Genomic DNA, 54,477 nt, shown 5'->3' with positions numbered 1-54,477 from the left:
CCGTCGCTGCAGCGCCAGGGCATCGGCCGCGATATCTTCGCCGAGCTCGAAACCTGCTTTCCGGATGCTGAGATCATGCGTCTGGAAGTCGAGCCGCAGAATGCGGCGGCGATCGCCTTCTACCGGGCGCATGATTTCACCGAAGTCGGCCGCAACGAGAATAGCGCACCCGGACAATCCGGCATTCCCTCGCTGATTTTCGAAAAACCGCTGGAAGGGCATTGATCTTCGTGGCGGCCGAATTGTCGGACATTCTCATTTCGCAAAGACGGGGGCTGACATGCGTGGGCAGGGGATTGGTGCTGGAATGATGGAATTCGCCATATCAGAGGCAAAAGGCCGCGGCGTGCGGCTGGTACAGCTGACCTCGAATTCCCTACGCAAGGATGCCCATCGTTTCTATGAAAGGCTTGGCTTCAAGCCTTCGCATCTCGGCTTCAAGATGGCCTTGAAATGACCCTTGCCTCTCGTGGAATCGCTGGACAATTCGGCTTGGCGACGGCATAAGCGAGGGGCTAAATTCTGGTTTGGCCCGCAATGGCGGGCACAAGGAAAAGACATGCGGAATCTTCTGGTTCAAATCTTCACCTGGTGGAACAGTCAGACGATAGGCACGCGTTTTGCGACCTGGCGTTTTGGCAAGCGCGTGGGCGAGGATGAGTTCGGCAACGTCTATTATGAAGGCGGCATATCTTCCTATGGCCTGCCGAAGCGCTGGGTGATCTACAAGGGTTATGCCGAAGCCTCCGCCATTCCGCCGGGCTGGCATGGTTGGATGCATCATCGCACCGATGTTCCGCCGTCCAAGGAAGACTACGTCGCCAAGGAATGGCAGAAGACGCACCGTCCGAACCTCACCGGTTCGCCGCAGGCTTACCGTCCGCCGGGCTCGCTCGCGGTTCCCGGTGAGCGACCGCGCGTCACCGGCGATTACGACGCCTGGACGCCCGGCAACTGAGACGGCTCGACCGGGCGATCGAAAGCCCGGCTTTTGGCCACAATTGACCTTTACCCGCAGGTTGGCCGCGCTTGACCGCGGCCGTGAACCGAAAATGTCTGGAGACGGGTGCATATGAAGCTCTTCACGCGGAACATCGTCCTGCGTGGCGCCGGATCGCTGCTGGCGCTCTCGGCTCTGCTTCCACCGGTTGCGGCGCATGCCGCACGCATTGACAATTCGGTTGCCGTCTTCTCCGGCCTCGACAAGATCACCGGCCGCATCACGACGTTCGACGTCTATGTCAATGAGACGGTACAGTTCGGCGCCCTGCAGGTGACGCCGAAGGCCTGCTATTCGCGCGACCAAGCCGAAGCGCAGAAGATCGACGGCTTTGTCGAGGTCGACGAAATCACGCTCGACCGCAAGATCCGCCGCATCTTCACCGGCTGGATGTTCGCCGACAGCCCCGGCCTGAACGCCGTCGAACACCCGATCTACGACGTCTGGCTGAAGGACTGCAAGACAAGCTCGGACGTACCGGCTCCGGACAAGGCGACAGCCCGCTGATTGATATCAGCTTGGACAGATGCCGGAAAAGCTTTACGGTTTCGGCGCCATCCCTTGGTTAAGCCGTGAGCCTATGCCGTGGTGTCCTGTTTCGCGTGAAAAGACCTTTGGCAAAACGAAGCGCACTGCCAAGCACGATGACAATAGGATGCCGGCCTTTTTGAGGAAGGCGGCGGCAAGCGCCAGGAGCCCTACCTTTGCGGCTACGCAAGGATGAAACGATCACGTTAGAACTTCAGGTGTGGCGATTCCATCGCGCTGGCGAGCAACAGCGCATATTCGGCTTTCGGCACGTCGATTGCTCCGAATGTCTTCAGGTGTTCGGTGGTGAATTGCGTGTCGAGCAACGTGAAGCCCTTTTCCCTCAGCCGGTCGACCAGGTGTACAAGGCAGATTTTCGAGGCGTCCGTCCGGCGTGAAAACATGCTTTCGCCGAAAAAGGCCGAACCCAGCGAGACACCGTAGAGGCCGCCGACCAGTTGATCGCCGTCCCAGGCTTCGACGGTATGGGCATGACCGATTCCGAACAGCGTGGAATAAAGCGATCGGATCGTCTGGTTGATCCAGGTGCTCGGGCGTCCCGATGTTTCCTCCGCGCAAGCCGCGATCACCTGGTCGAAATCGTGATCGAAGCGGATTTCGAAGGGTTTCCTGCGCACCGTTTTGGCGAGGCTTTTCGATATGTGGAAATCACCGAGCGGCAGAACGCCGCGCAATTCCGGTTCGACCCAGAAGATCTCCGGGTCGTCGGCAGACTCGGCCATCGGAAAGAGGCCGATGGAATAGGCGCGCAGGAGGATATCAGGGGTTATGCCTGGTGACTTCCTGCGCGATCCTGCCATTCCTGTCCTATGCCGCTGGCGTGTTGGCGAGGTAATGTTCCAGCCAGTGGATATCGTAGTCGCCGTTGGCGATATCCTGGTTGGAGACGAGATCCTGGAACAACGGCAGCGTCGTCTTGATGCCGTCGACGACGAATTCGTCGAGCGCGCGGCGCAAGCGCATCATGCATTCGACACGCGTGCGGCCGTGCACGATCAGCTTGCCGATCAAGCTGTCGTAATAGGGCGGAATCTTATAACCCTGATAGGCGCCGGAATCGATGCGAACGCCAAGACCGCCCGGGGCGTGGAAATGCGTGATCGTTCCGGGCGAGGGCACGAAAGTGCGTGCGTCCTCGGCATTGATCCGGCATTCGATGGCATGGCCGGAAAAATGTACCTCGTCCTGCGTCACCGAGAGACCGCCGCCGGAGGCGACGCGGATCTGCTCGTGCACCAGGTCGATGCCGGTGATCGCTTCGGTGATCGGATGTTCCACCTGCAGGCGGGTATTCATTTCGATGAAATAGAACTCGCCGTTCTCGTAGAGGAACTCGATCGTGCCGGCGCCGCGATATTTCAGCTTCTTCATGGCATCGGCGCAGATCTGGCCGATCTTCATGCGCTGCTCGACATTGAGCGCAGGCGAATTCGCTTCTTCCCAGACTTTCTGGTGGCGGCGCTGCAGCGAACAGTCGCGTTCGCCGAGATGAATGGCGTTGCCTTCACCGTCACCGAAGACCTGGATTTCGATGTGGCGCGGCTTGCCGAGGTATTTTTCCATGTAGACGGCATCGTTGCCGAAGGCGGCTGCCGCCTCCGTGCGCGCCGTCGACCAGGCCTCGATCAGATCGGCCTCGCTCTTGGCGACCTTCATGCCGCGCCCACCGCCGCCGGCCGTTGCCTTTATCAGCACGGGATAGCCGATTTCGGCCGCTGTCCGCAGCGCATCCTCTTCGGTCTTCACTTCGCCATCCGAGCCAGGAACGACGGGAATGCCGAGTTCCAGCGCCGTCGTCTTGGCGGTGATCTTGTCGCCCATGATACGGATGTGATCCGCCGTCGGCCCGATGAAGGTGATGCCGTGCGCTTCCAGGATATCGGCAAACTTGGCGTTCTCCGAGAGAAAGCCGTAGCCCGGGTGCACGGCATCGGCGCCGGTGATCTCGCATGCGGCGACGATCTGGTGGATGTTGAGATAGCTCTCGCGCGAGGAGGGCGGACCGATGCAGACGCTTTCGTCGGCAAGGCGCACATGCATGGCATCGGCGTCGGCGGTGGAATGCACCACGACGCAGGCAATGCCGAGCTCCTTGCAGGCCCGGAGCACGCGAAGGGCGATTTCCCCGCGATTGGCGATGAGGATTTTCGAAATCATGGGCTTGGGCCTATTCGATGACGACGAGGGCTTGGCCGTATTCGACGGGATGTCCGTCATCGACGAGAATTTCGGTCACCTTGCCCGATTTCGGCGAGGGGATCTGGTTCATCGTCTTCATCGCTTCGATGATGATGAGCGTCTGGCCTTCCTTGACGGTGGCGCCGATTTCGATGAAGGGACGTGCGCCCGGAGCCGGCGCCATGTAGACGGTGCCGACCATCGGCGCGTTGACGACATTCGCCGGGTTGCGGCCGGGCGCTGCGGCGGGCGCGGCAGCGGCGGCTGCGGGAGCGGCGGCTGCGGCCGGGGCGGCAAAGGCCGGTGCAGCAATCGGCGCCTGGACGTATTGCGGCGTGCCGCCGCGCGAAACGCGGATGCGCAAGTCCTCCTGCTCGACCTCGATCTCCGTCAGATCCGTCTCGTTGAGAATATTGGCGAGATCGCGGATCAGTGCCTGATCGATACCCGATTTCTTTTCAGCCATGGTGTTGCCCTGTCTTCTTCTTATGCCGTGATGTTCTTCAGCGCATGGAGCGCCAGGATGTAGCTGTGAGGCCCGAAGCCGCAGATCACGCCCTTGCATGCCGGCGCGATCATCGACTTGTGGCGAAATTCTTCCCGTGCATGGACGTTGGATATGTGGAGTTCGATGACGGGAATTGATATAGCGCGGATCGCGTCGTGCAGCGCGACTGACGTATGCGTATAGGCGCCTGCATTGATGGCGACGCCGGCAGCCTTTTCGTCGGCCTCGTGGAACCAGTCCACAAGCGTGCCTTCGTGGTTGCTCTGACGGAAGTCGATATCAAAGCCGAGTTCGCGCCCGGCTGCCTTGCAGTCTGCCTCGATGTCCTTGAGCGTCTTGCCGCCATAAATGCCGGGCTCTCGTTTACCCAGCATGTTCAGGTTTGGGCCGTTCAGGACAAAAATCGTTTGCGTCATCGAATGTTCCGTAAATGCACGACGGCAACCTATAGACTCCGCGAGGGCTGAATGAAAGCCCTTACGGGTTGGCCGACAGGAATCGCGCCACATTTGTCCACATGGCTGAAACGCTTCGATTCTGGCGATTTGATGAGCGGCCGGTCGGCTGCCCGCTCCCTCAGCAGGCGGTCTTGCCGCAGCTGCGCATGTTCTTGACCTTGGCTTCGAGATCGTCGAGCCCGACGGCGCCCGGGACCAGCTCGTTGCCGATCACATAAGAGGGCGTGCCGCTGATACCGAGGCTGGAGGCAAGCTGATAGGTCGCCTGAACGATCCCATCGTTCGGGCTCTTCGCCATCTCGGCGCGAATCTTGTCTTCGCTGACCCCGAGAGAGCCTGCGACGGCGATCGCACTGTCTTCCGAGGCGCGGCCTTCGCTGCTAAGAAGGGCGACGTGGAAATCGGCATATTTGGCAGGCGCCAGCCTGCGGAAGGCGTCGGCCACTTTGTGGGCGGCAACCGAATCCGGCCCAAGGATCGGGAATTCCTTGAGCACGAAGCGGACGTTCGTGTCCTTCTTCAGCATCGCCTGCATGTCGGGAAGCGCGTGACGGCAGTAGGTGCAATTATAATCGAAGAATTCGACGACGGTCACATCGCCCTTGGGATTGCCGAGCGTGACGTCATCCTTTGAATTGAAGATGTTTGCGGTGTTCTTCTCGATCGCCATATTGGCCTTCACCAGCCGCGCGGCTTCCTGCTTCTTCTGCAGCGCGTCCTGGACGTCGAGCATGATCTCCGGGTTTTCGATCAGATATTGCTTGATGAATTCGCCGAACTCCTTCTTCTGCTGATCGTCGAGCGCTGCCGCCGGAAACGGGAGCGCGATCGATGCGGCGAGCGCCAGTGCGGTGAAGCTTTTTGAGAAGAAGGCCATGATATCCTCGTCATCGGCGATGCAGTCTTGGTCAAGAAAACCGTCGCCGAGTTATGGACTTGAACGCGTCGCGTCAAGGTACGGCGCGTCGAGTTCTGTTCAAACAGGAATTTTCATCCCTGTGCCGCCCTCGCGGGATTGTGATGAGCCGATTAATGCGGCAATTGTCTGGCCAATAGCGAAGAAGTCGAGCGAGAAGCGATCTTGTTTTCCATATCGAAACGCAGCGAAGTCGAGCCTTTTCATGCCATGGACGTGTTGGCGGAGGCGACGAAGCGGCGGGCAGCCGGCCATCCCGTCATCTCGATGGCGGTCGGCCAACCCTCGCATCCCGCGCCTCGATCTGCCCTCGAAGCGGCAAGCGCCGCCCTTGTCGAAGGCCGGATCGGTTATACGGATGCGCTGGGGACGGCGCGGCTGAAATCCGCACTGGCCTGGCACTACAGGGACCGTCACGGCCTGGAGATCGATCCCAAGCGCATCGCCATAACCACAGGCTCCTCGGCAGGGTTCAATCTCGCCTTCCTCACGCTTTTTGATGCTGGCGATGCCGTGGCGATCGCAAGACCGGGTTATCCTGCTTATCGCAACATTCTCGGCGCGCTGGGGCTGAAGGTTCTCGAAGTGCCGGTGACGGCCGAGACCCACTTCACCCTGACACCTGAGAGCCTCGAGGCGGCGCAGCAGCAAAGCGGCGTCAGGCTCAAAGGCGTGCTGCTTGCAAGCCCCGCCAACCCGACCGGCACGGTGACCGGCCGTGACGGGTTGAAGGCGCTTGCGGATTACTGCGCGGCCCAATCCATCGCCTTCATCTCCGATGAGATCTATCATGGGCTGACCTTCGCGGGAGAGGAGGCGAGCGCGCTCGAGCTGACGAATGAGGCGATCGTCATCAACTCGTTCTCCAAATATTACTGCATGACCGGCTGGCGAATCGGCTGGATGGTGCTGCCGGAACGGCTGGTGCGGCCGATCGAGCGGGTGGCGCAGAGCCTCTATATCTCGCCGCCCGAGCTCTCCCAGATCGCAGCGGTGGCCGCGCTTGGCGCATGCGAAGAGCTCGATCATGTCAAGGCGAACTATGCCGCAAACCGCGCGCTGCTGCTCGACCGCCTGCCCAGGATCGGCCTTGCGCCCGCTTCGCCGATGGACGGCGCCTTCTACGCCTATGTCGATGTCTCGCGCTTCACCAATGACAGCATGGGCTTTGCCAAGCGCATGTTGGCCGAAATCAACGTCGCGGCGACGCCGGGCCTGGATTTCGATCCTCTGGAGGGACACCGAACCCTGCGTCTCTCCTATGCGGGTTCGCAAGGAGAGATCGCCGAAGCGGTGGAGCGGATAGCAGTCTGGCTGAAGTAGGGCTGCGGGGGCAAGCGGCTGCTTGCCCACCTGCTCCTTAAATTAGCTGCGCGACGAAAACAGCGAGGCCAGCGTCGAGGCGGGCTTGTTGTTCAGCCGCGGCACTACCACGAGCTGCTTGATCTCACCGCGTTTGTAGGCGGCCAGGAAGCGTTTGTAATCCTTAAAGGACACGCAGCCGTTGGAATCGCCGTTCTTGCCGAGCATATAGGTGTGGGCAAGCAGGCCGACGCGGTCATAGATGGCATCCGAGCCTTCCACCGGTGTCAAGCGCAGCGCTTCGACACCGTGAAAGAGCGCCTCGCGCATCGTGAGGACATAGGTATGCGGCGGCGTTGGTCCGCGCATCTTCTTGTCCACGTAACGCGGATTGTCACGCATCTTGCCGAGACCGGAATGAGCCTCCAGCCGTTCGCCGTTCGGCAGATAGACGGTGCTGTTTTCGATGTCGTAGATCGCGACACCTGCCCGCAGTTTCGGCGAGAAGACCGGCTTGTCGTAGCGCGGCACGGCATCGTCCTCATCGTCCTCGATCGGCGAGTTCGGCTGGGCATAGGCCAGGACAGGCCCGGCAGAGCGCTGTGCACCCTTTGCGGCCGGCGCCGGTTTGCCGACGAGTCCGTCCGGACGCGCCATCGGCAACGGCACGGAACCTGCATCGGGCGACAGGACGAGATCGAAGGGTTGATCCTCCGCCGCCGCGACCTCCACCGGTGCGGATGCTGTTGCAGGAACCGAGGCGGTCCTGACAGGAGAGGCGGCCGGCTCGATTGGGGCGGGCGCGATCTGCCGGGGGTCGGCATCAGCCAGCGCGAGCATCGCCTGGAGTTGGGCGGCGGCGACGGCCTCCTTTGACGGAATGATGATCCGGTTGCCGTCGTCTTCTTCAATCTCTGCCGAGGCGAGTTCGACCGGCGGCGGTGCGATCGCATCATCTTTGCGGAATTTGGCACTGTCGGAAATCGCGGCGACGACCGGTTGCTCGGCAGCCATGACGAGCCGATTGTTCTTCGTAAGAGCCGCCAATGCCGTTACGGCAGCGGCAGTCTTTTCGGCGTGAGACTGGATGAGGCTTGCCGTCAGCGGCATCTTCGGCTTCGCGTTGAAGGCGGTCAGCCGGTCACCCTTGCCGACATGGATCAACCGCTCAAGGCGACTTGACGGCGCCGCCTTCGAGGCGGCCCGGATCTGTGCCAGGCTATCGGCTGAAGAAAAGGGCGCCGCGACCGAATGCATCGTTGCCAAGGTCGCGATCAGCCATGTTGAGGTTAAAAGCCCGGCGCCGATGACACCGTAAAGAAAACCGCGAGATCTGTGCGAACGCAAAGCAGATCCGCCAAGAGGGGCGACGTGATCCAACGTCCCTACCGCAAACGCCATACTACACTCGTCTTTCAAACTCGCTACGCAGGCCGGCGGCACTGACTGACTAAAACTTCGCCGGGGCCGGTAAGGGCGCAAAGGGGCCGAATTTAGGCCGCTTGCGACTTCCGACTGTTTCGCGAGGATGACGAATTATGGTTTCTAATTTGTTTACGCGATATCGCTGTTTCTTGGGATGTCTCAAAAAGAGATGCCTGCCGGCGTCTCAGGTGCGTTCCATCACATAACTTCCCGGTGCTTCCTCGATCGCGTTCAGCGCATCGCCGCCGGGTTTGCGCGCCGCAACGCGTCTGCCGTCCTGCGTCTCGATCCAGGTCTGCCAATGCGGCCACCACGACCCCGCCGTCTCGGTGGCCCGCTCGAGCCAGGTCTCGTAGTCGCCCTTGGCCGGGCCACCCGTCCAGAACTGGTATTTCTTCTTGTCGGGCGGGTTCACGACGCCAGCGATATGTCCCGAGCCGGTGACGACGAATTCCACCTTGCCGCCGAAGAACTGACTGCCGAGGAAGACCGATTTTGCAGGCGCGATGTGGTCCTCGCGCGTGGCGAGATTATAGATCGGGATCTTCACATCCTTCAGCGATATGCGCTTGCCGTCGAGGATCATCTCGTTCTGCGTCAACGCATTGCGGAGATAGCAGTTTCGCAGGTAGAAGGCGTGGTTTGCCGCCGCCATGCGGGTCGAATCGGCGTTCCAGAACAACAGGTCGAAGGGCAGGGGCTCCTGACCCTTGAGGTAGCTGTTGACGAAATAAGGCCAGATCAGCTCGGAAGCGCGCAGCATGTTGAAGGCCATCGACATCTTCGTGCCGTCGAGATAGCCGGCCGCCTTCATATGCTCTTCGAGCGCGGCAAGCTGCTCCTCGTCGACGAAGACCTTGAGATCACCGGCATGGGTGAAATCGACCTGCGTTGTGAAGAGCGTGGCGGTCTTGATGCGCCGGTTTTTCTCCTTGGCGTGCAGCGCCAGTGTCGCCGCCAGCAGCGTGCCGCCGACGCAGTAGCCGACGGCGTTGACGTCCTTCTCGCCGGTCGCCTTCTCGATCGTATCGAGCGCGAAATCGACGCCCTCGCGGGCATAGGCGCCCCAGTCCTTCTCCGCGTGACGCGCATCCGGGTTGACCCAGGATATGACGAAGACGGTCTGGCCCTGGTCCACGCACCATTTGATGAAGGATTTCTGCGGGTTGAGATCAAGAATATAGAACTTGTTGATCCAGGGCGGGCAGATCAGCAGCGGCCGCTTCAGAACGGTTTCGGTCGAGGCTTCGTACTGGATGATCTGGCAGATATCGTTCTGGGCGATGACTTTGCCCGGCGTCAGCGCCATGTCGCGGCCGACAGCGAATTTCGTCATGTCCGTCTGTCGAAGGCGAAGCTCGCCGTTGCCCGCAGCGATGTCCTCGGCGAGCATCTTCATGCCGCGCACCAGGTTTTCGCCGTTGCTTGCGATCGTCTCGCGGTAAAGCTGCGGGTTGGTAGCGATGAAGTTGCTCGGCGAAAGGGCTGCCGTGATCTGCTTCACGTAGAATCCAGCCTTGTGCTTGGTGTGCTCGTCGAGGCCGTCGGTCTCCGACACCAGCTTGTCCACCCAATCGCTCGTGACGAAATAGACCTGGCGGAGGAAATCGAAGAACGGATTTTTATGCCAATCCTCGTCCGAAAAGCGCTTGTCCTTGCGGGTGTCGGGCTCGGGCGGCAGGGGTTCGCCCTGCACGCGCTGCATCGAGCGCATCCAGATGCCGAAGAACGAGGACATCAGCTGGGTCTGCGCCTCGAAGGTGCGACGGGGATCGGAAATCCAGTATTCGCTGACCTTGGAAAGCGTTTTGACCATGTCGGTCATGGGATCGATGGCGGTTTCGCTGATCTCGCCGCGTTCGCGCGGCGCAAGCCAGGCCGAGGCGGCCTGGCCGAGATTTTCGAGCGCCCGGGCGAAATTCATCGCCATGGTCTCGGGATCCTTCAACAGATAGGGTTCGAGATCGGTCGCGTCGAAACCGGTCTTGTCGCCATTCTTCTGGCCGCCACTCTCCTGCTTGCTGTCGGTCACCATTTCCTCCGGCGGCAGCACTCTTTTTATCCGTTTGTTGTACATCGTGACCGAACGAGAAAACAAGTTCCACCCGCATCGGCTCGTGCTATTGCTTTGTGGCTGCGACAAATTTAACAGTCGAAGCAATCAGAACTGGATTTTGAGGCATGATCGAGAACGGCATTCGGCGCATCGCAACCTTCAACCGTACCGCGTTGATCTGCGCCGCGGCGGCGATGACCCTTGCCGGATGCAATCTGACGGCGGAGGAAAAAGCCGCCGCCGCCGCCAAGCGAGCGGCGCCGACAGCCGTCGTCATGCCGGCAACCAAGGGCGAGGCGGTTGAAGGCGGTCTGATGAAATCACCGGACGGCTATCCGAATTTCGGCGCGCCGCTGACGGCCGCCAATGTCCAGATGAGCGATGAGCAGGCGGCCGAACTGCAGCATCAGTTGACCGCGCTTGCTGCCCGGCGCAAGTCGGGCACGATCTCGGAAGCCGAATATCAGGCCAAGGTCACCGAAATGCGCCGCCTTGCCGCCGAGCACGGTGCGCAGACGCTCTCTGAAATCTCCAAATAAGCCTTGCCTTTCAGGCAAATTGGACGCAAAGCCTTCCGGATGGATCGGAAGATGCGATTTTGCCGATAATGCGTGGTTGTGCGGCCTTTCCGTCAAAGATTTGCCGCTTGGCTTGGGTCTGATGAATACGGCGCTGCGATTGTGAAGTTCGTGTCGCAGCCGCCGGGAGACGGAACGAACTTCGACCGCGGCCCGAAAGCCGCCTTTCCACGGGGAATGAAATGGAAGAGTTTCACAAAGTCCGGCGTTTGCCGCCTTATGTTTTCGAACAGGTCAACCGTTTGAAAGCAAGCGCGCGAGCGGGCGGCGCCGATATCATCGATCTCGGCATGGGAAACCCTGACCTTCCGACTCCCCAGGCGATCGTCGACAAGCTGTGCGAGGTTGTACAGGATCCGCGCACGCACCGTTATTCCTCCTCCAAGGGCATTCCGGGCCTGCGCCGCGCCCAGGCCGCCTATTATGCCCGCCGTTTTGGCGTCAAGCTCAATCCGGATACGCAGGTGGTCGCCACCCTCGGCTCTAAGGAAGGCTTCGCCAATATGGCGCAGGCGATCACCGCGCCCGGCGACGTGATCCTCTGCCCTAATCCCACCTATCCGATCCATGCCTTCGGCTTCCTGATGGCCGGCGGCGTGATCCGCTCGATGTCGGTGGAGCCGGACGAGACCTTCTTCCCGCCGCTCGAGCGCGCGGTCCGCCATTCGATCCCGAAGCCTTTGGCGCTGATCCTCAACTATCCCTCGAACCCGACGGCCTTTGTCGCGACGCTCGATTTCTACAAGGACGTCGTCGCCTTCGCCAAGAAGCACGACATCATCGTGCTCTCCGACCTTGCCTATTCGGAGATCTACTTCGACGGCGCCCCGCCGCCGTCGGTTCTCGAAGTGCCGGGCGCGATGGATGTGACCGTCGAGTTCACCTCGATGTCGAAGACCTTCTCCATGCCCGGCTGGCGCATGGGCTTTGCCGTCGGCAACGAGCGGCTGATCGCGGCGCTCACCCGCGTTAAATCCTATCTCGACTACGGCGCCTTCACGCCGATCCAGGTAGCGGCGACCCATGCGCTGAATGGCGATGGTTCCGACATTGCCGAAGTCCGCAACGTCTATAAACGTCGCCGCGACGTCATGGTCGAAAGCTTCGGCAAGGCCGGCTTCGACGTGCCGCCGCCGGCTGCCACCATGTTCGCCTGGGCGAAGATCCCGGAAAAGTTCCGTCATCTCGGTTCGCTTGAATTTTCCAAGCTCTTGGTCGAGAAGGCCGACGTCGCCGTTGCTCCGGGCATCGGCTTCGGCGAGATGGGCGACGACTATGTCCGTCTGGCGCTTGTCGAGAATGAACACCGCATCCGTCAGGCTGCGCGCAACATCAAGAAGTTCATGTCGACGGCAGACCAGACGATGCATAACGTCATCTCGCTCAACGCCCACCGTTAATTCCAACTCTTGGGCAGCCGCGTTCGGCGGCTGCCGCCACACAGACATTTCAGGATCGATCCATGGCAGATGCCCTCAAAATCGGCATTGCGGGCTTAGGCACCGTTGGCGCCTCGCTTGTCCGCATCATTCAGCAGAAGAGCAACGAGCTTGCCGTCACCTGCGGGCGTCCGATCATCATCACGGCGGTCTCCGCGCGTGACAAAACAAGGGACCGCGGGGTCGATCTTTCCGCTGTGACCTGGTTCGACCGGCCAGAAGAGCTTGCCGAAAAGGGCGACATCGACGTCTTCGTCGAACTGATCGGCGGCGCCGAAGGGGCGGCCAACGTTTCGGTGCGCATGGCACTGCAGCGTGGTCTCCATGTGGTGACAGCCAACAAGGCGCTGCTTGCCTATCACGGAGTCGAGCTTGCGACGATCGCCGAAGAGAAGGGCTCGCTCCTGAATTTCGAAGCGGCGGTCGCCGGCGGCATCCCCGTCATCAAGGCGCTGCGCGAATCGCTGACGGGCAATGCCGTTTCGCGCATCTACGGCATCATGAACGGCACCTGCAATTACATCCTGACCAAGATGGAGAAGGAGGGGCTTTCCTTCGCCGAATGCCTCAAGGAAGCGCAGCGGCTGGGTTATGCCGAGGCCGATCCCGCCTTCGATATCGAAGGCAACGATACCGCCCACAAGCTTGCAATCCTGACGACGCTTGCCTTCGGCAATCGCATCGCGGCCGACGACATCTATCTCGAAGGCATCACCAATATCTCGATCGAGGACATCCACGCCGCCGCCGAACTCGGTTACCGCATCAAGCTGCTCGGCGTTGCCCAGCGCACCGAGACCGGCATCGAACAGCGTGTACACCCGACCATGGTCCCGGTCGATTCTGTCATCGCCCAAGTCGACGGCGTTACCAATGCGGTAGCAATTGAGTCCGACGTCCTCGGCGAACTGCTGATGGTCGGTCCAGGCGCCGGCGGCAATGCGACGGCCTCGTCCGTGCTTGGCGACATCGCCGATATCGCCAAGAGCCAACCGGGCGCTCAGCGCGTGCCGGTGCTCGGCCATCCCGCAAAGGCGCTGGAGCCTTACCGCAAGGCGCAGATGCAGAGCCACGAGGGCGGATATTTTATCCGCCTGACTGTGCTCGACCGCACCGGCGTCTTTGCAAGCGTCGCCACCCGCATGGCGGAAAACCACATCTCGCTCGAATCGATCGTTCAGCGCTCTACGCAGCACCTGGCCCCATCGCATCACCAGACGATCATTCTCGTCACCCATGCGACGATGGAAGAGTCGGTGCGCAAGGCGGTCGCCTCGATAAAGTCGGAAGGCTATCTCTTCGGCGAGCCGCAGGTGATTCGTATCGAACGGCCGAAAGAAGAAGCTTAAGCATTTTTCGTCTGAGAGTATGAGCCCGCTCTGTCTCTGGCAGGGCGCTTTTTCTGTTAATCGTTCAGCCTCCCTGCGGAAGTCTATATTACCAAATGCCGAAATATTGCTATAAATAAAACCACAGATGGTGAGTCGCCGGCGTGGAGTATTTCATGAGCAAGGACAGCCACGCCGGAAAGGAGCATGGCAGCCCGAGCAAGGTGCCGCCAGCCCGCCCTGATATATTTGCAGACGTCCTCAAGCCGATGCGTCCTGACATTCGGGACGACAGCCATGACGAGGCCCTTGACGATGAACACACGGAAGGCCGCAACTGGGCCATTCTGCTGACGCTGTTTTCGGTCTTGTTGGTGCAAATCGGTGGCATCGCCGTGATCGTCTGGCTGATCTTCTGGTAAAAATCCGTGTCTGCAAATCCGTCGCTATGTTATCTCCGCTGCTCCTGTAGAAAGAACAGATGAAGTCAGCGGAGTTTGGAATGGCAGATCTCGTCGATCCGGTACAGCGCGCGTTTCTTGGCGTGGAGAGATCCGCACTCGACAATCGCTGGGTTGCAAGACTCGACCAGGCCGGCCAGAACCGGGCGCTTGCCATGGCGCAGGTTCACGGGCTGCCGGATCTGATCGCCCGGGTTCTCGCAGGACGCGGCGTCCCGGTTGACGAAGCGATCGAATTCCTCGATCCGACAATCCGCAGCCTGATGCCCGATCCCCACACACTGACCGATTGCGAGAAGGCGGCAACCCGCCTCGTGCGTGCGATCGAGCGCGGCGAGAGCGTGGCGATTTTCGGCGATTACGACGTCGACGGGGCGGCCTCCTCGGCGCTGATGTTCCGCTTTCTCAGCCATTTCGGGGTCAAGGCGAACATCTACATTCCCGACCGCATCTTTGAAGGTTATGGCCCCAATCCGGCGGCGATCAACCAGCTGATCGACAATGGCGCCCGGCTGATCGTCACCGTCGATTGCGGCTCCACCAGTCACGACGCGCTTGCCGCCGCTGCTGCGCGCAATATCGATGTCGTCGTCATCGATCACCACCAGGTGACACATGAGCTGCCGCCCTGCCATGCGCTCGTCAATCCCAATCGCGAGGACGATCTGTCGGGGCAGGGGCATCTTTGCGCGGCCGGCGTCGTCTTCATGGTGCTGGTCGCGACATTGCGGCTGCTGCGCGCGGCCGGCAACAAACAGATCCTGGCGCTCGACCTGCTGCAATGGCTTGACATCGTGGCGCTTGCGACGGTCTGCGATGTCGTGCCGCTGAAGGGGCTCAATCGCGCCTATGTGGTCAAGGGGCTGGTTGCTGCCCGCCACCAGAGCAATGCCGGGCTTGCCGCACTCTTCCGCAAGGCGGGACTCGCAGGCCCCGTGACGCCTTATCATTTCGGCTTTCTGATCGGCCCGCGCATCAATGCCGGTGGACGGATTGGTGACGCCGCACTCGGAAGCCGCCTGCTGACGCTCGATGATGCCGGCGAGGCGGAGGTGATCGCGCAGCGCCTCGACGAGCTCAACCGTGAACGTCAGGCGATGGAGGCGATGATGCTGCAGGAGGCGGAAGCCGAGGCGCTTGCCGAATACGGCGACGGCGAGGGCGCCTCCGTCATCGTCACCGCCCATGAGAAGTGGCATCCAGGCATCGTCGGGCTGATCGCCGCGCGGCTGAAGGAGAAATTTAAACGGCCCGCCTTCGCGATCGCTTTCGATCCCTCCGGCCGCGGCACCGGCTCAGGCCGCTCCATCAATGGCTTCGACATGGGCAGGATGGTGCGGGCTGCGGTCGAGGAGGGCATCCTGGTCAAGGGCGGCGGCCATGCCATGGCGGCGGGGCTGACGGTCGAGCGCGCCGATCTCGGCAGGTTGAGAACCTTCTTTACCGAGAAGGCCGCACGGACAGTGGCGAGCCTCGTCGCCAACGAGACATTGAAGATCGATGGCGCAATCGGCGCAAGCGGCGCCACGCTTGAACTCATTGACCGCCTGGAAGCCGCCGGCCCCTATGGCTCCGGCCACGCCCAGCCGCTTTTTGCGGTACCGGCGCATCGGGTACGAGATGCTCGCCTGGTCGGCGAGAAACATGTGAAGGTGACTCTGGAGGCGATGGACGGGTCGCGGCTCGATGGAATCGCCTTCCGCGCCGCCGATACCGGCCTCGGCAATCTTCTCATCAATTCACGCGGCGCGAGCCTCCATGTCGCAGGCTCGCTCGGCGCCGAACATTATCAAGGCGCGCGCCGCATCCAGCTGCGCGTCTGCGATGCAGCGCCGGCGAAATAGAGCGGTCACGAAAAACGGGTGGCGAATGAGCAAATTAAAGGAAGTGGCACGCCCTAGGGGAGTCGAACCCCTCTTCCCAGAATGAAAATCTGGTGTCCTAACCGATAGACGAAGGGCGCTTCCTTCGTGGTGGCGCCCTTATAGTCAGCACCTTCGAAAGCCGCAAGCGCCAAGGCGCGAAAAAATCACAGTTTTTGCCGATTTTTTTTAGCTGTGGAAAACCATGGCGCTACGGGGCGGCGGATGGCTGGAAATATCGAACCGACGGGGTGGTTGGCGGCAATCATAAGCTCGATGGTACGCCCTAGGGGAGTCGAACCCCTCTTTACAGAATGAGAATCTGTCGTCCTAACCGATAGACGAAGGGCGCAGGCCAGCCTCGTTAAAATAGGCGTGCGCGCCGGCTTCTGCAAGCGGATGTGATAGCTTCTATATGGAGGGAAAGTGGCACGCCCTAGGGGAGTCGAACCCCTCTTCCCAGAATGAAAATCTGGTGTCCTAACCGATAGACGAAGGGCGCTTCCTTCGTGGTGGCGCCCTTATAGTCAGCACCTTCGAAAGCCGCAAGCGGCAAATTCGATTTTTTTCAAAAAAATGACAGATATTCCGACGGCCGTGGTATTTCAGATTACTGCTGCCGAATCAAAGGCTTGTACGGCCTGCAAGAAGCAGATGAAGTTCAGCTGACCTTAGGTGAGGGAACTTCGCGCCGACGATGTTAGATCGCTCGTGCGGTGGTTACGGGCGCCCGTTTGCCGCCGCAGCCCCAGTTCCAGTCGCGGGTCTTGCCGGTGTCGAGGTGGACCGAGTCGGTGTGGCAATAGGTGCCGACCCCGCCGCGATCCGGCAAGGAGCGGATATAGGCGGCGATATCCCACTTGGACACGCCGTCGATCTGAATGTCTGCGGCCTCACAGCTCTTGTGCATCGATTCATCGGCACCACCGACCAGGCGGTTATGTTCTTCGTCGCGATAGCCTGATGTGACGATGACGGGCCGGCCGAAATGGTTCTCGACCGTCTTGATCACTTTCAGCAGGTCCGGCTTGAAGCAGCCGACCTCGACATTGTCGTTCTGGACGTGCAGCCCGTTCGGCGCGACTCGCGTCATGCCGGGCAGGGCGGCTTTGTGCAGGAGGCCGGAAAGACTGCCGAGCAGGTTCTGCTTCGGTGCGCTGTAAAGCGCGTTTGTCGTCGAGGCCGGGATACCGCCCGTCGCCAGCGAGGCTGTTTGTACGGGCGCAGGCTGCGTGCCGGAATTTTCAGACGATTGCTGCGGCAGCACCGGGGCGGCCTGCTGTGAGGGCATGATCGGCTGGCTGTAGACGCTGCTTTTTGCGGGTGCCACTCCCTCCGTCGGCGCATAAGCCTGCGGCTGGATGACGGTGGACGTGCTGTTGTTCTGTGGCGGCGGCTGGTGATCCGAAAAGATGCTTATCGCCTGCGCGTTGATCCGTGTCGACTGCATGACGAGCCCGCCTATATTGGCAGGCGCCGCCATTGCCGGATCGGCCGGCGGGACGGCGGCATTCGCATCCCCTGCCACGACTTGTGGCGCGGCTTGGGCGCCGGAGACATTGATGAGCCGCGGGTCGGTATAGACCGAGCGCGGGGCAGATTTCACCGGCGCCGTTGCGCCAAGTTGTGGCGCTGCAGCCACCGTCGCCGGAACCGCAGGAGTCGCCGCTGCGGAATCGAGCGTCTTCTTGTTCGATACGCAGCCCGACAGCGCCAACATCGAGGTGGCGATCAGCAATGCGCCGGTAATGGGCATCCGCGTCTCAATATTACCCAAGCAATCGGTCTCCGGTTGATGCGAAAAACAGCGAAATATCGCCATCCTCCGCTTCGATTCACCGGGAGATTGCCTGCGGGGCCGGGTCGCGGCAAGCGCCAAGGCGCCGGCCGGACCCGAAATCGCAAAAGCCGCAAGTTTCGCAAAAGCCTTGCGGCCAAAACCCTTACCAGGCGCCGGTATTGCCCATGGAAGCCCAGGGTTCGGCGGCCGGAAGCGGGCTTCCCTTCTGCAGAATTTCGATCGAAATGCCGTCGGGCGAGCGCACGAAGGCCATGTTGCCGTCGCGCGGCGGCCGGTTGATGGTAATGCCGTTATCCATCAGCTTTTGGCAGATCGCGTAAATATCATCCACCTCATAGGCGAGGTGGCCGAAATTGCGTCCTCCGCTATAATCCTCCGTATCCCAGTTGTAGGTGAGCTCGAGGCAGGGCGCTTTTTCGCTGCGCGCACGGTCGAGATCGTCGCGAGCGGCCAGGAAAACCAGGGTAAAGCGGCCCTTCTCGTTTTCGTGGCGGCGAATCTCCTCTAGTCCGAACAGCGAGGTATAGAAGGCAAGCGAAGCGTCCAGATCTTTGACGCGAACCATCGTATGAAGATAACGCATTCTATCTACTCCTTTATAGGGGCTGGCCTTTTCGGCGAGCCGAGGTCAGCTTCGGGCAAGTCATCTTTATAAAATGTGCAGCTGGGAATAACCGAAAACTAGGACTTGCGCTTATCCGTTACCAAGATGTTAATCTTGATTTCAAGAATCAGTTAACCGTAACAGTGTGACGCGTATTCGAGGGGCTGGCGATAATGGCTGATAGGATTTCATCGAACGCATACACCGATGTCGACGAGCTGTCGTCAGAAGCGGTCGATCTTGTCGAAATCACCGGTGTCGTCAAGTGGTTCGACGTCGCCAAGGGCTTCGGCTTCATCGTGCCTGATAACGGCATGCAGGATGTTCTCCTGCACGTGACCTGCCTGCGCCGCGACGGCTACCAGACGATCCTCGAGGGCACGCGCATCGTCGCTCTCGTCCAGCGCCGCGAGCGCGGCTACCAGGCTTTCAAGATCCTCTCGATGGATCAGTCGACTGCCGTTCATCCCTCGCAGTTGCCGCCGGTGCGCACCCATGTGCAGGTCACCGCCACGAGTGGGCTCGAGCGTGCGCTTGTCAAGTGGTTCAACCGCACCAAGGGCTTCGGTTTCCTGACGCGCGGTGAGGGCACCGAAGACATTTTTGTGCACATGGAAACGCTGCGCCGCTTTGGGCTGACGGAGCTGCGCCCCGGCCAGGTGGTCCTCGTCCGCTTCGGCGATGGCGAAAAGGGCCTGATGGCCGCAGAGATCCATCCCGACGTTCCGAGCCCGGCAAGCCGGTCGCACTGACATGCGCGGCATCGTCCTGTTTCATGCGATCAGAAGCGCCGTCATGGCGCTTTTTTTCTTGGTCGCCCTGCCGGCTTTGGCTGACGAGGAGATCCGGTTCGACAAGGAGCCGCTGCTCATCCAGACAGCCGCCGGAAAGATGCTGCATTTTACCGTCGAGGTCGCCGCCACCGGTGATCAGCGCGCCCGCGGACTGATGTTTCGCAAGTCGATGGCTGATGACGCCGGCATGATTTTCGATTTCGGGCAAACACGGCGCGTTGCCATGTGGATGGAGAACACCATCCTGCCGCTCGACATGCTCTTTGCCGACGACACCGGCACGATCCGCCACATCAAGGAAAACGCAAAACCCTATTCACGCGACATCATCGATTCGATGAGCCCGGTGAAATACGTCGTCGAACTCAATGCCGGCATCGTCGGCAAACTCGGAATCGAGCCAGGCGACAGAATCGTCAGCGCCACGACGACGAAGGCGAAGTGACGGTACGTAAGCTCGCGGGTGCACCAGCTGCGATGCAGGTATCAAGAAATTGATGGATATCAGGATATTGAATGGTCGGAGTGGAGAGATTCGAACTCCCGACCCTCTGGTCCCAAACCAGATGCGCTACCAGACTGCGCTACACTCCGTGCCGTGATTGGCAGCGGGAATACACGGTTCACTTCGCCGTCGCAACCCATAAATCCAGCTGTCGCCGGAGATTTCTCACCAGGCCTGTGGACGCAAGGGGAAAATCCCCGCCTGCCGTCAATTTACTTGTGAGGCGCAATTGGACGTCAGGGCGATCAGCCTTAGCCGCGGGCGATCAGGCCGATATATTGGGCATAGCTGATAGCGAGATAGAAGAAAGCGGTGATGCCAGCTCCTATCATAATGGCATTGAACTCTGTCGAACGTCTCATCATGCGTGCATCCACTGAAGCCGATTGAGCCGCAAACTAGTGCCCATGGCCGGCTGCGGCAATCAGCTTGTGATCACAACATGAGACAATTGGTAATATTGCGCAATGGCCTGGAATTCCTGCGGATTTAGGTGGATGGCAAGCGACATGAGGGATGAATGTGCTGAGCCGCCCGAGTTAACGATAAGCCTGCTCCCCAACACATTGGCGTATTGTCGGTGTGGCTGTGGCGGCGGCGTCGCGATCCGCTTTTTTCTTGAAAAAACGGGGATTCGCGGATAAGCAAAATTCAACTCTTCGCGTTATCGCAAACGACGAAGCAAGGGCCCGGCAACGGGATTGAGACCATGAAAGGCGGGGGCGCTCTGTCCTCGCATATTCGGAGATGCCGCAGTCATGTCTGCCAAGATCTATCGTCCTGCTAAGACCGCCATGCAGTCCGGCAAGGCCAAGACCCATCTCTGGGTGCTTGAATTCGATCAGGAGTCGCCGCGCAAGATCGATCCGATCATGGGCTACACCTCCTCGGGTGACATGCGCCAGCAGGTAAAGCTCACCTTCGAAACGCAGGCACTTGCCGAAGCCTACGCCCAGCGCAACGGCATCGAATACCGCGTCATCGCGCCGAAGGACCCAGCCCGTCAGGTTGTGGCCTATCCGGATAATTTCCGCTATACCCGCACGCAACCCTGGACGCATTGAGATTTCTCGTCCACATATGGCGCATTCGGTCGCGCTCTTTAAACGTGACCGCCGGACGGCCCCTTAGCTCAGCTGGATAGAGCACCTGCCTTCTAAGCAGGTTGTCGCAGGTTCGATTCCTGCAGGGGTCGCCAACATTTTCAAGGACTTATGCAGCATTTTCTGGCGCCAATTTGAGCCAGTTTACAGCGTTTTCAGCGCCGTTTACTTTTTCTGTTTCCGCGATGTTCTTTCCATCCTCAGAATGACAGCATCGCTGGTCTGCTGATCGGTCGCCAGATAGTGCTTCTCCAGCACGCGCCCGACCTCTGCAATCGAGTGCCCGGTGATCGACGCGATTTGCTCCGTCGTCGATCCTTCCCGCCGGCGATCGGTGATGAAGGTTCCTCGCAAGTCGTGATACGTCACGCCCTCGATGCCCAGCCGATCGCATTCCTTCCCCCACGAAGTCTTGAATCCGCTCTTCGACCACGGCCGGCCGCGCGAGTTGTTCAGAATGCGCATTGTGTCTGTCGGAAGGGCGTCGAGAACAGCTTTTAGAGCGCTGTGAACCTTCACCCGAACTCGCTTCTTCGGCCTGCCCGGCTTGGATTTTCCCTGCTCGAACATCAGGTGCGTGCCGTCATATTGCTTCCAGGTGGCCAGCAACATATCGGCTTGGCGCTGCCCAGTGTGTATGGCCGTCTCAAAGGCGAGGAGCAGGTGAGGTTTGGCCTTCGCGCGGAAGAGGGCGATAAGTTCTGGCGTCCAGACATTTTCCTTGCGGGAGCCCGTGTAAAGCCGCTCGATCCCGGTGCAGGGGTTCTTCTCTATGATCTCCTCGTCGATCCCATAGGTATAGACCCGCGACAGGGAAAACAGCATCTGGTCTGCCGTGCGCGGGTGATCTGCAAAGGTGTGGTGCCACTTGCGAATCATCGCCTTCATGCCGCGCTGCTGCGTCAGCTTGAGCGGCAGCCGGGGCCATTCCTTGCGAATTTCCTTGAACGAGGACCTGTGGCTGTCTTGCGTCGTCTGGGCAAGAGCGGCAAAAGGCCGGACTATTTTCGAAGGCCTCGATCAGATCGCCAAGTGTCGTCACTTCGGAAGGAGCGCTCTCGGCGCGGTGCTTCAAAAGCTCCTCAGCAAACTCTTCCGTTCCAGGCGCCGACTTCATCTTCGGACCACCGCGCCAAGCATAATAGTGGATGCGAACCTCTCCGTTCGCAAGCGTGCGCTTGACCTTATGAATGCCTTTGAGCTTCACGAGCACGTTCCTGGTCTCTCCACGCTTGCCAATCGGCTAATGACGTGAAGTCTTCGGGTTTCATGTCAACCCTCTGCTGCTTGTGATTATCGGGAATATCGGGGGAAACCCGGATTATTTTCCCGTTGATCTCGATCTCGATACGCATGCCGGTCTCTTTGGCGACGGCGGCCATGCGCTTCAGGTCAGCGGATTTGACGATGGCGGCCTTGGTCATTCCCGCTCCCTCCCTTTCCTCAGGAATGTCGGCACCTCCCAAGGAACGAGCGGCGTGGCGTAAGCCAGCATCAGAGGATGACGCGGGTGTCCGTCGAGCGCCGTTCCCCAGCACATCGGCTTGGCGCCTGCGTCGGACAGAACGCCGAAGACCGATCGCCAACGGGTGCGCAGGGGCTTTGGAAGCTTCGAGAGCGGCCCCCAGGCCACAATGTGGATATCCGCACCTTTGACCGCCTGCGCTATATAGGCGTCGTTCTGCGGTCCGATAGGGTCATCCACGTGCCGCAGATCGCGAATATCCTTGGCAATGCGCGCGAATGGATTCCAAACGACAACCTTGCTGGCGCCGAGGCGGATGGCAAAGCCGTCGACCTTTGTCATGGTCTGGTCGTTGTTCTCGCCGTTGGCGAGCGACGGATTGACCATCCCGAGCGATATAACCGGCCCGGTCCCGCCGAATTCGTACTCAAGCAGGTAGCGAAACAGGCCGCATTCCGAGAAAACGGCGCGGCGCGTCATGAGGAGGTCACCCATTCACCTTCTCCTTCTTGGACGGCGTCGCACTCCAATTGAACGATCTCCAGCCCTAAGCAGTTTGTTTGTATGACCAAAGAGGAATTCTGCGAACGGTTCTGTCAACGCGTAACGCTCCATTGCCGCACCGGCCGCAGACCCTTTGGACTGGATCCCAAGGCCTACTGCGACAAGATCGCTCCAATCTATTGGCGCGAGTTGGGGAAGGAATTGAGCCCCGAGGAATGCGCCGATCAGGACGCTGCTTACTGGCCCTGACCAGCCCCTTAATTTTGAATCGGGAGTGGAGCCTCCAGCCGTCATCTCGTCTCCTCCGCCGGCTTGAAAAGAAGCTTTGGCGGCAATGCCTTCTTGGGCATGCGGCGCGCTGCCTTCTCGGACTGCGGGAACGGTGCGCCGCGGAGTTTGCGGGCCGACTGTTTCAAGCCGTTGGCGCAGTTGTAGACGCGTTTCGCCTTGGCGATCAGCGCGATATCATTGTTCGTCTTGCCGTTTTTGCCGCGGTGGCAGCATTCTTTGCCACGCAACTGACCTTCGGCGATCGCGATCTTGTGTTGCTTGTCAGCTTCCGGGCGAAGGCCCTCGGCTATGATGTGGTCGATCTCGTATGGGTTATGTCTATAATTCCCGGCACATGAACACGGCGGGATATGCAAATCTCGGCAATTTCGTCGCTGACAAGGTTGCGCAATATGCAGCCTGACAGGTCAAGGCAAAGGTCTGCGGGCACCAAAAAGCTTGAAAAATGATGTTGTAACTGCGTTGGCTATCAGTGCGACAGCGGAGGGCCTTTGGGCGATTGGAGGTAAGCCCATCACCACCCGCTGTTTGGGGGTCAATCTAACGGTGTCGACCATTGTCCACGCATTGCCTGCATCGACTTCGACAAGACCCAGCCAATGAGCTTCCTTTACGATTTCATCATCGGCCAGTCCAACGCCGTCGATCTTTCCGCCCCCGGATGCAGCAGCACGCAGGAGTTCGGCAAGTGTAGTTGGAGATTGCATTTTTTGCCCTGTAAGTCTCTTAACCCACTATCGGCATAGCAAGTTGCAAATTACGCGTAAATCGTGCGGCCCAGCATTGCTTGCAGAAACCCCAAAAAAGGTTAGCCGGTAAGGTTAAGCACTGCCGCCCAATCGACGAATTTGCAGCCGCTGACCTGACAAATGAATAAATAGTGGGTATCCGGACAGAGCCGGAAACCGGAAATTCTATCCGTAGGCATCGAATTACATGACGACTTCGAATGACGACATCCTGCGCGCCCTAGGGCGTGTCGAAGGCAGACTTACCGGCATAGAGGAGAATGTGTCTCTGCTTCGGAAAGACTTCGGAGACGAGAAGGAACATGCCCACGAAAGCCGAGCCGTGATCCATCAGAGGCTCGATGAGCAGCAACAGCGCATCAGCCGTGTGGACACCACAATCGCCGTCAGCGGCGAAGTGGAGGCAATGCCACGGGATCAGATCAAGGGCCTGAAGGAAACCGTGGAGGAGAACCACAAGGCCGTGAAGCCCACGTTGGATGAGTGGAAGCGGATGAAGCAGATCGGCTACGGCATCTCTGGGCTCATAGCCTTTGCCGGCCTAACCGTTGGCGGAACCGTGGCTTATATGAGCGACAGCGCCGTAGCTTGGCTTCGGCACTGGCTGAAGATCAACTGAGTCCGCGGCGCTCGACGGGAAAAAAGCCCCGCGCGGAGGCGGGGCAGTTGGGATCTGGGGAAAGTAGGATCACACAGTACTGAGGCGGGAACTATAAGCCCTTTTCAGGGCCATCCGTGCGATCCTGTTGGCCCAACAAGAAAGGACCCGCCAGGTTCCGGTACGGCTTCGTACATATATTTTCCGGTCCTTGCGCCAGACGGCGCCGTTGCGGCTAAGGATGCGTCGGCTCAGGATCACCGAGCGACTGACTCGATCCGGCGGCATTCCGGACAAAAAAGCCCCGCCGAAGCGGGGCAAGTTTTGACAACAAAGAGGGACTGACCAAGTTCCACTACGGCGTTGGACATAGTTTAACTCAGCTTGGCAATGAAGGTGTTATTTGCTTCGCCAGGGAGGTTCTGACTGGATACGCAGCAACATTGCTAAAACCTCCCTGACGTCCTCTCGACAAGGATAAAGAAAATCTAACTCGAATCTTACCGAGAAAAAGACGGACTAAAGTCGGGGCCTGTCGGGCACCTTGGTTTGTAGTGCGGGCATGCCAAGCAAAAAGCCCCGCATTCTCGCGAGGCGTCTTGCACTACCCTTGCCGCCGGGGGTGACGCGACAATGTAGAATATGATGACATCGTTCTGAAGATGGTCAATTAGCTCTAACTTGCTAATCTAGTTGGCAGAATCCATTTTGGATTGAGATCAACTCCCTTACTCGCACCAGTCGTTTCGCTGGCCCGGGGTCCACGTCCGAGCAAAGCCTTCCCTTAGCAGCTTTTTGCCGATTTCTTCACCATTCGTTCGGTAGATGTTGACGAGCGGCCGGTGCGATGGCGTCTTGCCCACCGCGCCGCTCCATTCGATCCGCAATCGCTTTGCAGCCAAAAGCCCTTTCCGTCGTCCCTTGGCGATCAGCGCCGCTTGCGCTCCTTCATGCACTTCGCGTGTGACAACTCACCTTCCGTTCCCAGGGCCGCCCCCGCTCGCGGGGGGCGCTGCGGGAGAGAGCTGCGGAATAGCTGCGTCTGTAGCGACTGAGGCGACCGCATCACCGTTGGCATTGCATATGTTTATCGCCAGCGGGATGTCTGGCCTCCTCGACAGTAGAGCCTGAGCGACCAGGTCAGGAAGGCTATCTCTGGCCTCCTGCTTTGCTTCTTCCAGGTCTGTGAAGGAGATGCCTTCAAGATCCGGCACGATACGATCAGCGTAGACAATGTGTAGGTAGAACTTCGGCACGCGAAACCTCCTTTCCCAACAGCCCAGGAAACCTCTCGGCCAAAGTAAAGTTTCTGTGCGAATGCGTACGTTTCGGCAGCGGAGAACAGGGCGTTTCCGGTAAATTGTGCCTATCAAAGAAACGCCCCGCCATGCTCACTGCGACGCTCGAGCCAATGGCTGCACATTGCGTCATTCGCTGATAATTTAGCCGGAAGCGCAGGAAAGATTGGACATGATACCTCTCGGCAAGCCAATCGAACAAATTCTAGGGGTCGGCGCCCTACTTCTCCTTGCGGTCGGCTGCGCTTTCGTCCTTCAGCCCTTCCTCTCAGCTATCTTGTGGGCCGCGGTGATCTGTTTCTCGACATGGCCGGTTTACAGGAGGTGCGAACGTGCAGTCGGTGGCAATAAAAGCGTGGCCGCCGCCATGATGACGTTGCTGGTTGCCCTCGTTTTGGTCGCACCGTTCGCCGTGGTGGTGCCGACGTTGACGGACAGCGTGGGCAACCTGCTCGCGGCGGTGAACCAGGTTCTCGAGCAAGGCCCCCCGACGCCGCCGCGCTGGGTCGCAGGACTGCCGGTAATCGGCGAGAACCTGGCTGCCTACTGGGAGAGCTTGGCCCACAATGCGCCTGCGTTCACCGTTGAACTCAAGAAGCTGATCGGCCCAGCCACAAACTTAGCAGTAGCCAGTGGGGCGGTGCTCGGCGCCGGGCTCCTCGAACTTGGGCTGAGCGTATTCATCGCCTTTTTCTTCTTCCTTCACGGCCGGCGGATGGCAGCCCACGTGCGCGCAGTCGGCGAAAGATTCGCCGGGCCTCGGGCCCGAGAGCTGCTTGTGGTCGTGGGGGCTACTGTCAAGGGCGTCATTTATGGCCTGATCGGCACGGCGCTCGCCCAAGCTCTCTTAGCCGGCATTGGTTTTTGGATCGCCGGTGTACCTCAGGCGCTGTTGCTTGGTTTCCTTACGTTCGTTCTGTCGTTTGTGCCAGTTGGCCCTCCGCTTGTATGGGGCTCAGTGGCACTTTGGTTTCTTGTCCAGGGAGCCATTGGGTGGAGCATCTTCGTCGCAGCATGGGGTTTGCTCCTCGTCAGCAGCATCGACAACGTCATCAGACCCTACGTCCTCGGCAAGGCCAACAACCTGCCGGTGTTGCTCGGCCTCTTTGGACTCCTTGGCGGCGTCCTCGCCTTTGGCTTCATCGGAATCTTTCTTGGGCCAACGCTGCTGGCGGTTGCATACAGCCTGTTCCGTGAGTGGACCATGGCCGAGGTGGAGGAACGCAGTAATCCCACCCCACCTTCCGACTCCGACTGATCGAATCTCAATGAGAGTTTAACGGACACCTGCCTATATCTCGGTCCAGGCGCAGGACTGTGTCGTCATTCATTTCGCTCGGTCGCCTCGAGCTGTCTTCTAAGCGCCTGTTCCTGCTCATAGCTTTTGTACGGGAAGTGCTCCCAGCACCACCAGCGGACGGGGATCGCCCTAGATGGGCTGTGCCCGAAGCCTCCCCACTCTCGGCAGCCTTCTTCCTCGCAATAATGCTCAAAGTGTACATTGGCGCCGGGAGCGGATGAGTGGTTTGTGATGCTCATTGCGGAATGATCCCTTCGTTCCATTTGGCACCCACCCGCCGGGTCTCGTGCTCTCTCTGGTGGATCTGGTCGCGGAAAAAGGGGGCGGTGTCCACAGCGACTTTCCTCTCGCATCTCGGGCAGGAGACCTCGGCCGCCGGATCTTAAGTCACCTTTGACTTGTACCACGCAACACCTTCTCAACTGCGATGTCGTCTCGTCAAGTCTCGTCAGCATCACCGGCGCTTCACAGGCAGTCCGTGATCCCTAAAAACAGGGATTGCGAAGAATATCAAAAATGATATTCGACGACTTTCACTCTAAGGCCACAAAGGCTCAGTCTATATGTTGAAGTCGATTGCAAACAAAATTCTCGATATTCTTTGCTCAAAAGAATGGAATCCGCAGCTGAGGAACCGTAAGCTTTTGATGCGGCGCCGCGTTCCCGGCGGATGGGAATATCGGGAAATGACCTCCGAAGAAATGGAAGACTTGATCGCTTGGCATGTGATGAAATGATCCAGCGAAGACTATAATTCCGAACTTATCGACCGTAGTTCGGCGGATGAGCTATGCGCAGCACATTAAGTCTCCAAGCTCGAGCGAAGAGGGCGCAGTAGAAATTATGCGGGCTAAGGCAATAGCTGCGGTGTAAGCTCACTTGGAGAGCGCGGTATCCCGGAAAAACGGCATTGTTTTCTCCGCAACTTCCTGGCCACATCTTGTTGCACACGATCCGCGACGGCGCGTCGTAGACTTTCGCATTGCCGCCGCAACTGCATTTTCTCAGGCTCGGCGTCGTGTCGTTTTTCCGGTCCGGCTGCCACCGCATCAGTCGCCCCCGACATAAGAGCCAAACCTCAATTTACCTGCCTTGGCGCCGCAGGAGACGCATTTCAGGTGCGGCTCGATCTCGCTGATCAGCGAAAAGTGCAGGTGGCCCGGCAAGCTCTCCCTCGCGAATTCCCGAGCTGTGCCGCAGACGGTGCATTCGGCCATGATGGTGACGTGCTCGGGCGTGACGTTGATGTATCCGGGCGACCAGCCCTTGATCTCTTGAAACCTTCGAGCGGTTACCATTTCGGACCCCGTTCCATCGGCCGCGGCGCGCTCTTCGGAAGGTAGGCGATTGCCACGCGGCGGCTGCCGCAAACCGGGCAGCGCATTCGCTGCGAGAGCATGGCGAGCGGAAAATCGCGCCCGCGAGTCGCCACTAGGGTGACCAGATCCAGCCGGTGTTTCCATTGGCATTCCCGGACGCTTTTCAGCCCCTCACGTTTTCCCCATGCACACCTCGCACTGACATCCCATCCAACATCCATTGCCTCGCCGATCGTTTCGGCCATGCGTCATCCTTCCTCGCCAGAGGTTCCTGTGCCGCATGAATTTCGGGGTGCCCAGGGCTATGTTCCTAATATGTTCTCATTGCCGGGTTAGTCAATAATGAATCTACCGCAACAAAAATAGCCCCGTCGGAACGGGGCAATTGAAAGAGGAGAAATAGTGAGACCGCGCATCGTGGGGGGCGATGTGAGAAGCTGGCTGCCAGGAATCTCTCGCGCGGTCCCGATGCAATAACGGGGGAGCATGCGTAAGGTTCCTGTATGCTTTCGCGCAGATAGTGGGGTCAACTTAGCAGCCGCACCAAGGCATCCTCGTCCATCACCCCATGTTGGTATGACCGGATGATCATGCTGGCTAGGTCCTCACGCTCGGCATCTGAAACGAGCGGTCTGGCTGAGGTGATGCGGTCATATACCCTCTGACAGAGGGCCAATTCAGCGTTGTTCAGCGCGCATCGTGACACGGGCTGCAACGGGGTCATTGTCGTTTACCTTCTCTGAATAGAAGCGCTCAACCCCGAGCGTGTCACTAGTTTCTGCTCGCCATGATCCAAGTCAATAATCAATCTGGGTCAATTGCTTTTTAAGCTGTTGCTGATGTCATCACGGCATGACAAAGCCGCCACGCAAGCCTGCCAAGCCGCTTCTCGGTGAAGCCGAGGCGCCGATCCGCAGCCGCCCGAGAAAGAAGCTTGATCCCGCCCAGCATCAACTTACTCTCGATCCCATGCCGGCGCGCATCGATCCGTGCCTGGCACTGCTGAAGCCGCGTCCGCCGAAAGGCCGACAGTGGGCATTCGAGGTGAAATGGGACGGTTATCGTCTGGCTGTCCACATCGAGCCCAAGGGCGTCCGCATCCTGACGCGGGGCGGGCATGACTGGACGGCCCGCTTCCCCGCTATCCTGGCGGCTGCAAAACGCCTTCCTGTCTCGACGGCGATATTGGATGGCGAGGCGGTCGTGTTCGATGAGCTCGGCAGGTCTGATTTCGGCAAACTTCAGCAGTCGCTCGGCGGCGAGGACGGCAAGCGGATATCGTGGGAATCGGTCTGCATGGTCTTCGATCTGCTCTATCTCGATGGTCATGACCTTACCGAGACGGAGTTCACCGCGCGGCGCCATCTCCTCGAGGGGCTGGTGCCTGCCGGCGGCGAAGAAGCCATCCGGCTATCCGAGGAGATCGAAGCTGATGGCGACGTGCTGTTGCGCATCGCCTGCGAGCATGGGTTGGAAGGGATCATCGCCAAGGATCGCAACAGCACCTATCGCAGCGGCCGTCTCGGCGACTGGCTGAAGATCAAATGCATCCAGAGCGATGGCTTTTTGATCATTGGCTATGAGAAGTCGACGGCATCATTTGGAGGCATCGGACGGCTGCTGCTCGCCGCGCGCAAAAGTAACGAGCTCGTCTATGTCGGGGGAGTGGGAACCGGCTTCAATGAACGTTCCGCCGCCGAGCTCCGGCAGCAGATGGACAAGCTGATCATCGACAAACCCGCTGTCGACACCGGACGATGCGCATATTAGCGATTTCCTTCGCCTGTGTGCGGGCGACAAGTTAAGAAACCGCTTGACAACCAGTGGGAAGATACCCAACTACTGCCTCGTGATCACAAACAAGCCGCCGCAAGGTGGTTGTCAGGCCCGGGGATGTTGGCGCATCCACCGGGCCGCCGTTTTTTCCCCTGCAGATGCAGAGCGAGTCCCACATGGGAACTGCGACGCTGAGTCGCAAGAGGAACATAAGGTTTTGGTAACCTTTTATCCAATCAGGTAAATTGCCTTTTGGTTAATAGATGGTTAATCGCTGGCGAGGCTCTCAGCGCCGACGCTCTTTCCGCGGGGTTTTGATCGATCGCGCAGCTGCTACGCGTTCCCGTCAACGTCACCTTCCTCATCTAGCGAATGCACCGGCAGATAGGTGTTCTTCTCCATCCACTGCCGGACGTTGAACCTGATCGTGTCGTAGCGCGTCATGCCGAACTCGCCGGCCAGATCGCGGAGAGCTTCTTCCACATCGTCATCCATAGAGATGTCGCCGGCATTGCGCAGCCGCAGGGCCGCGCGTCGAAGCAAGATCTGCAGATCTGGTCGCGAGATATCGGCGATCCGGTCGGCGGCGTCTTCGAGGAGGGTAGCGGTGTCTGGCGTGGTCATGGTGCGGGCCTTTCGTCATGTGCCGGCGGTCGATGCGACAGGTTGCCAGGGGACGGCTCTACCTTGGTAAACCGGATAAATCTTCCATGCCACGGCACGACCAACCTTTGGGTCTGAGCCGCCAAAAGTTGCCAGTAGGATGCGCAAAGGCTGTTCGGCCCGCTCCTCGGTCGAAAGAGGCCCCTGATGCACGGAACTGCCGGCATTATCCTTCACTGCCACCCGATAGAATTTCGCTTTACCTTGTTCATATGAGCCTTCGTTCTCCGGAGATCATCGAGTTGATGCGGTTGCAACCAAAGACTGTATTATACTACTGGTAAATCTTATGGTAGTTTTTAAGTCGTCGGTCTGATAGGTTTTGGGTGTCTGCCTTACCAATCCAACAACGCGCAACAATGGAGATCGACATGACCGATGAATTTAAGACTCCTCCCGCCAAGAAGACAATTGAAGACTCGCCGGAATACGGCGCTGCCGCCGGCGAAAGCAAGTCTGGTAGGGGAAAGCCTCCCGAGCAGCCTAGCGGCGGGACCGAAGCCGCTCCTTCCGAAGCGGTCCCCTCCGAGGCACCTCATGTTGCCAGCGGCGGGATTGGTGGCGAGCGCGAAGCCACTTATCAACAAAACGGGCAGAGCGCGGTAAATGATCGTGGTCGTGTACCGGCAGACGACGTAACAGAACAGGTCGGATGGGCACCGGAACCTCACTCTGGTCCTATCGAGTCCGCAGTGCGTGGTGGGGCGTATTGGGCAACCGACCTCGCGAACCGGAACGAGGATCCACCAACGTTTCTACTGAGCGACCATAGCGCTAGCGTTTACGCGGAGCCGTTTGTGATCACCACCGGATTGCTCCCGAATAACTGTGTCACTGTCACGAGCCCGCGTTGGAACAAATACGTTAGATGGACCGATGACGGCGAGATCGTTCTCTCAGACATAGACTCCTCAATTCAATGGGATGGTATCTGGCCCGACGACCAGAACTATTTGAGGTTTTCCTACTCGGAACCTGTCTTTGGGTGTTTCAGGCTTCAGATAGCAGATCAACGGACTGTGAAATACATTCACGACCTGGGGCAAAATTATCTCTTGGCTCTTCCCCAGGTGGACGACTTTAGCCTATTCAAAAAAACGTGGGAGTAGCAGCCGATATTGCTGCGACTTCGCTGTGCCCTAAGCGGCGTCGGCGGATGACACAGCCTTACGGGTTAGTCCGATATCGACGGCGATTGGCGGGCGTTCCCTATCGGAACGCCTGCTGTCGCCGTCTTTGCCCGGCGACTTCGCCGCGCTCTTGGGCCGCGTCATACTCATCGGCAAGCCGCCGCCTTCGAACTGTGGTGAGGGGGCAGGGACGCTAAGCCTTCTGCCCTTCATTTTCCTTGAGGGCGGCGTCGAGCATTGCCTCATATGCCATCACGGCGATGTGTCTAGGCAAATCGTAGATCGCTTCCTCTCCTGCGTCGTCCATCGCCTTGTTAGGCTCGCGCATCTCTTCGATCGCTGCCCTGGCACACCGTTCGAAGTCCTTCCACACGGGGTAGAGAGGTCCATCTGGGTAAGAGTTAATCAACGCGTTCGGGTCTTGGTATTCACGCGCGCAGATCGCTTTCGCCACACGCTCAATCATGCTCATCGCTAAATCAGGCATTCATGGTCTCCTTGACGGTTGGCTTTGGGAGAGGCATGCAGTGGCAAAAATTCGCAAGGTGCTGGCCCTCATCCGTCTCTTATACCACGGATAGGCCGCAGAAATGGCCTAATGTCGTTTACACTGATGCCGGATTATTCAATGAATTAAGGGTCGCAACGGAATTGCTGTACGCCCTGAAAACCCTGGGTTCCCTTCCTGCCTTCTAAGCAGGTTGTCGCAGGTTCGATTCCTGCAGGGGTCGCCACCATCTTTCAGATATCTGTTTTTACGCAGTTTTTGAGAAACCCCTTATCGGAGCTGTTTTGAGGGCTAGGCTTTTGATATGCATCCGGCAATGCTGGTAATCGGCTTTTGGGCAAACCTCACCGAAATGGGCGCGCAGTCTGTTTAACATTTATCGGCCATGAACTCGCGGACACCCCAGTACTGATTTCTATGGAGGGAAGGTGACAAAGCGCGCAAGTATCATCTGCCTGGTAGGTTTCATCCTATGTTTCGTAGGCGTGATTGCCCTAGGAATTTTCAGCGGGGGTGTGAAGTATATGCATGGCTCCACCAGATATACCTACAACACTCTTTGGACACTTCTTGCTGTACTATTCCTGCCAGGCCTCATGAGTTATTTATTTTCGCGGTCGTGGCCGGAATTTCGCAAGGATAAGGCCAATAGAGAATTCGTGCGCAAGAACAAATTGTTACATTTTTTATTTGGCGCGAAATCAGGGATGAAGGAATGGACAACGGGCAGCATCAGTAGCGGTCATGCGGATTTGGCTGCCATGGCAGGATGCCGACCGATAATAACATTCTGAAACGCGACATCCGAGTTATTGCGACAGCCAGAAACAGTTGGCTATTCCGCGATACCGTCGACGGTCCAAGGCTGGCGCCTTGGGCGCCTGACCGGCGCTCCACTCGACCGCGTCAACAATCGCGAGATGTACTGGGGACCGCTATCGCCTCGCGCAAAGCGGCACCGGAAAGACCGGCCGACACCGGCCGAAAATGACAGCGCGCGGATGGGATCGCCGCTCGGGCTACGCCCTCCCAGCTTGCTCATCCACGCGCTGAAGTAACCGAAGTTTGCGTGCTGTGTGGCGGATTTTACTCCGCCGTCGTTGGCACGATTGTTGCGGCGGTCGGGCGACCGCCGCAACGGGTATGATTACAGGAGAAAATCACCTGCGCCCAGCTGGACGTGACCCTGCAGCTGAATCTCGAAATCATGAACGCCGTCGCCGTTCAAGTCGGCCTGGATAACGGTATGGTCGTCCTCGTAGTGCCACGCGAGCGCGCCAGCCTTCTTGTCGAACAAGGCATTCTCCTGCGCCTGGAAATGGAAGGCTGCATCGCCCTGCGCAGATCCATTCGCATCGATCGCCGAGAGGTCGATCTTATCGACGCCATGCTGGAAGTCGGTGATGACGTCGCGGTTCGAGCCGGACCCAGTTTCCGTCGCCGTTTTGAAGGCAAACGTATCCGAGCTGGTGCCGCCGGTCATGATGTCCTTCCCGGCACCGCCAATGATGACGTCTGCGCCGGCGCCGCCGTTCAGCTTGTCCGCGCCGGCCCCGCCATTGAGAACGTTGCCGCCGTTATTGCCGCCGGTCAGCACGTCGTCGTAGCTGGAGCCGGTCACGTTTTCGATGCTGACGAGCGTGTCACCGGTGGCGTGCCCGCCCGATGCTACCTTAGTCGCCAAGTCGACGTGGACCCCCGCGCTGGAGCCCGCATAGCTGGCGGTGTCGTTGCCATTGCCGCCGTCGAGCACGTCCGCGCCGGCGCCGCCCTTCAACATGTCATTACCGGCGAGACCCTTGAAGGTTTCGTTGCCGCCGTTGGACTGACCGGTGTGCGGCATGATGTCATTGCCGTTGGTGCCGGTGTACAGCTTCGTCGTCGTGGTTGGCGTTCCCGTGGTTGGGGTCTCCGTGGTGGGCGTAGTTGGCGTTCCCGTGGTGGGCGTCCCCGTGGTGGGCGTCCCCGTGGTGGGCGTCTCGGTAGTCGGCGTACCGGTGGTTGGCGTTGTCGGTTGCGTTGGTGCGGTCGGTGTTCCCGATGCCGGGGCGGAGCCGGATTCGTAAGCACCCATATCAACAGTTCCTACGACGCGCGCGTCGCCGTCCAGATCGACCGAGCTGACGCCGTACTTGGTGGTTCCGCTGTCAACCGCCGCCGAGCCGGAGCCGAGGTGGAAGTCGTCGCTCGATGCCCCCACGAATTTCGGGTCAACGCCGAGCTTGTTGCCGTCCGCCGAGCTAGGCATCGCGTTGCCGCCATCGGTTTTAACCGAGGCCTGGCCGGCCGTGCCGTTGTAGGTGATGTTGTTGGCCCAGACGACGTTTTTGTTGGTGTAGGCGTCGGTCGACGTATTATCGATCGCAGTATTGTTCTTGTTCAGCGATGGGTCGGCTACGGCGACGTTGTTGACCCAGGTGTTGTTGCTCGACGCCGAGTTGCTCAGCTCGCCCCGCCAGGTGCCGGTGTTCTGCGGGTCCTGGTTGTTGTGGTAGGCGGTGTTGTTCTTCACGGTGACGGAGTCGCTCCAGGTAACCTGAATGCCTTTGCCGCCGTTCCCGTAGACGAGGTTGTTGTCGACCAGGGTCTTGAACGTGTAGTTCGGATTACCGCTCGCCTGCGTGCTCTGGAAATCGTCGATGATGATGCCGTTGCCGTCGGTGTGTTCACCAGACTTTGTGACGTTGTCGTGCGAGATGTTGTTGCGCACGATGTTCCGGTAGCCATCCGTCGAGGTATCACCCGTGATGTTCCGGTTCTCGTAGAGCGAGATGCCCGAGAACCAGCCCGACGACGCGTTATTATAGGTCTCGTTGCCTTCGACGTGGATGAAGTCCGACTGGTTGAACTGGATGCCCGACTCCCCGTTGCCGTGGACCTTGTTATTGAGGATCTGGACGTGGTGGACACCGCTCGCTTCGATGCCGTCGCCGCTGGCGCCGCTGATATCAAAGCCGTCGATGACCACGTGGTTGGCGTTGACACTGATCGCGTTCCACGAGCCCGCGGGGGGCCGGATCAGCGCCCCGCCGGGCACTTCCGAGCGCAGCGTGATGTCGGCTGCCGCCGAGCCGTCCTTATCGATGTTGATGCTCTCGTTGTAGGTCCCCGGTTTCACCACGACCTCGTCGCCAGGCTTAAGGTTCGAAGCCATCGCCTCACTGATCGTGCGAAACGGAGAGGAGGCACTGCCGTTACCGCCGCCGCTGCTGCTCGAAGCTACGTAGTATGTTGTCATGGTTTTGTTCCTCAACTTCAGCGTTGTCTAATATTTTGTGGTTAATCATGTCTTGCGGCGGGGTTTATAGGACGAGGTTCTGAAGGGCGCAACAGCATCTAAACAGTAAGTACTTGAGAAACATAGCCATATTGCTGCCACAATATCCAGATCACTCCCAAGTTACATTTTGAAATATTTGCCGAAATCCGATTTGCCCAAATTGGGACAAAATATATATCTCGCTTCCCGCGAATTATTCTTTCTGCAACCAGAGCGAGGCCCGCCCATTGAAAAGATTAGGAAAATCTGATGGACGTGACTGGAATCCTGCCGCCAAGGCGGGATCAACATTTTTTCTGAATTTTTCAATTTTTGGCAGCTTCGCCTTCACGATTGGGGGTAATTGACATGGCCGTGGCATGGCCAGCACCCTCTCCGGGGTGCTCGATTCGATCATGAGTCGCTTTCAAGACTGATTAGATAATGGGCACACCGCTCCTCCGCAGACACATGCCAGCAGGTGAAATTCGCCTTCGAAGCGCAGGCTCTGGCAGACGCCTATACTCAGCGCAACGGCATCGAATGCGTGTGATCGCGCCGAAAGACACCGCTCAAGTGGTGGCGTATCCCGAACAATCCTGAACTCGAACCCCGCCACTTTGGAGAGGGTGGGCGGGGCAATTCATCCATGGCTCGGGGTCACATCGCTAGATTACAAGGGAAATTTGCTCGGACACCTCATCTGGCGTGGAGGCGGCCGAACCCAATTCCGGCGCGGGGTCCTTTGGCGGCACATCGAACGGCACAGTGATGTTCAGACGCTCTCGGCCTCGCAGTTGTTGTATAGCTAGGGAAAGATCCATCTTCTTCGTGGCTGGTCTTTCCGATACCGGAGCCATGACGATTTCGGTTTGGCTGTCATGTCGTCATGCAGGCGGCAAGCAGGTTTATGGAGGTCATCTTTGATACATCGCAGACGCGAATAATATTATCCAAGATAAAAAGTAATCGTCGCAAGAGGTTTATTTCGTGTGGTGCGTGGCAGCCAAGACAAAGACAGAAATTCTGAGGGTGTCGCCAGAAAGTTGAAATATCGTGGGATTATATATGTTAGATCTGCGCTATACTGCCTCTAGTCGCAATAGGTGGGATGCTGCTGCCGTCGACAACGTATACCCTCCCTGGTCAATTCTTAGGGGGCGAGTATGAGAACGATCTTTTTGAGCATCAGCGCCGCTGCATTTCTAACTGCAATGAACGCCTACGCGGTTGATCTTCCTGCGGGGGCCAAAAAGGCTACAATGGACGAGTTCAAAGCTTTTGCTGATGGCAAGCATGTGAAGGTAGAGATTGTCGATCTCGAAAAGCCTGTGACCGCCGAACTCGTTTGGAGTTGGAAGAAGGGGACCATTACCGGCAAGGCCGATGTCGGCGGCAAAACGATCGACGTGAAAACGAAACTCACCTTCAAGGGGGATAAGGCCTGTTCTGCCGGCAAAGGCGAAAAGCCAAGCTGCCATTTTATCTATATCGACCGCAGCAAGTTCTACGAAGTTCGAGATGACATGAAAGTACATGCGGTGTCGACCGTCGGTTGAGGTTCGCATCCAGCTCGCAACTCCCGATCTCCGCACTTATGGAGCTCGGTCCAATCCCGCTGCTCCGGTTGCCCTGAAAGCCGCGCTGCAGCTTCCACCATCCCGTGGTAAATGCCGGACGGCAAGGGCCGGCCATCCGACAGCGCCAAAAGCTGATATGCGGCCGCCGTCGACAAGCCACGCCGATACAGCCGGGCTTGTGTTCCCGGCTTTTGAAGTCCTATGGCAAACTAGAACCGTTCGGTTCTTCTCAGCGATCCAGGAAATGATCGAAGTAAATCTTGGGGATGGGGTAAGCGTAGACGCCTCGATCGACAAAGCCGCGCCTGTAGAGGCAATTTCTGAGCGCCGCGTTATAGTGCAGGCTCTGCGGATCCGGCGACCCGCGTCGCCATGAGCCTGCCTCCGGCACGCACCACTGAAGAGCTTTGTCGTATCGAGAGAGGAGGGCAGGGTCTGTGTCGACCCGTACGCCACTGTAGGATTGATAGTTTGAAGGAGATTCTGCGGCCGAAATACAGCCCAGGCTAAGTGCAACGCCAACGACTGCCATCAATCTCATTGGGTTTAGTTCTCCTCTGGTTGATCATCGAAGTAATCGAGCGGGAGGTTATTTGTTTCAACGCCTGCGGGCAAGAGGGATGGGGTGCTGGAGCAATTCCAGGAAAAGTGTGAAACGTTTTCCGTCCCGGAATTGTGTAAAAACAAAAACTTAGAGCGGTTCTGCGCTTCCATGAAAAAGCTGAACCGCTCTCGGTATGGCCGGGACCGCCAGCGCGGCGGCCTCTCAATGGATCAATCCAGGAGATCAGCCCGCACCTTCCGCCGGGCGGCGGCGATTCCCGTCCTGCCGGTGTCTGCAATCTGTTGCAGGCCGCCGCCGCCCGCTGAACATGAAAGACCCGCCGAACCCAAAAGGTGCGGCGGGCCTCCAATAAGTTCAGCATTCGGGGTCAGTGCAGGATTTGGCTGAGGAACAGCTTGGTGCGCTCGTGCTGCGGATTGTCGAAGAATTCGGCTGGCGAATTCTGCTCGACGATCTGGCCCTGATCCATGAAGATGACGCGGTTGGCGACCTGGCGGGCAAAACCCATTTCGTGGGTGACGCAGAGCATGGTCATTCCTTCCTCCGCGAGGCCGACCATGGTGTCGAGCACCTCCTTGATCATTTCCGGATCGAGCGCCGAAGTCGGCTCGTCGAACAGCATGATCTTCGGGTTCATGCAGAGCGACCGGGCGATGGCCACGCGCTGCTGCTGACCGCCGGAAAGCTGGCCCGGATATTTGTTGGCCTGTTCGGGGATCTTGACCCGCTTCAGGAAGTGCATGGCGATTTCTTCCGCCTGCTTCTTCGGCATCTTGCGCACCCAGATCGGCGCCAGCGTGCAATTTTCGAGAATCGTCAGGTGCGGGAAGAGGTTGAAGTGCTGGAATACCATGCCGACCTCGCGGCGCACCTCGTCGATCTTCTTCAGATCGTTGGTGAGCTCGGTGCCGTCGACGATGATCTGGCCCTTCTGGTGCTCTTCGAGACGGTTGATGCAGCGGATCATCGTCGATTTGCCCGAACCGGACGGGCCGGCGATGACGATGCGTTCGCCGCGCATGACCTTCAGGTTGATGTCGCGCAGCACGTGGAAATCGCCGTACCACTTGTTCATGTTGATGATTTCGATCGCCACTTCCGTTGCGGAAACGGTGAGCTTCTTAGCTGGAGCTTCAGCCATGATTATTTCCCTCATTCTTATCGTTTGTGGCCGGTGTCGAGGTGACGTTCGATGAATGCTGAATAGCGCGACATGCCGAAGCAGAAAAGCCAGAAGGCGAAGCCAGCGAATATCAGCCCCGTCAGCGGCGTTACTGCGGTTGCCCAGTTCGGATCGACGAAGTTGAGGCGAACGATGCCGAGAAGGTCGAACATGCTGATGATCGATACCAGCGAGGTGTCCTTGAACATGCCGATGAAGGTGTTGACGATGCCGGGGATCACCAGCTTGATTGCCTGCGGCATGATCACCAACCGCATTTTCTGCCAGTAGCCCAACCCGAGCGAATCCGCGCCCTCGAACTGGCCCTTGGGAATAGCCTGCAGGCCGCCGCGGATGACTTCCGCCATATAGGCGGAGGCGAAGATCGATACCCCGATGATCGCGCGCAAGAGCTTGTCTACCGTCCAGCCGGCCGGCAGGAAAAGCGGCAGCATGACGCTCGCCATGAACAGGACGGTAATCAGCGGCACGCCGCGGACGACTTCGATGAAAACGACGCAGAACGTGCGGATGACCGGCATCTGCGAGCGCCTTCCGAGCGCCAGGATGATGCCGAGAGGGAAGGAGACGGCGATGCCGACGAAAGAGAGCACCAGCGTCACCAGCAGCCCGCCCCAGAGTGGGGTCTCGACGATTTCCAGGCCAAATCCGCCGTAAAGCAGAAAGAAGGAAACGATCGGCAGCACGCCGAAGAGCAGGAGGGCGTTGACGCCCTTGCGTGGCGCCGAAGGGATGAGCATCGGCACCAACAGGAGTACGAAAAGAATGCCGACCAGCGTCGGGCGCCAGCGCTCGTCGAGCGGATAACGTCCAAAGATGAACTGGTCGAATTTGGCATTGACGAAGGCCCAGCATGCGCCGCTCCAGCCATCCGGCTGGATGCCACCCTGTACGGCAGTGGCGCAGAAGGTGCGGTCCGGGCCGCTCCAAACCGCCTGCACGAAGAGCCAGTCGAGCGCGTGCAGGAGGGCCCAAACGACAAAGACCAGCGCCAGGATGGTAAGGACCATGTCCTTGGGGGTCGCAAGCAGGTTACGCCGAATCCAAGCGACCGGGCCTTTCTCTGCCGAGGGCGGCGGTTCCGGCGCCAGTATGGCGGTTCTGACGAAAGCGTTGCTCATCTTACCTCTCCACCAGCGCCATCTTGGCATTGAACCAGTTCATCAACAACGAAGTTACGACGCTGAGGCTGAGGTAAATAACCATCCAGATAAGGATCACCTCGACAGCCTGACCGGTCTGGTTCAGCGTCGTGCTGCCGACGGCGACGAGATCGGCAAAACCGATGGCGATCGCCAGCGACGAGTTCTTGGTCAGATTGAGATACTGGCTGCTCAGCGGCGGAATGATGATGCGGAAGGCCTGCGGAATGACGACCAGCCGGGTGATCGACGAGGGGTGAAGCCCGAGTGCGGCTGCAGCTTCGGTCTGTCCCTTCGGCACACCGCGAATGCCTGCGCGCACGATTTCGGCGATGAAGGCAGCGGTGTAGAAGGAGAGTGCCAGGAAGAGCGACATGAATTCCGGCCCGACGACGGAGCCGCCGGTGAGGTTGAATTTGCCCACGATCGGATAATCGAAGGAAAGCGGCGCGCCTGCGAGCAGGAAGGCGATCAGCGGCAGGCCGATCAGCAGGCCGATCGAAGCCCAGATCGTGTGGAACGGCTGACCAGTGGCCGCCTGCCGACGATGCGCCCATCGGGCCGTTGCGATGACGGCGATGATCGCGATGACAAAGGCGACGCCGACGAGCCAGAAACCCTCACCGAAAACCGGCTTGGGGAAGGCAAGGCCGCGATTGTTCAGATAGGATCCGAGTGGCAAATGCAGCGACTCGCGCGCATTCGGCAGAACTGCCAGAACGCCCGAATACCAGAAGAAGATCACGAGCAGCGGCGGAATATTGCGGAAAACTTCCACATAGACCGTACACAGCTTGGCAACCAGCCAGTTCCGCGACAAACGGCCGATGCCGATGATGAAGCCGATGATGGTGGCGGTGATGATGCCGGTAACGGCGATCAGGATCGTATTCAGAAGACCGACGACCAGCGCCCGGCCATAGGTCGAATCGCTTGAATAGGCGATCAGCGACTGACCGACTTCGAAGCCGGCGCGGCCGTTCAGAAAGCCGAATCCCGACGCGATATTGGCGCGCGCCAGATTGACGGCAGTGTTGTGCGCGACCCACCAGACGAAGACGACCAGCAGGACGATGGTGAGAACCTGGAAGAAAATGCCCCGAATTGTTGGGTCGTAGAGGGCGGACTGAAGGCTCCAGCCGCTCCTGGATACACGTGTTGAATCCAAAGCCTGATGCGTCATGCCTGGCCAATTCCCCATTACGCTCCTTTTCGGAGCTTTTTTATTGGAGGGGAAAGGCGGTCGCCCGCCTTTCCGGCTTAATGCGTGATGCCGCTCAGCGAACCGGCGGAGCGTACTGAATGCCGCCCTTGTTCCACAGGGCGTTAAGGCCGCGCGCAATCTTGAGCGGGCTGCCCTGGCCGATGTTGCGCTCGAAGACTTCGCCGTAATTGCCGACGTTCTTGACGATGTTGTAAGCCCAGTCGTTGGTCAGACCGAGATCGGTGCCGATCTTGGTATCCGCTTCGACGCCGAGGAAGCGCTTGATGTCAGGGTTCGGCGAGTTCTTCATGTCGTCGACATTGGCCTGCGTGATGCCGAATTCTTCAGCATTGATCATGGCATAGCCGACCCAGCTGACGATATCGAACCACTGGTCGTCACCCTGACGAACAGCCGGGGCGAGCGGTTCCTTGGAGATGATTTCCGGCAGGATCGCGTGTTCGTCCGGGTTCTTCAATGTCAGGCGCAGCGAATACAGACCGGACTGGTCGGTGGTGTAGACGTCACAACGGCCGGCGTCATAGGCGGCGTTGACCTCGTCCAGCTTTTCGAAGACGACCGGATTGTACTGAAGATTGTTCGCCTTGAAATAATCGGCGAGGTTGAGCTCGGTGGTCGTGCCCGACTGGACGCACACGGACGCGCCGGAGAGTTCCAATGCGGACTTCACGTTCAGGCTCTTGCGGACCATGAAGCCCTGGCCGTCATAATAGTTGACGAAACGGAAGTTCAGGCCGAGTGCCGTATCGCGGTTGATCGACCAGGTCGTATTGCGGGCGAGGACGTCGATTTCGCCCGACTGCAGGGCAGGGAAGCGATTGGCGGCGCTGAGCGGCGTGAACTTCACCTTGGTGGGGTCGCCGAACACGGCCGAAGCGACAGCCTTGCAGAAGTCGACGTCGAAGCCCGCCCAGTTGCCGGAAGCGTCAGGCGCTGCGAAGCCGGCGAGACCGGTGTTGACGCCGCACTGAATGAAACCCTTTGCCTTTACATCACCGAGAGTCGTGGCCGAAGCAGCCGAGGCGCCAAGAGCGAAAACTGCTGCGCCGATCGTGGCGGACAGAAGCTTGTTCTTCATTTTTTTCCCAACCTTTTCCGTTGTATTATATTTTCTTGTGGGGCGTTCCGGCGGAAAACTCTGCCACCCCCATCGTCTCGACACCCTCCCGGCGCGAGTACCCTATCACAGTCGCAAATGTCACCATGGTCAAGTGTCGCCATCAATAATTGCGGCAAAATTCAGCATTTTGCCGGATTGCGCCACATTCGAAGGCGGTTGGCTAGGAAATGAGCGCCCAATTGCGGAAAAATAACGCGAATTTAGAAAAACCTAGCGATTGCTGTCCCCTTCCTTGAGGGGTTGACCGGACCGGTCGAGGCGTCCAAAAGTCTGGTTTTGCGCCCCTCGCCAAAGGCTATTTCCGACATGAAAGACAAAGACAGCTTGCTGCAGACCGCCGGCATCAACACCCGCCTGACCCATATCGGCAACGACCCCTTCGACTATCACGGCTTCGTGAATCCGCCGGTCGTGCATGCCTCGACGGTCCTGTTTCCGAATGCGGCGACGATGGACACGCGCTCGCAGAAATACACCTATGGAACGCGCGGCACACCGACGACGGACGCGCTCTGCGAGGCGATCGATGCGCTCGAAGGTTCTGCCGGCACGATCCTCGTCCCCTCGGGGCTGGCGGCCGTCACCATTCCGTTCCTGGGGTTCGTCGCCGCCGGCGATCACGCACTCGTCGTCGATTCGGTTTATGGCCCGACCCGCCATTTCTGCGATACGATGCTGAAGCGGCTCGGCGTCGAGGTGGAATATTACGATCCGGCGATCGGCAGCGGCATCGAAACGCTGTTCCGGCCGAACACCAGGCTCGTCCATACCGAGGCTCCCGGTTCCAATACCTTCGAAATGCAGGATATTCCGGCGATCTCGGCGGTCGCCCATCGCCATGGCGCCGTCGTCATGATGGACAATACCTGGGCGACGCCGCTCTATTTCAGGCCGCTCGATCACGGCGTCGACATCTCCATCCATGCAGCGACCAAATATCCATCCGGCCATTCCGACATCCTGCTCGGAACGGTGTCGGCCAATGCCGAGCACTGGGAGCGGCTGAAGGAGGCGAACGGCGTGCTCGGTATCTGTGGAGCGCCCGACGATGCCTATCAGATCCTGCGCGGACTGCGCAGCATGGGCCTGCGCCTCGAGCGCCATTATCAAAGCGCGCTTGATATCGCCGAATGGCTGGAGCGCAGGGAGGATGTCGCCCGCGTGCTGCATCCGGCGCTGCCGAGTTTCCCCTCTCACACTATCTGGAAACGCGATTTTACGGGCGCCAGCGGTATCTTTTCCTTCGTGCTTGCCGCGGAGAGCCCCGAGAAATTCAAGGCGAAGGCCCACGCCTTCCTCGACGCGCTCAGGATTTTCGGTCTCGGCTATTCCTGGGGAGGCTTTGAAAGCCTCGCGCTACAGGCCAATCTGAACGACCGCAAGGTCGCCAAGGCGCCGAAGGAGGGGCCGGTCATCCGCCTGCAGATCGGCCTAGAAGATGTGGCCGACCTCAAGGCCGATATCGAACGGGGTTTCGCGGCGGCAAGCGCCGTCTGAGCAGTTGCGGCTAAAATATGTCGCGCAAAAATGTGCAGCGGTTTTGCGGTAACGAATCCGTAGAACAAATACCTAAAGCGCAATGAGCGAATCTGAAAGATCGCGATGCGCTTTAGGGGCTGCGGCCGCTTGCGGCGCCTTACAGCGTGCTCCGAGCCCGGTAGCCGTAGATCCAGTCGAGATCGGCCGCCAGGCTTTGCGGCGGCTTCAGGCCGAGCACCAGATCACGGCCGATCCGGATCGGCCCCTTCGCATGATAGGCAAATTTGTTGAAGGCGCCGCGCTGGCGAAGCTTTGCAATGCGCGGCGCACGATGCCTTTCAAAGAGCGCCATTGCTTCCGCCACCGGACGGTTTGAAAGAACCGCGGCAAGTTCGTAGGCGTCTTCGATCGCCATGGCCGCTCCCTGGGCGGCAAAGGGCATCATCGCATGCGCGGCGTCACCGATCAGAACCGTCCCGCGGCCGTCCTGCCACGCGCCCGACGTGGTTTCGAAGAGCGGCCAGAACGTCAGCTTCGGCTGTTTTTCGAGCAGCGACATGATCGCGCTGTTCCAACCGGAAAGCTGCGCCCGGAGCCGCGCGCGCTGCTCTGCCGTCGGCTCGTTCCCCCAAGCCTGCGGCGCGGCATTGCCGGCGGTGATCGCCACCATGTTGATGCTGCCGGTCTCTTTCAGCGGATAGCAGACAAGATGCGCCGATCCGCCGAGATAGGCCGAAACGCTTGTCCGGTCGAGAAAACCCGGCGCCTCGTCTTCGGCAATAGTGAAGCGGTAGGCGATGTTGCCGGAAAAGCGCGGTGAGGGGCCGCCGGGTATGGAGTGCCGGAGTTTCGACCATACGCCGTCCGCGCCAAGGACCACATCGGCGGCCCGTTCGACAGGTGGCGAATTCGATTCCATTCGCGCGCCGAGATGAAGCCGGCAGAGCGGATCGGCTTCGACTGCGGTGAGAAGCGCATTCTGCAATGTGGCGCGGTGCAGCACGCCATAGGGTGCCCCCCAGCGCTGCCGCGCGAATTTGCCGGCCGGCACGGCCGCAAGTTGGCGCAGCGAACCGCCTGACATCAGCCGGATCGCCTCCGGTTCGAGCCAGACTTTTGAAAGTCCCTCGAGGACGCCGAGGTCTGCCAGGATGCGGGAGGCGTTCGGCGAAACCTGCAAGCCGGCGCCGACTTCGACGAGTTCATCCGCCTGCTCGAAAATCTCCGAGCTGATGCCCCGCCGGGACAGCGAAAGCGCAGCGGTCAGCCCGGCAATGCCGGCGCCGATGATGGCGGCATGTTCGACCGGCATTATCAAGTCCGATCCGGATTCTGGACTGTTTACGCCGCCTTCACGTGGAAAACGCAACCGGCCGGATTGGTCTGGCTCGGCTTGAGAGATGCATTATAGCGGTAAAGCGTCGAGCAATAGGAGCAGACCTTCTCGTTGTCGTCGCCCATGTCGATGAAGATATGCGGATGGTCGAAAGGAACCGAAGCGCCAGTGCACATGAATTCCTTGACGCCGACTTCGATGACGCGATGACCGCCGTCGTTCTGGAAGTGAGGAATGTTGTGGCCGGCCATGTCGCTCTCCGAATGCTATGAAACGTGCGCGGACCTTATAAGTCTTCGCCGCAAATGTGTAGAGCCAAAGCGCCGCTCCGGGCACAGTTTTTACCCACTATTTTGGCTTCACGCCGAGAGGCGGCTCGACTATGGTCGCGCCAAAAGGAAGGCCCGATGAACCTGAACACGCCTGCATTTTCAAGCTTCACTCATGACGGATTGGAGATCGCCTTTTTCGATGAGGGCGACCCGTCCGGCGTGCCTGTCCTGCTGATCCATGGTTTTGCCTCGACGGCGAACGTCAATTGGGTGCATCCGGGCTGGTTGAAGACGTTGGGCGATGCCGGCTATCGGGTGATCGCCATCGACAATCGCGGCCATGGCGCGAGCGACAAGCCGCACGATGCCGAAGCCTATCGCCCCTGGGTGATGGCCGGCGATGCGATCGCCTTGCTCGATCATCTCGGCATCCCTGAGGCCAATCTCATGGGCTATTCGATGGGCGCGCGCATTTCCGTTTTTGCAGCACTCGCCAATCCGCACCGCGTCCGCTCGCTGGTGCTCGGCGGCCTCGGCATCGGCATGACCGATGGGGTCGGCGACTGGGACCCGATCGCCGATGCGCTGCTGGCTCCGTCGCTGGACGTCGTGATGCATGAGCGCGGCCGCATGTTCCGCGCCTTCGCCGAACAGACGAAGAGCGACCGCACTGCGCTTGCCGCCTGCATCCGCGGCTCGCGCGACCTCGTCGCGCGCTCGGATATGGCTAAGCTCGATATGCCGGCGTTGATCGGCGTCGGCACCAAGGACGATATTGCCGGCTCGCCGCAGGAACTGGCTGCTCTGATGCCCGAGGCCGAAGCGCTCGATATTCCTGGCCGCGATCACATGCTCGCCGTCGGCGATAAGGTTTTCAAGAAGGCGGTGCTGGCCTTCTACGCAAGGGTCGCCGAAGGGTGACATCATCATGATGCCGAAAAATCGTGCTAAAAAACCATGGTGACGGCACCCATTTATGTTATTGGCGTTTTCCACTATATATGGGCATTCCGAAACGGCATTCCGGCTGGCAACGAGGAGAGCGGCGATGGTCGCCAAGACAGATATCCGTGCTTTTGAGACAGGCCATCCGCTGAAAGTGATGGATCCCATCTGGGACAGCCTGCGCGAGGAAGCCCGCACTGCCGCCGAAACGGACCCGGTTCTCGCCGCCTTTCTCTATTCGACGGTGATCAATCACCGTTCGCTCGAAGAGTGCGTCATCCACCGCATCTGCGAACGCCTCGATCACCCAGACATGCAGGCGATCCTCCTGCGCCAGACCTTCGAGGAAATGCTCACCGACTGGCCGGAATGGAGTTCGATCCTGCGCGTGGATATCCAGGCGGTTTATGACCGCGATCCCGCTTGCCTGCGCTTCATGGAGGCGGTGCTCTATTTCAAGGGTTTCCACGCGCTGCAGACGCATCGTCTGGCCCACTGGCTGCTGAACCGCGGCAGGCGTGACTTCGCCCTCTATCTGCAAAGCCGCTCCTCCAGCGTCTTCCAGACCGACATCAATCCGGCCGCCCGTATCGGCAAGGGCATCTTCCTCGATCATGCCACCGGCCTCGTGATCGGTGAAACGGCTGTTGTCGGCGACAATGTCTCGATCCTGCATGGCGTCACGCTCGGCGGCACCGGCAAGGAGGGGGCCGACCGCCATCCGAAGATCGGCAGCGGTGTCATGATCGGCGCCGGCGCGAAGATTCTCGGCAACATCGAGATCGGCTTCTGCTCGCGCGTCGCCGCCGGCTCCGTCGTGCTCAAAGCAGTGCCGCCGAAGAAGACGGTTGCCGGCGTGCCGGCCAAGGTCGTCGGCGAGGCCGGTTGTTCCGAACCGTCGCGCAACATGGACCAGGTGATCGGCGCCGATATCTGAGCGCCTGTTGGAAAAGGAAAGGAAAACCGGCAGGAACCGAGCGGGGACAGCCACTGCCCAAGCAGCAGCCCGCCTTTACACCGCTGCTTTTCCTGTGCAAGAAGCGGCCAATCAAGACCGCTTACGGAGATGACAGAGTGAAGCCTGAAGAAATCAAGAAGCTCGACGCCTATTTCAAGCGCATGTTCAACCCGCAGATCATCGTCAAGGCGCGTCCGCGCAAGAACGATTCCGCGGAAGTGTATCTCGGCGAAGAGTTTCTGGGCGTCGTGTATGTCGATGACGAAGACGGCGATCGCTCCTACAACTTTTCGATGGCAATCCTCGACGTCGATCTTTGATCGCCGCATGAGAACTTGAAGTGGACCGGGCGGCGCATCCGCCCGGTCTTTTTTGTTTTTTTGCTGCCGAATCAAATTTTTTTTAAAACGCTTGGTTGTGGCATTGTGATATATATTAGCAAAAACCGTTAAAGAGGTACGTTCACAGGCGCGCCCGCTTTGTCTTGCCCCCGCGACGCAACCTGGAGATGTTTTGCGTCGCACAAGACTACTTGACTATTTGTGCATTGCGGCTACCCTGCCGCCATCCCACAGCCCAACGGAGGACGGTCATGTTCAACTTTGACGATGCAAACAGGAAGAGCAAGGAAGCCGTCGATACGGCGCTGAGAACCTATTCCGATACGGCGAGGGGCTTTCAGGCAATCGCCGCCGAAGCTGCTGAATATTCGAAGAAATCCTTTCAGGATGCGGTGACGCATTTCGAAACGCTGGCCGGGGCCAAGAGCTTCGAGTCCGTGTTCGAACTGCAGACCAGCTACGTCAAGTCCAGCTATGAGAGCTTCGTCTCCGAAGCCACCAAGCTCGGGGAAATGTACGCCGATCTCGCCAAGTCTGCCTATAAGCCTTACGAGGCTCCGATCGCCGCTGCCGTTGCCAAGACGGGCAGGCAGGCGCCGGCGGCAACGCCTGCCGCCGCATGAGCTGATTGCGGCGGCGCAACCTGCGCGACATATTGAAATACCGGGACCGGCTACGCATCTGTAGCCGGTCTTTTTTGTTTCCACCTTCGCCACAGCGTCCGCTCGGATCGGCCCCGGGGACTTTTTTGGTCTTTCCCGTGCATGCCGGCATTTCTTGATTGCAGTGTCCGACGGGGGGCTTAAAATCGGCCCATTATGAACTAAGTTAGTGTTTCAGATATTCGGCGGGAAAAGCACCCTCCCATGCTCCGCCGGATTGATCGAGGAATGAATGACAATGATCGCAAAGCCGATCCGGATGCAGAACGACAGCGAAAGGAACGGGGACAACGGAAATCGCGGAACCTCGGTCATCACGCGCACCAAGCCGAAGACCAAGAAGCCCAACCTCTATCGCGTGCTGCTTTTGAATGACGATTATACGCCCATGGAATTCGTCATTCATATTCTGGAGCGGTTTTTTCAGAAGGACCGTGAAAGTGCCACCCGCATCATGCTCCATGTCCACAATCACGGCGTCGGCGAGTGCGGAATATTCACATACGAGGTAGCGGAAACGAAGGTCAGCCAGGTGATGGACTTCGCCCGGCAGCACCAGCATCCGCTACAATGCGTCATGGAAAAGAAGTGAGGATCTCAACGTGCCAACATTTTCGCCTAGCTTAGAGAAGGCGCTCCATCAGGCACTGACCTTTGCCAACGAGCGGCATCATGAATATGCGACGCTCGAGCATCTGCTGCTCGCCCTGATCGACGATGCCGATGCGGCTGCGGTCATGGGCGCCTGCAATGTCGATCTCGACGCGCTGCGCAAGACGCTCGTCGAATATGTCGATAACGAACTTTCCAATCTGATCACCGGTTACGACGAGGATTCGAAGCCTACCTCCGGCTTCCAGCGCGTCATCCAGCGTGCCGTCATCCACGTACAGTCATCCGGCCGCGAGGAAGTGACCGGCGCCAACGTGCTCGTCGCGATCTTCGCCGAGCGCGAAAGCCATGCCGCCTATTTCCTGCAGGAGCAGGAGATGACCCGCTACGATGCCGTCAACTACATCTCTCACGGCATCGGCAAGCGGCCGGGCGCGTCGGAGACCCGCACTCCGCGCGGCGCCGAGGAAGAGGCCGAGAGCAAGCCGACGGCGCGCGGCGGCGAGGAAGAGGGCGGTCCCAAGAAGCAGCAGGATGCGCTGAAAGCCTACTGCGTCAATCTCAACGAGAAGGCCAAGGGCGGCAAGATCGATCCGCTGATCGGCCGTCACGCCGAGGTCAGCCGCACCATCCAGATCCTGTGCCGCCGTTCGAAGAACAATCCGCTCTATGTCGGCGATCCCGGCGTCGGCAAGACGGCGATCGCCGAAGGTCTTGCCAAGCGCATCGTCGAAGGCAAGGTTCCCGAGGCGCTCGCCGATGCGACGATCTTCTCGCTCGACATGGGCACGCTGCTCGCCGGCACACGCTACCGCGGCGATTTCGAGGAACGTCTGAAGCAGGTCGTCAAGGAACTGGAAGAATATCCGGGTGCGGTGCTGTTCATCGACGAGATCCATACGGTGATCGGCGCCGGCGCCACCTCGGGCGGCGCGATGGATGCATCGAACCTCTTGAAGCCGGCGCTGTCGTCGGGCGCCATCCGCTGCATCGGCTCGACGACATATAAGGAATATCGCCAGTTCTTCGAGAAGGACCGGGCGCTGGTCCGTCGTTTCCAGAAGATCGACGTCAGCGAGCCGTCGATCAATGATGCGATCGAGATCATGAAGGGCCTGAAGCCCTATTTCGAAGAATATCACCACCTGCGCTATTCGAACGATGCCATCAAGTCGGCCGTGGAACTGTCGGCCCGCTACATCTCCGACCGCAAGCTGCCTGATAAGGCGATCGACGTGATCGACGAAACGGGTGCGGCCCAGATGCTGTTGCCGCCCTCGAAGCGCCGCAAGCTGATCACCGAAAAGGAGATCGAGGCGACGATCGCGACGATGGCGCGCATTCCGCCGAAGACCGTCTCCAAGGACGACGAGGCGGTGCTTGCCAATCTCGAGCAGGAACTGCGTTCGGTGGTCTACGGACAGGACATCGCGATCGAAGCGCTTTCGACCTCGATCAAGCTGGCGCGTGCCGGCCTGCGCGAGCCGAACAAGCCGATCGGCGCCTATGTCTTCTCCGGTCCGACCGGCGTCGGCAAGACCGAGGTGGCAAAGCAGCTGGCTGCGTCGCTCGGCGTCGAGCTCCTGCGCTTCGACATGTCGGAATATATGGAGCGGCACACGGTCTCGCGTTTGCTCGGCGCGCCTCCCGGCTATGTCGGCTTCGACCAGGGCGGTCTCCTGACCGATGGCGTCGATCAGCATCCGCATTGCGTGGTCCTGCTCGACGAAATCGAGAAGGCGCATCCGGATATCTACAATATCCTTCTGCAGGTCATGGACCACGGCACGCTGACCGACCACAACGGCAAGAAGATCGACTTCCGCAACGTCATCCTAATCATGACGACGAATGCGGGCGCTTCCGAAATGGCCAAGGCGGCGATCGGCTTCGGTTCGTCCAAGCGCACCGGCGAGGACGAGGAGGCGCTGACCCGTCTCTTCACGCCGGAGTTCCGCAACCGTCTCGACGCGATCATTCCCTTCGCGGCGCTGCCGACGGCTGTCATTCACAAGGTCGTTCAGAAGTTCATCATGCAACTGGAGGCCCAGCTTTCAGAAAGGAACGTCACCTTCGACCTGCACGAGGATGCGATCGCCTGGCTTGCAGAAAAGGGTTACGACGAGAAGATGGGCGCCCGCCCGCTTGCCCGCGTCATCCAGGACACGATCAAGAAGCCGCTCGCCAACGAAATCCTCTTCGGCAAGCTGAAGAAGGGCGGCGTCGTCAACGTCACCGTCGGCCCGAAGGAAGACGGCAAGCCCGGTATCCTGCTGGAAGCCATTCCGGATACGGCGCCGATCAAGCCGAAGCCGGAAGCCGAGGTCGTGCATCCCGAAGCCGACGACGAGGATGATGGCGAGCTGAAGACGAAGACGGCCCGCAAGACCCGTGCCAAGACGGTCCCGCAGGCCGAGCCCGAGGTCCGCGACGCCCCCAAGAAGGGAAGCACGGTTCCCAAGGTTCCGCGCAAGAAGTGAGACCTCGTCACCGAATTAAAAAAGGCCGCGTCACCCGCGGCCTTTTTTGCTTCCCCTCGTCGGCAGAGATCCGTGTTACGCCAGGGCCGCCCGGATCTTTTCGGCATGGGCGGCAAGCACAGCGCCGTCTTCCATCTTGCCGGAATGCGGCCTGAGGGCCACGCCCTCATGGCGGGGAATGATATGGAAATGCAGATGGAACACCGTTTGTCCAGCCGCCGGTTCGTTGAACTGGGCGATGAACACGCCATCGGCGTCGAAAACTTCCTGGACCGCCCGGGCGACCTTTTGAACGACGGTAATGGCATGGACGAGGGTGGCGGGATCGGCATCGAGGATATTGCGCGAAGGCGCCTTCGGAACGACGAGCACGTGGCCCGGCGCTTGCGGCATCACATCCATGAACGCCACCGTATGCTGGTCCTCGAAGATTCGGTAGGAGGGAATTTCGCCGCGCAGGATCTTGGCGAAGATATTGTTGTCGTCATAGGCGATGGTCATCGCAAAATCTCCTCACGTTCCGTTTGATCGGGTAGCGCGCTTGGCGGGGCGGCGTCAATCCTCCTGCTGACGCTCACCCTTGCGAAATGGGCTGTGCTCACTCAGCAGTTCACTCATCTGTTCGACATCGGCGCGCTCGCGCGCGAGATAATCGCCGATCGCGCGGCGCAGCCCGGCATGGGCGACATAATGGGCGGAATGCGTCGTCACCGGCAGGTAGCCGCGAGCGAGCTTATGTTCGCCCTGCGCGCCGGCCTCGACCCGTTTCAACCCCTTCGCCAGGGCGAAGTCGATCGCCTGGTGATAGCAGACCTCGAAATGCAGGAACGGGTGGTCCTCGATGCAGCCCCAGTGACGACCGTAGAGCGTATCGCCGCCGATGAAATTGATCGCGCCGGCGATATAGCGCCCGTCGCGCTTGGCCATGACGAGCAGGATATCGTCGGCCATGCGCTCGCCGATCAGCGAGTAGAATTTGCGGGTGAGATAGGGCCGGCCCCATTTGCGGCCGCCGGTATCCATGTAGAATTTGAAGAACTGGTCCCAGATCCGCTCCGTCAGATCGCGCCCGGTCAGCCAGTCGATGCTGATGCCGTTTTCGATCGCGGCGCGGCGCTCCTTGCGCAATGCCTTGCGTTTGCGCGAAGCGAGCGTTTCGAGGAACTCGTCGTGATTGGCATAGCCGTCATTGATGAAATGGAACTGCTGGTCGGTGCGGTGCAGATAGCCATCCATCTCGAAGACGCCGATCTCTTCATCAGGCACGAAGGTAATATGCGCCGAGGAGATGCCGAGCCGGCGCACGACCTCCTTCAGGCTTTCGGCGATCGCGCTCTGGATCGGCAGCCGCTGCAACCCTTCGGCGACGAGAAGACGCGGGCCGGTCGCGGGTGTAAATGGAATCGAGCACTGCAGCTTGGGATAATAACGCCCGCCGGCCCGCTCGAAGGCGTCGGCCCAGCCGTGGTCGAAGACATATTCGCCCTGGCTGTGGCTCTTGAGGTAGCCGGGCAGGGCGCCGATCAGCTCGCCACCATCTGTTTCGAGTAACAGATGGTGGCCGAGCCAACCGGTTTCGGCCGTGGCCGAGCCGGATTCTTCCAGCGACGATAAAAAGGCGTGCGAAACGAAAGGATTATAGGCGAGCGTGCTGCAAGCTTTCGACGCCCCGGAAAGCCGGGACCAGCTCTCCGGGGAAATCGCGGTGAAGGAGCGTTCTACGCGAATGGACAATTCATCGGTCATGCGGCGGATGCGAAGCCTGTGGGAGGAGGGTTTCGGCTCGGTTTCAGTCTGCGCATGATCTTGGCCAAAAAGCGAGCGTCAAACCGCACGCGGGTCGAAACCTTCGAAGGTCATCTGGTCTGCATTGGCGAAAGTGCGCCGGCGCGCCTCTTCGTCACGCACCGTCCAGGTGATCACCGGAATGCCCTTGTCGCGTTCGCCCGTGATGAAGGCATTCGGCAGGTCGTCATAATAATAGGAGATGAAATCGAGACCGATCTCCATTGCCTTGGCATGGGTCTCAAACTCTTCCGGCGTGTTGCCATTGGCGGTCAGCCCGAGCGGGTAGGGCGAGCCAAGCGCCTTCAGACCGCGCAACAGCCAATGGTCGAAGCTCATCAGCGCGACCTTGCCCTCATAGCCTTCGAGCACTTCGAGCACGGATTCGGCAAACCCCTCGTCATCGGCCTCACGGCCCTTCAGCTCCAGCACCAGCGGAACCTTGCCGTTGACGAGGTCGAGGAGCTGGCGGAGCGTCGGCACCTTGTCGCCCGTGCCGCCGACGGCGATCAGCCCGAGTTCCCGGGAGGTGCGCTCGCGGATGTCGCCGTTCAGATTGCACAGACGCTGAAGATCCTCGTCATGAAAGATGATCGGCACGCCGTCGGAGGCGTAATGCAGATCGCATTCGATCGCAAAGCCGGCTTCGACGGCACGCGAGAAGGCCGAAAGCGTATTTTCCCAGACGAGCTTGTTGAGGTCGTGAAAGCCGCGATGGGCGACCGGCACGTCCTTGATCCAGGCCGCATTCGTCATTCTGCGATTTCCATGATAGCATCGATCTCGACGGCGGCGTTCAGCGGCAGGGCGGCCATGCCGACGGCGGCGCGCGCATGTTTGCCCGCCTCGCCGAGCACGCCGGCAATCAGGTTCGACGCGCCGTTGATGACGAGATGCTGCTCGACAAAATCGGGCGCCGAGGCGACGAATCCGTTCAGCTTTATGACGCGCCGGATGCGGCCGAGGTCGCCGCCGAGCGCAGCTTTTGCCTGGGCGAGAATATTGATGGCGCAGAGTTCGGCACCGCGCTGGCCGCTTGCAAAGTCTACCGTCTTGCCGAGATGG

The 54,477-nt window shown here is 59.3% G+C and carries 58 protein-coding genes, 5 tRNA genes and 3 pseudogenes (2 of these 66 only partly in view); 28 read left to right on the top strand and 38 right to left on the bottom strand.

Annotation, left to right across the window (positions count from 1 at the left end):
* The 4 genes and pseudogenes from B5E41_RS13615 to B5E41_RS13600 all read left to right on the top strand — a co-directional run.
* Positions 1–225: the 3' end of a GNAT family N-acetyltransferase gene (locus B5E41_RS13615; protein WP_088394308.1), read on the top strand. The gene continues 279 nt to the left of window position 1, outside the view; only the last 225 of its 504 coding nucleotides appear in the window; its start codon lies beyond the left edge, outside the window; the stop codon is at positions 223–225.
* A 40-nt stretch (positions 226–265) separates the two neighbouring features.
* Positions 266–457 (top strand): annotated as a pseudogene (locus B5E41_RS13610) (GNAT family N-acetyltransferase); the annotation flags it as partial.
* A gap of 102 nt (positions 458–559) precedes the next feature.
* Positions 560–958 (top strand): NADH:ubiquinone oxidoreductase subunit NDUFA12, encoded by a 399-nt coding sequence (locus B5E41_RS13605; RefSeq protein WP_088394304.1) that lies wholly within the window; start codon positions 560–562, stop codon positions 956–958.
* Between the two features lie 114 nt (positions 959–1,072).
* On the top strand, positions 1,073–1,507 hold the full coding sequence (locus tag B5E41_RS13600; RefSeq protein ID WP_088394302.1) for a DUF2155 domain-containing protein: 435 nt from the start codon (positions 1,073–1,075) through the stop codon (positions 1,505–1,507).
* 227 nt (positions 1,508–1,734) lie between these two features.
* Here the strand turns inward: B5E41_RS13600 and aat are convergent, their stop codons facing one another.
* From aat to B5E41_RS13575, 5 genes are all read right to left on the bottom strand, one after another.
* Positions 1,735–2,349, bottom strand: a complete 615-nt coding sequence (gene aat / locus B5E41_RS13595) for a leucyl/phenylalanyl-tRNA--protein transferase (protein WP_088394300.1) — start codon at positions 2,347–2,349, stop codon at positions 1,735–1,737.
* A gap of 7 nt (positions 2,350–2,356) precedes the next feature.
* A complete protein-coding gene (gene accC / locus B5E41_RS13590; protein WP_085778015.1) occupies positions 2,357–3,706 on the bottom strand; it encodes an acetyl-CoA carboxylase biotin carboxylase subunit in 1,350 nt (449 codons plus the stop codon).
* Positions 3,707–3,716: 10 nt separating this feature from the next.
* Positions 3,717–4,193: an acetyl-CoA carboxylase biotin carboxyl carrier protein gene (gene accB / locus B5E41_RS13585; RefSeq protein WP_088394298.1), complete on the bottom strand. Its 477-nt coding sequence runs from the start codon at positions 4,191–4,193 to the stop codon at positions 3,717–3,719.
* Between the two features lie 20 nt (positions 4,194–4,213).
* Complete coding sequence (gene aroQ / locus B5E41_RS13580; protein WP_088394296.1) at positions 4,214–4,651, bottom strand: type II 3-dehydroquinate dehydratase; 438 nt, start codon at positions 4,649–4,651, stop codon at positions 4,214–4,216.
* A 160-nt stretch (positions 4,652–4,811) separates the two neighbouring features.
* Positions 4,812–5,570, bottom strand: coding sequence for a DsbA family protein (locus B5E41_RS13575; protein WP_088394295.1), 759 nt, complete (start codon positions 5,568–5,570; stop codon positions 4,812–4,814).
* 204 nt (positions 5,571–5,774) lie between these two features.
* Here B5E41_RS13575 and B5E41_RS13570 point away from each other — a divergent pair, with 204 nt between their 5' ends.
* Positions 5,775–6,932, top strand: a complete 1,158-nt coding sequence (locus B5E41_RS13570; protein ID WP_088394293.1) for a pyridoxal phosphate-dependent aminotransferase — start codon at positions 5,775–5,777, stop codon at positions 6,930–6,932.
* Between the two features lie 42 nt (positions 6,933–6,974).
* On the opposite strand, the gene B5E41_RS13565 is transcribed toward B5E41_RS13570, so the two are convergent.
* Both B5E41_RS13565 and B5E41_RS13560 read right to left on the bottom strand, forming a co-directional pair.
* Positions 6,975–8,312 (bottom strand): DUF2778 domain-containing protein, encoded by a 1,338-nt coding sequence (locus B5E41_RS13565; protein WP_088394291.1) that lies wholly within the window; start codon positions 8,310–8,312, stop codon positions 6,975–6,977.
* A 208-nt stretch (positions 8,313–8,520) separates the two neighbouring features.
* A complete protein-coding gene (locus B5E41_RS13560) occupies positions 8,521–10,371 on the bottom strand; it encodes a PHA/PHB synthase family protein (RefSeq protein WP_245303091.1) in 1,851 nt (616 codons plus the stop codon).
* 146 nt (positions 10,372–10,517) lie between these two features.
* Here B5E41_RS13560 and B5E41_RS13555 point away from each other — a divergent pair, with 146 nt between their 5' ends.
* The 5 genes from B5E41_RS13555 to recJ all read left to right on the top strand — a co-directional run bounded on the left by B5E41_RS13555 (position 10,518) and on the right by recJ (position 16,042).
* Positions 10,518–10,931, top strand: a complete 414-nt coding sequence (locus B5E41_RS13555; RefSeq protein WP_088394287.1) for a hypothetical protein — start codon at positions 10,518–10,520, stop codon at positions 10,929–10,931.
* A gap of 221 nt (positions 10,932–11,152) precedes the next feature.
* Complete coding sequence (locus B5E41_RS13550; RefSeq protein WP_088394285.1) at positions 11,153–12,370, top strand: LL-diaminopimelate aminotransferase; 1,218 nt, start codon at positions 11,153–11,155, stop codon at positions 12,368–12,370.
* 62 nt (positions 12,371–12,432) lie between these two features.
* Entirely contained in the window at positions 12,433–13,758 is a 1,326-nt protein-coding gene (locus tag B5E41_RS13545; protein WP_088394283.1) for a homoserine dehydrogenase, read from the top strand.
* 155 nt (positions 13,759–13,913) lie between these two features.
* On the top strand, positions 13,914–14,159 hold the full coding sequence (locus tag B5E41_RS13540) for a hypothetical protein (RefSeq protein ID WP_088394281.1): 246 nt from the start codon (positions 13,914–13,916) through the stop codon (positions 14,157–14,159).
* 80 nt (positions 14,160–14,239) lie between these two features.
* Complete coding sequence (gene recJ / locus B5E41_RS13535; protein ID WP_088394279.1) at positions 14,240–16,042, top strand: single-stranded-DNA-specific exonuclease RecJ; 1,803 nt, start codon at positions 14,240–14,242, stop codon at positions 16,040–16,042.
* 44 nt (positions 16,043–16,086) lie between these two features.
* Here recJ and B5E41_RS13530 read toward each other — a convergent pair.
* The 5 genes from B5E41_RS13530 to gloA form a co-directional block, all read right to left on the bottom strand.
* Positions 16,087–16,161: transfer RNA gene (locus tag B5E41_RS13530), tRNA-Glu, on the bottom strand.
* Positions 16,162–16,337: 176 nt separating this feature from the next.
* Positions 16,338–16,412 (bottom strand) — tRNA-Glu (locus B5E41_RS13525).
* A 75-nt stretch (positions 16,413–16,487) separates the two neighbouring features.
* Positions 16,488–16,562: transfer RNA gene (locus tag B5E41_RS13520), tRNA-Glu, on the bottom strand.
* Between the two features lie 198 nt (positions 16,563–16,760).
* Positions 16,761–17,816, bottom strand: coding sequence for a YcbK family protein (locus B5E41_RS13515; RefSeq protein WP_425350131.1), 1,056 nt, complete (start codon positions 17,814–17,816; stop codon positions 16,761–16,763).
* 187 nt (positions 17,817–18,003) lie between these two features.
* Entirely contained in the window at positions 18,004–18,444 is a 441-nt protein-coding gene (gloA, locus tag B5E41_RS13510) for a lactoylglutathione lyase (RefSeq protein ID WP_064810230.1), read from the bottom strand.
* 194 nt (positions 18,445–18,638) lie between these two features.
* Between gloA and B5E41_RS13505 the strand changes: the two genes are divergently transcribed.
* On the top strand, positions 18,639–19,217 hold the full coding sequence (locus tag B5E41_RS13505; protein ID WP_088394275.1) for a cold-shock protein: 579 nt from the start codon (positions 18,639–18,641) through the stop codon (positions 19,215–19,217).
* 1 nt (position 19,218) lies between these two features.
* On the top strand, positions 19,219–19,704 hold the full coding sequence (locus tag B5E41_RS13500) for a DUF192 domain-containing protein (protein ID WP_088394273.1): 486 nt from the start codon (positions 19,219–19,221) through the stop codon (positions 19,702–19,704).
* A gap of 72 nt (positions 19,705–19,776) precedes the next feature.
* Here B5E41_RS13500 and B5E41_RS13495 read toward each other — a convergent pair.
* Positions 19,777–19,853, bottom strand: a tRNA-Pro gene (locus tag B5E41_RS13495).
* A 669-nt stretch (positions 19,854–20,522) separates the two neighbouring features.
* On the opposite strand from B5E41_RS13495, the gene B5E41_RS13490 reads away from it, so the two are divergent.
* Entirely contained in the window at positions 20,523–20,828 is a 306-nt protein-coding gene (locus B5E41_RS13490) for an ETC complex I subunit (protein WP_008526983.1), read from the top strand.
* 57 nt (positions 20,829–20,885) lie between these two features.
* Positions 20,886–20,962, top strand: a tRNA-Arg gene (locus B5E41_RS13485).
* Positions 20,963–21,032: 70 nt separating this feature from the next.
* Here B5E41_RS13485 and B5E41_RS13480 read toward each other — a convergent pair.
* From B5E41_RS13480 to B5E41_RS31280, 5 genes are all read right to left on the bottom strand, one after another.
* Entirely contained in the window at positions 21,033–21,755 is a 723-nt protein-coding gene (locus B5E41_RS13480; protein WP_245303089.1) for a tyrosine-type recombinase/integrase, read from the bottom strand.
* A 296-nt stretch (positions 21,756–22,051) separates the two neighbouring features.
* On the bottom strand, positions 22,052–22,291 hold the full coding sequence (locus tag B5E41_RS13475; RefSeq protein WP_088394271.1) for a hypothetical protein: 240 nt from the start codon (positions 22,289–22,291) through the stop codon (positions 22,052–22,054).
* Positions 22,288–22,812: a DUF1643 domain-containing protein gene (locus B5E41_RS13470; protein ID WP_245303088.1), complete on the bottom strand. Its 525-nt coding sequence runs from the start codon at positions 22,810–22,812 to the stop codon at positions 22,288–22,290. The genes B5E41_RS13475 and B5E41_RS13470 overlap by 4 nt, the downstream gene beginning before the upstream one ends.
* Positions 22,813–23,126: 314 nt before the next feature.
* Complete coding sequence (locus B5E41_RS13460) at positions 23,127–23,354, bottom strand: hypothetical protein (RefSeq protein WP_088394266.1); 228 nt, start codon at positions 23,352–23,354, stop codon at positions 23,127–23,129.
* 180 nt (positions 23,355–23,534) lie between these two features.
* Complete coding sequence (locus B5E41_RS31280) at positions 23,535–23,834, bottom strand: hypothetical protein (protein WP_141098766.1); 300 nt, start codon at positions 23,832–23,834, stop codon at positions 23,535–23,537.
* A gap of 229 nt (positions 23,835–24,063) precedes the next feature.
* Here B5E41_RS31280 and B5E41_RS13455 point away from each other — a divergent pair, with 229 nt between their 5' ends.
* The gene (locus B5E41_RS13455) at positions 24,064–24,495 is read left to right on the top strand and encodes a DUF1515 domain-containing protein (RefSeq protein WP_088394264.1); all 432 of its coding nucleotides are present in this window, start codon (positions 24,064–24,066) and stop codon (positions 24,493–24,495) included.
* Between the two features lie 707 nt (positions 24,496–25,202).
* On the opposite strand, the pseudogene B5E41_RS32210 reads toward B5E41_RS13455, so the two are convergent.
* Both B5E41_RS32210 and B5E41_RS13445 read right to left on the bottom strand, forming a co-directional pair.
* Positions 25,203–25,441, bottom strand: a pseudogene (locus B5E41_RS32210) (thermonuclease family protein); the annotation flags it as partial.
* Positions 25,442–25,445: 4 nt separating this feature from the next.
* Positions 25,446–25,730, bottom strand: a complete 285-nt coding sequence (locus B5E41_RS13445; RefSeq protein ID WP_088394262.1) for a DUF6894 family protein — start codon at positions 25,728–25,730, stop codon at positions 25,446–25,448.
* Between the two features lie 214 nt (positions 25,731–25,944).
* On the opposite strand from B5E41_RS13445, the gene B5E41_RS13440 reads away from it, so the two are divergent.
* A complete protein-coding gene (locus B5E41_RS13440) occupies positions 25,945–27,030 on the top strand; it encodes an AI-2E family transporter (RefSeq protein WP_088394260.1) in 1,086 nt (361 codons plus the stop codon).
* Positions 27,031–27,095: 65 nt separating this feature from the next.
* On the opposite strand, the gene B5E41_RS32205 is transcribed toward B5E41_RS13440, so the two are convergent.
* Positions 27,096–27,311: a hypothetical protein gene (locus tag B5E41_RS32205; RefSeq protein WP_088394258.1), complete on the bottom strand. Its 216-nt coding sequence runs from the start codon at positions 27,309–27,311 to the stop codon at positions 27,096–27,098.
* A gap of 324 nt (positions 27,312–27,635) precedes the next feature.
* Between B5E41_RS32205 and B5E41_RS31665 the strand changes: the two genes are divergently transcribed.
* Positions 27,636–27,809: a hypothetical protein gene (locus B5E41_RS31665; protein WP_176439382.1), complete on the top strand. Its 174-nt coding sequence runs from the start codon at positions 27,636–27,638 to the stop codon at positions 27,807–27,809.
* A 312-nt stretch (positions 27,810–28,121) separates the two neighbouring features.
* Here B5E41_RS31665 and B5E41_RS13430 read toward each other — a convergent pair whose 3' ends face one another.
* The gene (locus B5E41_RS13430; protein WP_088394256.1) at positions 28,122–28,370 is read right to left on the bottom strand and encodes a hypothetical protein; all 249 of its coding nucleotides are present in this window, start codon (positions 28,368–28,370) and stop codon (positions 28,122–28,124) included.
* Complete coding sequence (locus B5E41_RS13425) at positions 28,364–28,636, bottom strand: hypothetical protein (RefSeq protein WP_088394253.1); 273 nt, start codon at positions 28,634–28,636, stop codon at positions 28,364–28,366. Before B5E41_RS13425 ends, B5E41_RS13430 begins: the two co-directional genes overlap by 7 nt.
* A gap of 607 nt (positions 28,637–29,243) precedes the next feature.
* Between B5E41_RS13425 and ligD the strand changes: the two genes are divergently transcribed.
* Positions 29,244–30,161: a non-homologous end-joining DNA ligase gene (gene ligD, locus B5E41_RS13415; protein WP_088394249.1), complete on the top strand. Its 918-nt coding sequence runs from the start codon at positions 29,244–29,246 to the stop codon at positions 30,159–30,161.
* Between the two features lie 339 nt (positions 30,162–30,500).
* Here the strand turns inward: ligD and B5E41_RS13410 are convergent, their stop codons facing one another.
* Entirely contained in the window at positions 30,501–30,791 is a 291-nt protein-coding gene (locus tag B5E41_RS13410; protein ID WP_088394247.1) for a CopG family transcriptional regulator, read from the bottom strand.
* Positions 30,792–31,201: 410 nt separating this feature from the next.
* Here B5E41_RS13410 and B5E41_RS13405 point away from each other — a divergent pair, with 410 nt between their 5' ends.
* Positions 31,202–31,939 carry a hypothetical protein gene (locus B5E41_RS13405; RefSeq protein WP_088394245.1) on the top strand — a complete coding sequence of 246 codons (738 nt, stop codon included), beginning with the start codon at positions 31,202–31,204 and terminating at the stop codon, positions 31,937–31,939.
* Between the two features lie 214 nt (positions 31,940–32,153).
* Here the strand turns inward: B5E41_RS13405 and B5E41_RS13400 are convergent, their stop codons facing one another.
* Positions 32,154–32,447: a hypothetical protein gene (locus B5E41_RS13400; RefSeq protein ID WP_088394243.1), complete on the bottom strand. Its 294-nt coding sequence runs from the start codon at positions 32,445–32,447 to the stop codon at positions 32,154–32,156.
* 784 nt (positions 32,448–33,231) lie between these two features.
* Between B5E41_RS13400 and B5E41_RS31275 the strand changes: the two are divergent.
* A pseudogene (locus tag B5E41_RS31275) lies at positions 33,232–33,333 on the top strand (IS66 family transposase); the annotation flags it as partial.
* A gap of 282 nt (positions 33,334–33,615) precedes the next feature.
* On the opposite strand, the gene B5E41_RS13380 reads toward B5E41_RS31275, so the two are convergent.
* Both B5E41_RS13380 and B5E41_RS31270 read right to left on the bottom strand, forming a co-directional pair.
* Positions 33,616–35,706 carry a right-handed parallel beta-helix repeat-containing protein gene (locus tag B5E41_RS13380; protein ID WP_088394239.1) on the bottom strand — a complete coding sequence of 697 codons (2,091 nt, stop codon included), beginning with the start codon at positions 35,704–35,706 and terminating at the stop codon, positions 33,616–33,618.
* A gap of 235 nt (positions 35,707–35,941) precedes the next feature.
* Positions 35,942–36,145, bottom strand: a complete 204-nt coding sequence (locus B5E41_RS31270; protein ID WP_141098765.1) for a hypothetical protein — start codon at positions 36,143–36,145, stop codon at positions 35,942–35,944.
* A gap of 748 nt (positions 36,146–36,893) precedes the next feature.
* On the opposite strand from B5E41_RS31270, the gene B5E41_RS13370 reads away from it, so the two are divergent.
* Complete coding sequence (locus B5E41_RS13370) at positions 36,894–37,286, top strand: hypothetical protein (RefSeq protein WP_088394237.1); 393 nt, start codon at positions 36,894–36,896, stop codon at positions 37,284–37,286.
* Between the two features lie 250 nt (positions 37,287–37,536).
* On the opposite strand, the gene B5E41_RS13365 is transcribed toward B5E41_RS13370, so the two are convergent.
* The 5 genes from B5E41_RS13365 to B5E41_RS13345 all read right to left on the bottom strand — a co-directional run bounded on the left by B5E41_RS13365 (position 37,537) and on the right by B5E41_RS13345 (position 42,500).
* Entirely contained in the window at positions 37,537–37,848 is a 312-nt protein-coding gene (locus B5E41_RS13365; RefSeq protein WP_082240290.1) for a hypothetical protein, read from the bottom strand.
* A gap of 391 nt (positions 37,849–38,239) precedes the next feature.
* Positions 38,240–39,013 carry an amino acid ABC transporter ATP-binding protein gene (locus B5E41_RS13360; protein ID WP_038688615.1) on the bottom strand — a complete coding sequence of 258 codons (774 nt, stop codon included), beginning with the start codon at positions 39,011–39,013 and terminating at the stop codon, positions 38,240–38,242.
* 17 nt (positions 39,014–39,030) lie between these two features.
* Positions 39,031–40,176 carry an amino acid ABC transporter permease gene (locus tag B5E41_RS13355; RefSeq protein ID WP_085859383.1) on the bottom strand — a complete coding sequence of 382 codons (1,146 nt, stop codon included), beginning with the start codon at positions 40,174–40,176 and terminating at the stop codon, positions 39,031–39,033.
* A gap of 1 nt (position 40,177) precedes the next feature.
* Positions 40,178–41,380 carry an amino acid ABC transporter permease gene (locus B5E41_RS13350; protein ID WP_088394235.1) on the bottom strand — a complete coding sequence of 401 codons (1,203 nt, stop codon included), beginning with the start codon at positions 41,378–41,380 and terminating at the stop codon, positions 40,178–40,180.
* Positions 41,381–41,474: 94 nt separating this feature from the next.
* A complete protein-coding gene (locus tag B5E41_RS13345) occupies positions 41,475–42,500 on the bottom strand; it encodes an amino acid ABC transporter substrate-binding protein (RefSeq protein ID WP_085859385.1) in 1,026 nt (341 codons plus the stop codon).
* Between the two features lie 348 nt (positions 42,501–42,848).
* On the opposite strand from B5E41_RS13345, the gene B5E41_RS13340 reads away from it, so the two are divergent.
* Positions 42,849–44,039: a cystathionine beta-lyase gene (locus B5E41_RS13340; RefSeq protein WP_088394233.1), complete on the top strand. Its 1,191-nt coding sequence runs from the start codon at positions 42,849–42,851 to the stop codon at positions 44,037–44,039.
* Between the two features lie 139 nt (positions 44,040–44,178).
* On the opposite strand, the gene B5E41_RS13335 is transcribed toward B5E41_RS13340, so the two are convergent.
* Both B5E41_RS13335 and B5E41_RS13330 read right to left on the bottom strand, forming a co-directional pair.
* Positions 44,179–45,333, bottom strand: coding sequence for an FAD-dependent monooxygenase (locus tag B5E41_RS13335; RefSeq protein ID WP_088394231.1), 1,155 nt, complete (start codon positions 45,331–45,333; stop codon positions 44,179–44,181).
* Between the two features lie 29 nt (positions 45,334–45,362).
* Positions 45,363–45,608 carry a zinc-finger domain-containing protein gene (locus B5E41_RS13330; RefSeq protein ID WP_011425183.1) on the bottom strand — a complete coding sequence of 82 codons (246 nt, stop codon included), beginning with the start codon at positions 45,606–45,608 and terminating at the stop codon, positions 45,363–45,365.
* A gap of 156 nt (positions 45,609–45,764) precedes the next feature.
* Here B5E41_RS13330 and B5E41_RS13325 point away from each other — a divergent pair, with 156 nt between their 5' ends.
* The 6 genes from B5E41_RS13325 (at position 45,765) to clpA (ending at position 51,627) form a co-directional block, all read left to right on the top strand.
* A complete protein-coding gene (locus B5E41_RS13325; RefSeq protein WP_088394229.1) occupies positions 45,765–46,550 on the top strand; it encodes an alpha/beta fold hydrolase in 786 nt (261 codons plus the stop codon).
* A 127-nt stretch (positions 46,551–46,677) separates the two neighbouring features.
* On the top strand, positions 46,678–47,511 hold the full coding sequence (gene cysE / locus B5E41_RS13320) for a serine O-acetyltransferase (RefSeq protein WP_088394227.1): 834 nt from the start codon (positions 46,678–46,680) through the stop codon (positions 47,509–47,511).
* Positions 47,512–47,648: 137 nt separating this feature from the next.
* Positions 47,649–47,852 carry a DUF3126 family protein gene (locus tag B5E41_RS13315; RefSeq protein ID WP_011425185.1) on the top strand — a complete coding sequence of 68 codons (204 nt, stop codon included), beginning with the start codon at positions 47,649–47,651 and terminating at the stop codon, positions 47,850–47,852.
* 272 nt (positions 47,853–48,124) lie between these two features.
* The gene (locus tag B5E41_RS13310) at positions 48,125–48,496 is read left to right on the top strand and encodes a phasin family protein (protein ID WP_088394225.1); all 372 of its coding nucleotides are present in this window, start codon (positions 48,125–48,127) and stop codon (positions 48,494–48,496) included.
* Positions 48,497–48,773: 277 nt separating this feature from the next.
* Positions 48,774–49,127, top strand: coding sequence for an ATP-dependent Clp protease adapter ClpS (gene clpS / locus B5E41_RS13305; RefSeq protein WP_008526939.1), 354 nt, complete (start codon positions 48,774–48,776; stop codon positions 49,125–49,127).
* 10 nt (positions 49,128–49,137) lie between these two features.
* Positions 49,138–51,627: an ATP-dependent Clp protease ATP-binding subunit ClpA gene (gene clpA, locus B5E41_RS13300; RefSeq protein WP_064802257.1), complete on the top strand. Its 2,490-nt coding sequence runs from the start codon at positions 49,138–49,140 to the stop codon at positions 51,625–51,627.
* Between the two features lie 75 nt (positions 51,628–51,702).
* On the opposite strand, the gene B5E41_RS13295 is transcribed toward clpA, so the two are convergent.
* The 4 genes from B5E41_RS13295 to B5E41_RS13280 form a co-directional block, all read right to left on the bottom strand.
* Complete coding sequence (locus B5E41_RS13295; RefSeq protein ID WP_088394223.1) at positions 51,703–52,128, bottom strand: HIT family protein; 426 nt, start codon at positions 52,126–52,128, stop codon at positions 51,703–51,705.
* A gap of 54 nt (positions 52,129–52,182) precedes the next feature.
* A complete protein-coding gene (locus tag B5E41_RS13290) occupies positions 52,183–53,373 on the bottom strand; it encodes a GNAT family N-acetyltransferase (RefSeq protein WP_088394221.1) in 1,191 nt (396 codons plus the stop codon).
* A gap of 78 nt (positions 53,374–53,451) precedes the next feature.
* Positions 53,452–54,168, bottom strand: coding sequence for a glycerophosphodiester phosphodiesterase (locus B5E41_RS13285; RefSeq protein WP_088394219.1), 717 nt, complete (start codon positions 54,166–54,168; stop codon positions 53,452–53,454).
* Positions 54,165–54,477, bottom strand: the 3' portion of a protein-coding gene (locus tag B5E41_RS13280) for a RidA family protein (RefSeq protein ID WP_088394217.1). Its footprint extends 158 nt past the window's final position; 313 of the gene's 471 nt are visible here — the last part of the coding sequence; its start codon lies beyond the right edge, outside the window — the gene reads right to left on this strand; its stop codon occupies positions 54,165–54,167. The genes B5E41_RS13285 and B5E41_RS13280 overlap by 4 nt, the downstream gene beginning before the upstream one ends.

Origin of the sequence: Rhizobium esperanzae (genome assembly GCF_002204185.1) — a bacterium.
Classification (GTDB): Bacteria; Pseudomonadota; Alphaproteobacteria; order Rhizobiales; family Rhizobiaceae; genus Rhizobium; species Rhizobium esperanzae.
This window is presented reverse-complemented; position numbering and strand designations above follow the sequence as displayed.

Coding starts and splice junctions, on each gene's coding strand:
- B5E41_RS13505 (WP_088394275.1), top strand. CDS start 18,639: ATGGCTGATAGGATTTCATCGAACGCATACACCGATGTCGACGAGCTG.
- B5E41_RS13540 (WP_088394281.1), top strand. CDS start 13,914: ATGAGCAAGGACAGCCACGCCGGAAAGGAGCATGGCAGCCCGAGCAAG.
- B5E41_RS31280 (WP_141098766.1), bottom strand. CDS start 23,834: ATGCAATCTCCAACTACACTTGCCGAACTCCTGCGTGCTGCTGCATCC.
- aroQ (WP_088394296.1), bottom strand. CDS start 4,651: ATGACGCAAACGATTTTTGTCCTGAACGGCCCAAACCTGAACATGCTG.
- B5E41_RS13500 (WP_088394273.1), top strand. CDS start 19,219: ATGCGCGGCATCGTCCTGTTTCATGCGATCAGAAGCGCCGTCATGGCG.
- accC (WP_085778015.1), bottom strand. CDS start 3,706: ATGATTTCGAAAATCCTCATCGCCAATCGCGGGGAAATCGCCCTTCGC.
- B5E41_RS13295 (WP_088394223.1), bottom strand. CDS start 52,128: ATGACCATCGCCTATGACGACAACAATATCTTCGCCAAGATCCTGCGC.
- B5E41_RS13335 (WP_088394231.1), bottom strand. CDS start 45,333: ATGCCGGTCGAACATGCCGCCATCATCGGCGCCGGCATTGCCGGGCTG.
- B5E41_RS13340 (WP_088394233.1), top strand. CDS start 42,849: ATGAAAGACAAAGACAGCTTGCTGCAGACCGCCGGCATCAACACCCGC.
- B5E41_RS13430 (WP_088394256.1), bottom strand. CDS start 28,370: ATGGTAACCGCTCGAAGGTTTCAAGAGATCAAGGGCTGGTCGCCCGGA.
- B5E41_RS31665 (WP_176439382.1), top strand. CDS start 27,636: ATGTTGAAGTCGATTGCAAACAAAATTCTCGATATTCTTTGCTCAAAA.
- B5E41_RS13425 (WP_088394253.1), bottom strand. CDS start 28,636: ATGGCCGAAACGATCGGCGAGGCAATGGATGTTGGATGGGATGTCAGT.
- recJ (WP_088394279.1), top strand. CDS start 14,240: ATGGCAGATCTCGTCGATCCGGTACAGCGCGCGTTTCTTGGCGTGGAG.
- B5E41_RS13400 (WP_088394243.1), bottom strand. CDS start 32,447: ATGCCTGATTTAGCGATGAGCATGATTGAGCGTGTGGCGAAAGCGATC.
- B5E41_RS13565 (WP_088394291.1), bottom strand. CDS start 8,312: ATGGCGTTTGCGGTAGGGACGTTGGATCACGTCGCCCCTCTTGGCGGA.
- B5E41_RS13350 (WP_088394235.1), bottom strand. CDS start 41,380: ATGACGCATCAGGCTTTGGATTCAACACGTGTATCCAGGAGCGGCTGG.
- B5E41_RS13515 (WP_425350131.1), bottom strand. CDS start 17,816: ATGCCCATTACCGGCGCATTGCTGATCGCCACCTCGATGTTGGCGCTG.
- B5E41_RS13410 (WP_088394247.1), bottom strand. CDS start 30,791: ATGACCACGCCAGACACCGCTACCCTCCTCGAAGACGCCGCCGACCGG.
- cysE (WP_088394227.1), top strand. CDS start 46,678: ATGGTCGCCAAGACAGATATCCGTGCTTTTGAGACAGGCCATCCGCTG.
- B5E41_RS13455 (WP_088394264.1), top strand. CDS start 24,064: ATGACGACTTCGAATGACGACATCCTGCGCGCCCTAGGGCGTGTCGAA.
- aat (WP_088394300.1), bottom strand. CDS start 2,349: ATGGCAGGATCGCGCAGGAAGTCACCAGGCATAACCCCTGATATCCTC.
- B5E41_RS13310 (WP_088394225.1), top strand. CDS start 48,125: ATGTTCAACTTTGACGATGCAAACAGGAAGAGCAAGGAAGCCGTCGAT.
- B5E41_RS31270 (WP_141098765.1), bottom strand. CDS start 36,145: ATGATCGAATCGAGCACCCCGGAGAGGGTGCTGGCCATGCCACGGCCA.
- B5E41_RS13345 (WP_085859385.1), bottom strand. CDS start 42,500: ATGAAGAACAAGCTTCTGTCCGCCACGATCGGCGCAGCAGTTTTCGCT.
- B5E41_RS32205 (WP_088394258.1), bottom strand. CDS start 27,311: ATGAGCATCACAAACCACTCATCCGCTCCCGGCGCCAATGTACACTTT.
- B5E41_RS13290 (WP_088394221.1), bottom strand. CDS start 53,373: ATGACCGATGAATTGTCCATTCGCGTAGAACGCTCCTTCACCGCGATT.
- gloA (WP_064810230.1), bottom strand. CDS start 18,444: ATGCGTTATCTTCATACGATGGTTCGCGTCAAAGATCTGGACGCTTCG.
- B5E41_RS13470 (WP_245303088.1), bottom strand. CDS start 22,812: ATGACGCGCCGCGCCGTTTTCTCGGAATGCGGCCTGTTTCGCTACCTG.
- B5E41_RS13550 (WP_088394285.1), top strand. CDS start 11,153: ATGGAAGAGTTTCACAAAGTCCGGCGTTTGCCGCCTTATGTTTTCGAA.
- B5E41_RS13330 (WP_011425183.1), bottom strand. CDS start 45,608: ATGGCCGGCCACAACATTCCTCACTTCCAGAACGACGGCGGTCATCGC.
- B5E41_RS13325 (WP_088394229.1), top strand. CDS start 45,765: ATGAACCTGAACACGCCTGCATTTTCAAGCTTCACTCATGACGGATTG.
- B5E41_RS13285 (WP_088394219.1), bottom strand. CDS start 54,168: ATGACGAATGCGGCCTGGATCAAGGACGTGCCGGTCGCCCATCGCGGC.
- B5E41_RS13490 (WP_008526983.1), top strand. CDS start 20,523: ATGTCTGCCAAGATCTATCGTCCTGCTAAGACCGCCATGCAGTCCGGC.
- B5E41_RS13575 (WP_088394295.1), bottom strand. CDS start 5,570: ATGGCCTTCTTCTCAAAAAGCTTCACCGCACTGGCGCTCGCCGCATCG.
- B5E41_RS13480 (WP_245303089.1), bottom strand. CDS start 21,755: ATGAAGGCGATGATTCGCAAGTGGCACCACACCTTTGCAGATCACCCG.
- accB (WP_088394298.1), bottom strand. CDS start 4,193: ATGGCTGAAAAGAAATCGGGTATCGATCAGGCACTGATCCGCGATCTC.
- clpS (WP_008526939.1), top strand. CDS start 48,774: ATGATCGCAAAGCCGATCCGGATGCAGAACGACAGCGAAAGGAACGGG.
- ligD (WP_088394249.1), top strand. CDS start 29,244: ATGACAAAGCCGCCACGCAAGCCTGCCAAGCCGCTTCTCGGTGAAGCC.
- B5E41_RS13405 (WP_088394245.1), top strand. CDS start 31,202: ATGACCGATGAATTTAAGACTCCTCCCGCCAAGAAGACAATTGAAGAC.
- B5E41_RS13545 (WP_088394283.1), top strand. CDS start 12,433: ATGGCAGATGCCCTCAAAATCGGCATTGCGGGCTTAGGCACCGTTGGC.
- B5E41_RS13380 (WP_088394239.1), bottom strand. CDS start 35,706: ATGACAACATACTACGTAGCTTCGAGCAGCAGCGGCGGCGGTAACGGC.
- B5E41_RS13600 (WP_088394302.1), top strand. CDS start 1,073: ATGAAGCTCTTCACGCGGAACATCGTCCTGCGTGGCGCCGGATCGCTG.
- B5E41_RS13555 (WP_088394287.1), top strand. CDS start 10,518: ATGATCGAGAACGGCATTCGGCGCATCGCAACCTTCAACCGTACCGCG.
- B5E41_RS13560 (WP_245303091.1), bottom strand. CDS start 10,371: ATGGTGACCGACAGCAAGCAGGAGAGTGGCGGCCAGAAGAATGGCGAC.
- B5E41_RS13360 (WP_038688615.1), bottom strand. CDS start 39,013: ATGGCTGAAGCTCCAGCTAAGAAGCTCACCGTTTCCGCAACGGAAGTG.
- B5E41_RS13475 (WP_088394271.1), bottom strand. CDS start 22,291: ATGACCAAGGCCGCCATCGTCAAATCCGCTGACCTGAAGCGCATGGCC.
- B5E41_RS13365 (WP_082240290.1), bottom strand. CDS start 37,848: ATGAGATTGATGGCAGTCGTTGGCGTTGCACTTAGCCTGGGCTGTATT.
- B5E41_RS13605 (WP_088394304.1), top strand. CDS start 560: ATGCGGAATCTTCTGGTTCAAATCTTCACCTGGTGGAACAGTCAGACG.
- B5E41_RS13355 (WP_085859383.1), bottom strand. CDS start 40,176: ATGAGCAACGCTTTCGTCAGAACCGCCATACTGGCGCCGGAACCGCCG.
- B5E41_RS13370 (WP_088394237.1), top strand. CDS start 36,894: ATGAGAACGATCTTTTTGAGCATCAGCGCCGCTGCATTTCTAACTGCA.
- B5E41_RS13440 (WP_088394260.1), top strand. CDS start 25,945: ATGATACCTCTCGGCAAGCCAATCGAACAAATTCTAGGGGTCGGCGCC.